This window comes from Marinobacter sp. L-46 (genome assembly GCF_056859535.1).
The window spans coordinates 1-56330 of record NZ_JBSXOP010000061.1; the positions used below are offsets into that span (position 1 = coordinate 1).

General features: G+C 59.8%; 53 protein-coding genes (1 of these 53 running past the window's edge). 20 read left to right on the plus strand and 33 right to left on the minus strand.

Annotated elements, in window-relative coordinates; translation table 11 throughout:
- Positions 1 to 299 precede the first annotated feature (299 nt).
- The 4 genes from dusA to AC13DJ_RS09625 all read left to right on the plus strand — a co-directional run bounded on the left by dusA (position 300) and on the right by AC13DJ_RS09625 (position 4323).
- Positions 300 to 1316, plus strand: a complete 1017-nt coding sequence (gene dusA / locus AC13DJ_RS09610) for a tRNA dihydrouridine(20/20a) synthase DusA (RefSeq protein ID WP_482933898.1) — start codon at positions 300 to 302, stop codon at positions 1314 to 1316.
- Positions 1317 to 1435: 119 nt separating this feature from the next.
- Complete coding sequence (gene tal / locus AC13DJ_RS09615; RefSeq protein ID WP_289101113.1) at positions 1436 to 2404, plus strand: transaldolase; 969 nt, start codon at positions 1436 to 1438, stop codon at positions 2402 to 2404.
- 21 nt (positions 2405 to 2425) lie between these two features.
- The gene (locus tag AC13DJ_RS09620; protein ID WP_289101115.1) at positions 2426 to 3553 is read left to right on the plus strand and encodes a 3-deoxy-7-phosphoheptulonate synthase; all 1128 of its coding nucleotides are present in this window, start codon (positions 2426 to 2428) and stop codon (positions 3551 to 3553) included.
- Entirely contained in the window at positions 3550 to 4323 is a 774-nt protein-coding gene (locus AC13DJ_RS09625) for a glycerophosphodiester phosphodiesterase (protein ID WP_288370407.1), read from the plus strand. Before AC13DJ_RS09620 ends, AC13DJ_RS09625 begins: the two co-directional genes overlap by 4 nt.
- 25 nt (positions 4324 to 4348) lie before the next feature.
- Here the strand turns inward: AC13DJ_RS09625 and sthA are convergent, their stop codons facing one another.
- The 10 genes from sthA to AC13DJ_RS09675 all read right to left on the minus strand — a co-directional run bounded on the left by sthA (position 4349) and on the right by AC13DJ_RS09675 (position 14735).
- Positions 4349 to 5740, minus strand: a complete 1392-nt coding sequence (sthA, locus tag AC13DJ_RS09630) for a Si-specific NAD(P)(+) transhydrogenase (RefSeq protein WP_022988784.1) — start codon at positions 5738 to 5740, stop codon at positions 4349 to 4351.
- 73 nt (positions 5741 to 5813) lie between these two features.
- Complete coding sequence (nqrM, locus tag AC13DJ_RS09635; protein ID WP_094625596.1) at positions 5814 to 6056, minus strand: (Na+)-NQR maturation NqrM; 243 nt, start codon at positions 6054 to 6056, stop codon at positions 5814 to 5816.
- Between the two features lie 12 nt (positions 6057 to 6068).
- The gene (locus tag AC13DJ_RS09640) at positions 6069 to 7118 is read right to left on the minus strand and encodes an FAD:protein FMN transferase (RefSeq protein WP_289101118.1); all 1050 of its coding nucleotides are present in this window, start codon (positions 7116 to 7118) and stop codon (positions 6069 to 6071) included.
- A gap of 9 nt (positions 7119 to 7127) precedes the next feature.
- Complete coding sequence (nqrF, locus tag AC13DJ_RS09645) at positions 7128 to 8354, minus strand: NADH:ubiquinone reductase (Na(+)-transporting) subunit F (RefSeq protein WP_289101119.1); 1227 nt, start codon at positions 8352 to 8354, stop codon at positions 7128 to 7130.
- Positions 8355 to 8391: 37 nt separating this feature from the next.
- Positions 8392 to 9000, minus strand: coding sequence for an NADH:ubiquinone reductase (Na(+)-transporting) subunit E (gene nqrE, locus AC13DJ_RS09650; protein ID WP_022988780.1), 609 nt, complete (start codon positions 8998 to 9000; stop codon positions 8392 to 8394).
- Entirely contained in the window at positions 9000 to 9665 is a 666-nt protein-coding gene (locus tag AC13DJ_RS09655; RefSeq protein WP_289101120.1) for an NADH:ubiquinone reductase (Na(+)-transporting) subunit D, read from the minus strand. Before AC13DJ_RS09655 ends, nqrE begins: the two co-directional genes overlap by 1 nt.
- 2 nt (positions 9666 to 9667) lie before the next feature.
- Positions 9668 to 10471, minus strand: a complete 804-nt coding sequence (locus AC13DJ_RS09660) for a Na(+)-translocating NADH-quinone reductase subunit C (protein WP_053112423.1) — start codon at positions 10469 to 10471, stop codon at positions 9668 to 9670.
- Positions 10464 to 11672, minus strand: a complete 1209-nt coding sequence (locus AC13DJ_RS09665) for an NADH:ubiquinone reductase (Na(+)-transporting) subunit B (RefSeq protein WP_199455815.1) — start codon at positions 11670 to 11672, stop codon at positions 10464 to 10466. Before AC13DJ_RS09665 ends, AC13DJ_RS09660 begins: the two co-directional genes overlap by 8 nt.
- 4 nt (positions 11673 to 11676) lie before the next feature.
- Complete coding sequence (locus AC13DJ_RS09670; RefSeq protein ID WP_273131953.1) at positions 11677 to 13023, minus strand: Na(+)-translocating NADH-quinone reductase subunit A; 1347 nt, start codon at positions 13021 to 13023, stop codon at positions 11677 to 11679.
- A 242-nt stretch (positions 13024 to 13265) separates the two neighbouring features.
- Entirely contained in the window at positions 13266 to 14735 is a 1470-nt protein-coding gene (locus AC13DJ_RS09675) for a glyceraldehyde-3-phosphate dehydrogenase (protein WP_273131951.1), read from the minus strand.
- A gap of 181 nt (positions 14736 to 14916) precedes the next feature.
- Here AC13DJ_RS09675 and mfd point away from each other — a divergent pair, with 181 nt between their 5' ends.
- Both mfd and AC13DJ_RS09685 read left to right on the plus strand, forming a co-directional pair.
- Complete coding sequence (mfd, locus tag AC13DJ_RS09680) at positions 14917 to 18459, plus strand: transcription-repair coupling factor (RefSeq protein WP_482933899.1); 3543 nt, start codon at positions 14917 to 14919, stop codon at positions 18457 to 18459.
- Positions 18460 to 18488: 29 nt separating this feature from the next.
- On the plus strand, positions 18489 to 19118 hold the full coding sequence (locus AC13DJ_RS09685) for a CsiV family protein (RefSeq protein WP_482933900.1): 630 nt from the start codon (positions 18489 to 18491) through the stop codon (positions 19116 to 19118).
- Here the strand turns inward: AC13DJ_RS09685 and AC13DJ_RS09690 are convergent.
- The 4 genes from AC13DJ_RS09690 to AC13DJ_RS09705 all read right to left on the minus strand — a co-directional run bounded on the left by AC13DJ_RS09690 (position 19099) and on the right by AC13DJ_RS09705 (position 22341).
- Complete coding sequence (locus AC13DJ_RS09690) at positions 19099 to 19875, minus strand: S-methyl-5'-thioinosine phosphorylase (protein ID WP_482933901.1); 777 nt, start codon at positions 19873 to 19875, stop codon at positions 19099 to 19101. The genes AC13DJ_RS09685 and AC13DJ_RS09690 overlap by 20 nt on opposite strands.
- Entirely contained in the window at positions 19872 to 21083 is a 1212-nt protein-coding gene (locus tag AC13DJ_RS09695; RefSeq protein ID WP_482933902.1) for a mechanosensitive ion channel family protein, read from the minus strand. The genes AC13DJ_RS09690 and AC13DJ_RS09695 overlap by 4 nt, the downstream gene beginning before the upstream one ends.
- Before the next feature lie 23 nt (positions 21084 to 21106).
- Complete coding sequence (locus AC13DJ_RS09700) at positions 21107 to 21595, minus strand: L,D-transpeptidase family protein (RefSeq protein ID WP_482933908.1); 489 nt, start codon at positions 21593 to 21595, stop codon at positions 21107 to 21109.
- A gap of 68 nt (positions 21596 to 21663) precedes the next feature.
- On the minus strand, positions 21664 to 22341 hold the full coding sequence (locus AC13DJ_RS09705) for a TetR/AcrR family transcriptional regulator (RefSeq protein WP_286816342.1): 678 nt from the start codon (positions 22339 to 22341) through the stop codon (positions 21664 to 21666).
- 104 nt (positions 22342 to 22445) lie between these two features.
- Between AC13DJ_RS09705 and AC13DJ_RS09710 the strand changes: the two genes are divergently transcribed.
- Positions 22446 to 23066, plus strand: coding sequence for a riboflavin synthase subunit alpha (locus tag AC13DJ_RS09710; RefSeq protein WP_482933903.1), 621 nt, complete (start codon positions 22446 to 22448; stop codon positions 23064 to 23066).
- A 19-nt stretch (positions 23067 to 23085) separates the two neighbouring features.
- Here AC13DJ_RS09710 and AC13DJ_RS09715 read toward each other — a convergent pair whose 3' ends face one another.
- The 3 genes from AC13DJ_RS09715 to AC13DJ_RS09725 all read right to left on the minus strand — a co-directional run bounded on the left by AC13DJ_RS09715 (position 23086) and on the right by AC13DJ_RS09725 (position 30207).
- Entirely contained in the window at positions 23086 to 24222 is a 1137-nt protein-coding gene (locus tag AC13DJ_RS09715) for a class I SAM-dependent methyltransferase (protein WP_482933904.1), read from the minus strand.
- Positions 24209 to 25267, minus strand: a complete 1059-nt coding sequence (locus AC13DJ_RS09720) for a methyltransferase (RefSeq protein ID WP_482933905.1) — start codon at positions 25265 to 25267, stop codon at positions 24209 to 24211. Before AC13DJ_RS09720 ends, AC13DJ_RS09715 begins: the two co-directional genes overlap by 14 nt.
- 65 nt (positions 25268 to 25332) lie before the next feature.
- Positions 25333 to 30207, minus strand: a complete 4875-nt coding sequence (locus AC13DJ_RS09725) for an NAD-glutamate dehydrogenase (protein ID WP_482933906.1) — start codon at positions 30205 to 30207, stop codon at positions 25333 to 25335.
- A 163-nt stretch (positions 30208 to 30370) separates the two neighbouring features.
- Between AC13DJ_RS09725 and AC13DJ_RS09730 the strand changes: the two genes are divergently transcribed.
- Genes AC13DJ_RS09730 through AC13DJ_RS09755 form a run of 6 tightly spaced genes read left to right on the plus strand, consistent with a single transcriptional unit; the run spans position 30371 to position 37321 of the window.
- Positions 30371 to 31333 carry an AAA family ATPase gene (locus AC13DJ_RS09730; RefSeq protein ID WP_036219357.1) on the plus strand — a complete coding sequence of 321 codons (963 nt, stop codon included), beginning with the start codon at positions 30371 to 30373 and terminating at the stop codon, positions 31331 to 31333.
- A gap of 5 nt (positions 31334 to 31338) precedes the next feature.
- Positions 31339 to 32274 (plus strand): DUF58 domain-containing protein, encoded by a 936-nt coding sequence (locus tag AC13DJ_RS09735; protein WP_474539757.1) that lies wholly within the window; start codon positions 31339 to 31341, stop codon positions 32272 to 32274.
- Entirely contained in the window at positions 32271 to 32738 is a 468-nt protein-coding gene (locus AC13DJ_RS09740) for a DUF4381 domain-containing protein (protein WP_474539756.1), read from the plus strand. The genes AC13DJ_RS09735 and AC13DJ_RS09740 overlap by 4 nt, the downstream gene beginning before the upstream one ends.
- Positions 32735 to 33760, plus strand: coding sequence for a vWA domain-containing protein (locus tag AC13DJ_RS09745; RefSeq protein WP_474539755.1), 1026 nt, complete (start codon positions 32735 to 32737; stop codon positions 33758 to 33760). Before AC13DJ_RS09740 ends, AC13DJ_RS09745 begins: the two co-directional genes overlap by 4 nt.
- A complete protein-coding gene (locus AC13DJ_RS09750) occupies positions 33753 to 35597 on the plus strand; it encodes a vWA domain-containing protein (RefSeq protein ID WP_474539754.1) in 1845 nt (614 codons plus the stop codon). The genes AC13DJ_RS09745 and AC13DJ_RS09750 overlap by 8 nt, the downstream gene beginning before the upstream one ends.
- A complete protein-coding gene (locus tag AC13DJ_RS09755; protein WP_474543596.1) occupies positions 35591 to 37321 on the plus strand; it encodes a BatD family protein in 1731 nt (576 codons plus the stop codon). Before AC13DJ_RS09750 ends, AC13DJ_RS09755 begins: the two co-directional genes overlap by 7 nt.
- Here the strand turns inward: AC13DJ_RS09755 and ccmI are convergent.
- From ccmI to AC13DJ_RS09805, 10 genes are all read right to left on the minus strand, one after another.
- Complete coding sequence (gene ccmI / locus AC13DJ_RS09760) at positions 37311 to 38585, minus strand: c-type cytochrome biogenesis protein CcmI (protein ID WP_286816352.1); 1275 nt, start codon at positions 38583 to 38585, stop codon at positions 37311 to 37313. The two genes, AC13DJ_RS09755 and ccmI, sit on opposite strands and share 11 nt — an antisense overlap.
- Positions 38586 to 38621: 36 nt before the next feature.
- Positions 38622 to 39101, minus strand: a complete 480-nt coding sequence (locus AC13DJ_RS09765; protein ID WP_199455832.1) for a cytochrome c-type biogenesis protein — start codon at positions 39099 to 39101, stop codon at positions 38622 to 38624.
- Positions 39101 to 39637 carry a DsbE family thiol:disulfide interchange protein gene (locus AC13DJ_RS09770; RefSeq protein WP_199455833.1) on the minus strand — a complete coding sequence of 179 codons (537 nt, stop codon included), beginning with the start codon at positions 39635 to 39637 and terminating at the stop codon, positions 39101 to 39103. Before AC13DJ_RS09770 ends, AC13DJ_RS09765 begins: the two co-directional genes overlap by 1 nt.
- A complete protein-coding gene (locus AC13DJ_RS09775; protein WP_289101155.1) occupies positions 39634 to 41634 on the minus strand; it encodes a heme lyase CcmF/NrfE family subunit in 2001 nt (666 codons plus the stop codon). Before AC13DJ_RS09775 ends, AC13DJ_RS09770 begins: the two co-directional genes overlap by 4 nt.
- 33 nt (positions 41635 to 41667) lie before the next feature.
- Positions 41668 to 42144, minus strand: coding sequence for a cytochrome c maturation protein CcmE (ccmE, locus tag AC13DJ_RS09780; RefSeq protein ID WP_022988754.1), 477 nt, complete (start codon positions 42142 to 42144; stop codon positions 41668 to 41670).
- Positions 42145 to 42158: 14 nt separating this feature from the next.
- Complete coding sequence (gene ccmD / locus AC13DJ_RS09785) at positions 42159 to 42395, minus strand: heme exporter protein CcmD (protein ID WP_199455836.1); 237 nt, start codon at positions 42393 to 42395, stop codon at positions 42159 to 42161.
- 3 nt (positions 42396 to 42398) lie between these two features.
- The gene (gene ccmC / locus AC13DJ_RS09790) at positions 42399 to 43142 is read right to left on the minus strand and encodes a heme ABC transporter permease CcmC (RefSeq protein WP_022988752.1); all 744 of its coding nucleotides are present in this window, start codon (positions 43140 to 43142) and stop codon (positions 42399 to 42401) included.
- A gap of 21 nt (positions 43143 to 43163) precedes the next feature.
- Complete coding sequence (gene ccmB, locus AC13DJ_RS09795) at positions 43164 to 43889, minus strand: heme exporter protein CcmB (protein WP_474539752.1); 726 nt, start codon at positions 43887 to 43889, stop codon at positions 43164 to 43166.
- Complete coding sequence (gene ccmA / locus AC13DJ_RS09800) at positions 43879 to 44517, minus strand: cytochrome c biogenesis heme-transporting ATPase CcmA (RefSeq protein WP_288372536.1); 639 nt, start codon at positions 44515 to 44517, stop codon at positions 43879 to 43881. Before ccmA ends, ccmB begins: the two co-directional genes overlap by 11 nt.
- A gap of 226 nt (positions 44518 to 44743) precedes the next feature.
- Positions 44744 to 45562: a MinD/ParA family protein gene (locus AC13DJ_RS09805; RefSeq protein WP_286816357.1), complete on the minus strand. Its 819-nt coding sequence runs from the start codon at positions 45560 to 45562 to the stop codon at positions 44744 to 44746.
- 146 nt (positions 45563 to 45708) lie between these two features.
- Here AC13DJ_RS09805 and upp point away from each other — a divergent pair, with 146 nt between their 5' ends.
- Positions 45709 to 46347, plus strand: coding sequence for a uracil phosphoribosyltransferase (gene upp, locus AC13DJ_RS09810; RefSeq protein WP_022988748.1), 639 nt, complete (start codon positions 45709 to 45711; stop codon positions 46345 to 46347).
- A 2-nt stretch (positions 46348 to 46349) separates the two neighbouring features.
- Positions 46350 to 47606, plus strand: a complete 1257-nt coding sequence (locus AC13DJ_RS09815; protein ID WP_474539751.1) for a uracil-xanthine permease family protein — start codon at positions 46350 to 46352, stop codon at positions 47604 to 47606.
- On the opposite strand, the gene AC13DJ_RS09820 is transcribed toward AC13DJ_RS09815, so the two are convergent.
- The 3 genes from AC13DJ_RS09820 to AC13DJ_RS09830 form a co-directional block, all read right to left on the minus strand.
- The gene (locus tag AC13DJ_RS09820) at positions 47603 to 47944 is read right to left on the minus strand and encodes an Hpt domain-containing protein (protein WP_288372038.1); all 342 of its coding nucleotides are present in this window, start codon (positions 47942 to 47944) and stop codon (positions 47603 to 47605) included. The genes AC13DJ_RS09815 and AC13DJ_RS09820 overlap by 4 nt on opposite strands.
- 92 nt (positions 47945 to 48036) lie before the next feature.
- The gene (locus AC13DJ_RS09825) at positions 48037 to 49485 is read right to left on the minus strand and encodes a sigma-54 dependent transcriptional regulator (RefSeq protein WP_474539750.1); all 1449 of its coding nucleotides are present in this window, start codon (positions 49483 to 49485) and stop codon (positions 48037 to 48039) included.
- Between the two features lie 22 nt (positions 49486 to 49507).
- Positions 49508 to 50866, minus strand: coding sequence for a DUF1329 domain-containing protein (locus AC13DJ_RS09830; protein ID WP_288372035.1), 1359 nt, complete (start codon positions 50864 to 50866; stop codon positions 49508 to 49510).
- A gap of 258 nt (positions 50867 to 51124) precedes the next feature.
- Here AC13DJ_RS09830 and AC13DJ_RS09835 point away from each other — a divergent pair, with 258 nt between their 5' ends.
- Together AC13DJ_RS09835 and AC13DJ_RS09840 are read left to right on the plus strand one after the other, a co-directional pair.
- Entirely contained in the window at positions 51125 to 51631 is a 507-nt protein-coding gene (locus AC13DJ_RS09835; RefSeq protein WP_058340168.1) for a DUF6586 family protein, read from the plus strand.
- Between the two features lie 55 nt (positions 51632 to 51686).
- Positions 51687 to 51959, plus strand: coding sequence for a hypothetical protein (locus AC13DJ_RS09840; protein ID WP_474539749.1), 273 nt, complete (start codon positions 51687 to 51689; stop codon positions 51957 to 51959).
- 18 nt (positions 51960 to 51977) lie between these two features.
- Here the strand turns inward: AC13DJ_RS09840 and AC13DJ_RS09845 are convergent, their stop codons facing one another.
- Together AC13DJ_RS09845 and lexA are read right to left on the minus strand one after the other, a co-directional pair.
- Positions 51978 to 52469, minus strand: coding sequence for a cell division inhibitor SulA (locus AC13DJ_RS09845; RefSeq protein WP_094625566.1), 492 nt, complete (start codon positions 52467 to 52469; stop codon positions 51978 to 51980).
- A 15-nt stretch (positions 52470 to 52484) separates the two neighbouring features.
- Entirely contained in the window at positions 52485 to 53093 is a 609-nt protein-coding gene (gene lexA / locus AC13DJ_RS09850) for a transcriptional repressor LexA (RefSeq protein ID WP_036219354.1), read from the minus strand.
- Between the two features lie 169 nt (positions 53094 to 53262).
- Here lexA and AC13DJ_RS09855 point away from each other — a divergent pair, with 169 nt between their 5' ends.
- From AC13DJ_RS09855 to AC13DJ_RS09865, 3 genes are read left to right on the plus strand one after another with little or no spacing between them, the layout of a single operon-like run.
- Entirely contained in the window at positions 53263 to 54264 is a 1002-nt protein-coding gene (locus tag AC13DJ_RS09855; protein ID WP_199456930.1) for an amidoligase family protein, read from the plus strand.
- A complete protein-coding gene (locus AC13DJ_RS09860; protein WP_022988739.1) occupies positions 54257 to 55015 on the plus strand; it encodes a gamma-glutamyl-gamma-aminobutyrate hydrolase family protein in 759 nt (252 codons plus the stop codon). Before AC13DJ_RS09855 ends, AC13DJ_RS09860 begins: the two co-directional genes overlap by 8 nt.
- 8 nt (positions 55016 to 55023) lie before the next feature.
- A complete protein-coding gene (locus AC13DJ_RS09865) occupies positions 55024 to 55719 on the plus strand; it encodes an SIMPL domain-containing protein (RefSeq protein ID WP_289101166.1) in 696 nt (231 codons plus the stop codon).
- A gap of 6 nt (positions 55720 to 55725) precedes the next feature.
- Here the strand turns inward: AC13DJ_RS09865 and AC13DJ_RS09870 are convergent, their stop codons facing one another.
- Positions 55726 to 56330: the end of a translocation/assembly module TamB domain-containing protein gene (locus AC13DJ_RS09870; RefSeq protein ID WP_289101167.1), read on the minus strand. 3145 nt of this gene lie beyond the right edge of the window; 605 of the gene's 3750 nt are visible here — the last part of the coding sequence; its start codon lies off the right edge, out of view; it ends in the stop codon at positions 55726 to 55728.

Genomic DNA, 56330 nt, shown 5'->3' on the forward strand with positions numbered 1-56330 from the left:
ATTGAATTCTCTGGAGATGCGGTTGAAGCTGGCCCCGCCTTCGAGGTAAAGCTTCACCATCTTTAATTTGAATGCTTCACTATGTGTTCTTGTCATGTGACTCCCCAAAAGTCGGTGTCCAACTTTCGGGGGTCACTTCACTAGAGGGGTCAGTCCACGTAGGGACAGACCCCTAGTCTTACATTGAACTTGGTGCCTGGAGGGGTCAGTCCACGTAGGGACAGACCCCTAGTCCCCTAATCGACTCCGATTGGGGGGAACGTGGTAGAATTGGCGCCTTCATTTGCTTTGTTCTCCGGATGTTCATGACCTCTCAACAGCCCGCCCCCGTTTTGTCTCGCCGGTTTTCGGTTGCGCCGATGATGGATTGGACTACGCCGCATTTTCGGTACCTGGCGCGTATTCTTAGCCGCAGGGCTTTGTTGTATACCGAGATGGTGACGACCGGGGCGTTGATTCACGGCGATACGGCGCGGTTTCTGCGGCATGATCCGTCGGAATTTCCGCTGGCGTTGCAGTTGGGCGGTAGCGATGCCGGGGAGCTGGCGCAGTGTGCGAAGCTGGCGCAGGCGTTCGGGTTTGATGAGGTGAACCTGAACGTGGGCTGCCCGAGCGACCGGGTGCAGAACAACATGATTGGCGCCTGCCTGATGGGCCACCCGGATAAAGTTGCGGAAGGCGTGGCGGCGATGATCGAGGCCGCGGATTTGCCGGTTACGGTGAAGCACCGCATTGGCATCAATGGCCGGGAGTCCTGGGACGAGCTGTGCGAGTTTATCGAGACGGTGGCTGCCGCTGGCTGCAAGACCTTTATTGTGCATGCCCGAATTGCCATTCTTGAGGGCCTGAGCCCGAAGGAAAACCGCGATATTCCGCCACTGAAGTACGACTGGGTGTACCGCCTGAAGCAGGCCTATCCGCACCTGGAAATCATCATCAACGGCGGCATCAAAACCTTCGAGGAATGCCACGAGCACCTGGCCCATACCGACGGCGTGATGCTGGGGCGAGAGGCCTACCACAATCCCTGGTTGCTGGCCGAGGTAGACACTGAACTATTTGGCGAGCCACCGGCCGTTACCAGCCGCCACGAGGCGCTGCGGGCGATGTTTCCGTTTATTCAGCAGGAGCTGGACCGGGGCGTGTACCTTACCCACATTACCCGCCACATTATGGGCCTGTTCCTGGGCCAGCCGGGCGGGCGGCAGTTCCGCCGGCACCTGAGTGAGAACGCCAACAAGCCAGGTTCCGGGCTGGAAGTTATCGAACAGGCCCTGGCCAAGGTACGCGAGCCGCAACCGATAGCGGAAAGCTGATAACAGGCATACCATTTGTTGTCTTGTTCCTGTTGTAACCTGCCGTTATTGTAAGGGTCAACAAAGCATTCGGGAGCTGGATGCTGCACCAAAACCGAACAACCGGGACGACAGGACGAATGACCAGCAAGCTAGACCAACTGAAAAACATGACCACCGTGGTAGCCGACACCGGCGATATCGACGCCATTGCCCAATGGCGGCCGGAAGATGCCACCACCAACCCTTCCCTGCTGCTGAAGGCCGCAGCGTCTGACGCCTATCGCCCCATGCTGGATAAAGCCGTGGCCATTGCCGCGAAACACGGCGGTTCCTCGGCAGACCAGCTCTCGGTGGCTACCGATATGCTGGCTGTTCTGGCCGGCAAGGAAATCCTGAACCTGATTCCCGGCGTGGTATCCACCGAGGTAGACGCCCGCCTGTCGTTCGACACTGCCGCCACCCTGCAGAAGGCCCGTGGCCTGATTGAGCTGTATGACCAGCAAGGCGTAGACACCAGCCGGGTGCTGATCAAGGTTGCCTCCACCTGGGAAGGTATCCGTGCGGCCGAGCAGCTGGAAAAGGAAGGCATTCGCTGCAACCTGACTTTGCTGTTCTCGTTTGTGCAGGCGGTTGCCTGTGCCCAGGCCGGCGCGCACCTGATTTCACCATTTGTGGGCCGCATCCTGGACTGGCACCTGGCCAGTTCCGGCCGCGACAGCTATCCGGCGGCGGAAGACCCCGGCGTGCAGTCGGTTACCCGCATCTATAATTACTACAAGGCCCATGGTTTCAACACCGTGGTGATGGGCGCCAGCTTCCGCAATACCGGCGAGATTGAAATGCTGGCCGGCTGCGACCGGCTGACCATCAGCCCTGCCCTGCTGCAGGAACTGAAAGAAGACCAGGGCGAACTCAGCCGCAAGCTGAGCCCGGATTCCGCCACAGTCTCCGAGAAGATGGGCTGGGTAGACGAAAAGCTGTTCCGCTGGGAATCCAATGAAGACGCCATGGCCACCGAGAAACTGGCCGACGGCATCCGCCGCTTTGCGGCCGACCAGATTGAGCTTGAGAACCGGGTGCGCCAGCTGGCTTCCCGGGCCGCGTAATTTTAAGGACGAGGACGTTCCATGCTAGCCATTCTTCACCCCAATACGGCGCTGGACAGCGATGCCTATCGCCAGACCATGCATTACCTGGAAAACCTGCCTGGCGTGAGCATTCGCGTTCACGAGATTCAGGGCGCCAGCCAGCGGCTGACCGAGGTTTACCTGCTGGGCGATACCAAGACCCTGGACAAGGAAGAGATCGAAGCGCTGCCGGCGGTTGAGCGGGCCATTCGCATTTCCGATGACTACCGGATTCTGGGCCGCCATAAAGATGACAATCGCCAGAGCGGTTTCACCTACAACGGCGTGGAGTTCAGCCAGAACAACCTGAATATCTTTGCCGGCCTGTGCGCGGTGGATGTACCCGAGCACGTTGAGCAGATGATGCAGGCGCTGGAAGACGCCGGCGAAGTTTGCACCCGCATGGGCGCCTACAAGCCCCGCACCAACCCCTATTCCTTCCAGGGCCACGGTAAGGGCTGCCTGCCCTGGGTGTTCGAGAAGGCGGGCAAGCATGGCATCAAGGTGGTGGCCATGGAGATTACCCACGAAAGCCACATCGAAGAAATCGATACTTGCCTGGAGAAGCTGGGCCGTCCTACCGGCGTGATGCTGCAGGTGGGCACCCGCAACACCCAGAACTTCGAGCTGCTGAAAGCCATTGGCCGCCAGACCACCTACCCGGTGCTGCTGAAGCGTGGCTTTGGTATCACCCTGAACGAATCCCTGAACGCGGCGGAATACCTGGCCAGCGAAGGCAACGCCAATGTGATTTTCTGCCTGCGCGGCATGAAAACCGAGGCCGGCCAGCCGCACCGCAACATGGTGGACTTCGCCCACGTGCCGGCGGTAAAACGCCTGACCCGCATGCCGGTGTGTGTAGACCCGTCCCACTCGGTGGGCAGCCGTGACCGCGCTCCGGACGGCATCCTGGATGTGATGCACGCCACCGCCCAGGGCGTGATTGCCGGTGCCAACATGGTGCTGGTGGACTTCCACCCGAAACCGGAGAAAGCACTGGTAGACGGCCCCCAGGCCCTGCTGATGAACGAACTGCCGGCTTACCTGGAAGATATCCGCCTGTGCCACGACACCTGGAAGAAGCGCCAGGCTATCTATCAACGTCTCAAGGACAGTACCGCAGAATGATCGTTTATGGTCACCGAGGGGCCAAGGGTGAGGCCCCCGAAAATACCCTGCCAGGTTTTGTACATGCATACCGGCAGGGCATCCGGTATTTCGAGCTCGACCTTGTACTCTCGAAAGACGGCATCCCCGTGCTGGTGCACGACCTGACGGTAGACCGCACCACCGGCAGAAAAGGCAACGTCGGCAACTACACGGCTGCCGAACTGGAGGATATGGACGCCCGGCGCAACACCAGCGCCTGGCCTCGTAAAACCGGCATTCCGGCACTGGAAACCCTGCTGGATCAGTTTGACGACCTGGAACACATGCAGCTGGAGGTAAAGAAAGACAGCCGTTCGCGCCTGAACATTCTGTGCAACCGGCTAACCGAGGTTATCCAACGCCGTAACCTGTACCAGACCTGCGCGGTCACCTCCACAGACCCGTGGTTCTTGCGGGAAATCCGCCGGAGAAACCGCAATATCCGCATCGGCCTGGTGGCGGAGCGCAAGTTTCCCAAGCCCCTGAACCTGGCCACCCGGCTGGGTTGCGAGTATTTCTGCGTTAACTGGAAAATCCTGAACAAGGGGATGGTGGACACCGCCCACAAGCGTGGCATGCATGTGTCTACCTGGACGGTAAACCGTATTCACGACATGCTGAAGCTGGAAGAAATGGGCGTGGACAGCATTATTTCTGACTATCCCACCAGTACTAAAATGTTCTTCGATAACCGGGCCAAGGCGGTACTGAGCCTGCCGGCAAGGGAAAGCAGCCCGGAACCTGCCTGAGGCAGGCCCGGGCACCACGGCCTGGTCAGAAGATTCTGTTCAGGCCGTTCAGTGCAGCTACCCGGTAGGCTTCCGCCATGGTCGGGTAGTTGAAGGTGGTGTTGATGAAGTAGTTCAGGGAATTCGCTTCCCCTTCCTGGTTCATGATGGCCTGGCCGATGTGTACGATCTCGGCTGCCTGGTCACCAAAGCAGTGAATGCCCAGGATTTCACGGGTTTCACGGTGGAACAGGATCTTCAGCATGCCGACCGCTTCACCGGTAATCTGCGCCCGGGCGAGGTCTTTGAAGAAGGCCTGGCCTACGTCGTAGGGCACCTTGGCTTCGGTCAGCTCCCGCTCGGTTTTACCCACTGAACTGATTTCCGGAATGGTGTAGATGCCGGTGGGCACATCGTTCACAAAGCGGAAATACTCGTCCTGGGTAATATCGGAAGAGGCCGCACGGCCCTGGTCGTAGGCAGCACTGGCCAGGCTTGGCCAACCGATTACATCACCTGCGGCGTAGATATGCTCTACCTCGGTGCGGTAGTGGTCATCCACTGCCAGCTGGCCGCGGCCATTCGGCACCAGGCCGACATTTTCCAGGCCCAGGTTCTCGGTGTTACCACTACGGCCGTTACACCACAGGAAGGCATCGGCACGGATTTTCTTGCCGGACTGCAGTGACAGCACCACACCGTGATCGTCGCCTTTGACGGACTCATACTGTTCGTTATGGCGAACCAGCACGCCGTTGTTGCGCAGGTGATAACTCAGCGCATCGGAGATTTCGTCATCCAGGAACGACAGCAGCCGGTCACCGGGGTTGATCAGGTCAACCTTCACACCCAGCCCGGCAAAAATAGACGCGTATTCTGAACCGATAACGCCGGCACCGTAGATAATCAGGGTGCGCGGGGTATGGGACAGGTTCAGGATGGAGTCTGAGTTGTAGATCCGGTGATGGCGGAAGTCTACATCGGGCGGCAGGTACGGGCGGGAGCCAGTGGCAATGATCGCCTGTTTGAAGTGGATGGTTTCCACCGATTTGTTGCCACGGATTTCCAGCCGGTGCGTGTCAACAAACGAAGCACGGCCGTTGATCAGGTCTACCCGGTTGCGGGAGTAGAACTGGGTGCGCAGCTTTACCTGCTTGCCAATGACCTTCTGGGCGTTCTGCAGCACACGGGGGAACGAGAACCAGCGCGGCTCGCCGATGTCCCGGAACATCTGGTTGGTGTTGAAGGTGATGATCTGCTTGACCGAGTGCCGCAGCGCCTTCGACGGGATGGTGCCCCAGTGGGTGCAGTTACCGCCAACGGTGGGCTTGTCTTCAATGATGGCGACGCGCTTGTTGTGCTTGGCCGCGTTCATCGCCGCCCCTTCCCCGGAAGGGCCGGCGCCGATCACGACTACGTCGTAATGATGCTCTGCCATGTGCGCAGTGACTCCTTATCTACGTCTTGAGTGCGTAGCTGTCGTTATAGTGATTGTAGGTGACCCGTTGCGGTTACTTGTCGGCTTTGCTGGCGTCGTAGGCCAGGTCTTCCATTTTTGCCGGCTCGTCGGAGCCACTCCGGCTCTCTTCACACTTCTGGGTGTTACCACCGCAAATATCGCAGGAAGCACTGATACCCAAGGCACCAATACCACCACAGGTTCCGCTGATCGGCTTGCGACCGAAAATAACGCCGATCGACATGCCGGCAACCAGCAGTACCACAATAAACAGAACTAAAAGAAAGGTACCCATTACTGCCCTCCTTTACTGGACAACGTAAGACGAGAATGCCGGTGTCTGATGGGTTTCAAAACCGTTGTCTCCCCTTACGATAAAGTATGCGGGAATGTTTTCCCGGGTCGCCAGGCTCGCTGCCCGTTCATAACCCATCACGTTGAATGCAGTCGCCAGTGCGTCGGCTGTCATACAATCATCCGCCAGTACGGTTACCGATGCCAGTTTGTGGCTTATCGGTTTACCGGTATCAGGGTTAATTGTATGGGAATAGCGCTGCCCTTGTGATTCGTAATAGTTACGATAGTCGCCGGAGGTTGCCATGGCCTGCCCGCTGAGCGCGACAACCTTGTTTACCTGCCGGGCATCCTCTGTGGGCTCTTCTACGGCTAACCGCCAGGCGTCGCCACCAGGCTTGCGGCCAAGGGTACGGACCTCGCCACCGATCTCCACCAGGTAAGCCTGTACCCCTTCGCTGTCGAGGTAACGGGCCACCACATCCACACCATAGCCCTTGGCAATGCCGGACAGGTCAATGTACTGGGGCTGCTGGCTGCGGATTGCCTGGCGCTGCTCATCCAGCTCCAGCTTTTCCCAGCCGGTGGCCGCCATCCGTACTGCCAGTTCTTGCTCTGAAGGCGCCTTTTCCAGCCGTGCTTCCGGCCCGAAGCCCCACAGGTTCACAACGGGGCCGATGGTGACATCGAAGGCGCCGTCGGTCATGGCCGATATTTCCTGGGCGCGCTGTATCACCTCAAACAGTGCCGGCGACAGCTCTGTCCACTGGCTTTGGTCTTTCTTGCTGTTGAGTCGCGACAGCTCGGAGTCCTTCTTCCAGGTAGACATGGCACCGTCCACTTCGTTCAGGGTTTGTTCAATGCCCTGCGCCAGAGTTTGCAGGCGGGCTTCGTCTTCGGGCAATACCACGTTGATATGATAGGTGGTGCCAAAAATGCCGCCGGAGATCTCCCAGATTTTTTCCTCGTCCTGAAACGAGCAACCCGCCAGGGCAGCCATAACCAGCGCCCAGAAAACGCTGATTATAACCACCCTGGCGGGCTTCATCTTGCCGGATGTCATTTGAGTGAATTAACCCCCGAAATCATCCAGCATGATGTTTTCGTCTTCTACACCAAGGTCTTTCAACATCTTGATGACAGACGCGTTCATGATTGGGGGCCCGCACATGTAGAACTCACAGTCTTCCGGAGCCGGGTGGTCCTTCAGATAGTTTTCGTACAACACGTTATGGATAAAGCCGGTCGGGCCTTCCCAGTTATCGCTCGGCAGCGCGTCAGACAACGCCACGTGCCACTCGAAGTTTTCGTTCTCGCGGGCCAGCATGTCGAAATCTTCTACGTAGAACATTTCGCGCACACTACGGGCACCGTACCAGAAGCTGATCTTGCGCTTGGAGTTCAGGCGCTTCAGCTGGTCGAAGATGTGGGAGCGCATCGGCGCCATACCCGCACCACCACCGATGAACACCATCTCCGCATCGGTATCCTTGGCGAAGAACTCACCAAACGGTCCCATTACGGTTACCTTGTCACCCGGCTTCAGGTTGAAGACGAAGGTAGACATGATGCCCGGCGGATGATCAGTGCCAGGAGGCGGCGTAGCGATACGGATGTTGAACTTGAGAAGACCTTTCTCTTCCGGGTAGTTCGCCATGGAATAGGCCCGGATGGTCTCTTCCTTGTTCACGCCCTTGTAGCGCCAGATGTCGTGCTTGTCCCAGTCTTCGTGGAACTCTTCCTCGATATCGAAATCCTTGAAGTTGATTTCGTACGGGGGGCACTCCAGCTGCACGTAACCGCCAGCGCGGAAGTCGACTTCCTCGCCTTCCGGCAGCTTCAGTACCAGTTCCTTGATGAAGGTAGCCACGTTGTGGTTGGAGATAACCTCGCATTCCCACTTCTTCACGCCGAAGAACTCTTCCGGTACTTCGATCTTCATGTCCTGCTTTACAGGAACTTGGCAGGACAAGCGCCAGCCTTCTTTCTCTTCACGGTTGGTGAAGTGGGTCTTTTCGGTAGGCAGCATGGCGCCACCGCCGTCCAGAACCTTACATTTACACTGGGCACAGGTACCACCGCCACCACAGGCGGAAGACAGGTAGATACCACTGTTGGCCAGGGTACCCAGCAGCTTGCCACCGGCACTGGTTTTTACCGTGTGCTCGGGGTCGTCGTTGATCTCAATAGTCACATCACCGGTGCTTACCAGCCTGGAGCGGGCCGCGAGGATAATCGCCACAAGCGCCAGAACGATAACGGTGAACATGACCACGCCGAGAATAATTTCTGTATTCATGGTCTCGCCTTTTCGTTAAACCGAATCACCGGGTGAATTACAGGGAGATGCCGGAGAACGACATGAAACCCAGAGACATCAGACCCACAGTAATGAAGGTGATGCCAAGGCCACGCAGTCCGTTCGGGACATCGCTGTACTTGAGCTTTTCACGGATACCTGCCAGGGCGATGATGGCCAGGGCCCAGCCAACACCGGCGCCAAAGCCGTACACCACACTCTCGCCAAAGGTGTAGTCACGCTCAACCATGAACAGTGACGCACCCATGATGGCGCAGTTAACCGTGATCAGCGGCAGAAACACACCCAGGGCGGAATAAAGAGCCGGGATGTATTTATCCAGCACCATTTCCATGATCTGTACGATCGCGGCAATAACTCCGATGTATGTCAGCAGGCCCAGGAAGCTCAGGTCTACGTTCGGCAGACCGGCCCATTCCAGGGCGCCTTCCCGCAGGATGCCGTTATACAGCAGGTTGTTCACCGGTACGGTGACGGTCAGCACGACCACCACGGCAATGCCAAGACCGGTGGCCGCTTCGATCTTCTTGGAGATCGCCAGGAACGTACACATCCCCAGGAAGAAGGCCAGCGCCATGTTTTCAACGAAGATCGCCTTCATCAAGAGGCTCAGATAATGTTCCATCAGAAGGCCTCCTTAACGGTATGGCGGGACATTTTGTAGTCCGCCTCTTCAACCTGCTCCGGCTTCCAGGTCCGCAGACCCCAGATCGCCAGGCCGATAATAAAGAACGCACTCGGCGGCAGCAGCAACAAGCCGTTAGGAATGTACCAGCCACCTTCGTTCACCACCGGCATCAGGGAGACACCGAACAGTGAGCCGGCGCCCAGCAATTCACGGAAGAAGGCAACGAAGATCAGGAGTACCGAGTAGCCCAGACCGTTACCAACGCCGTCCAGGAAGCTCAGCCAGGGGCCGTTCTTCATGGCAAAGCCTTCCGCGCGGCCCATAACGATGCAGTTGGTGATAATCAGACCAACGAACACTGAGAGCTGCTTGGAAATCTCGTAGGCATAGGCCTTGAGCACCTGGTCAACCACGATTACCAGGGAGGCGATAATGGTCATCTGCACGATGATCCGGATACTGCCCGGAATCTGGGTGCGTACCAGGGACACGGCCAGGTTGGAAAATGCGGTAACGGCAATAACCGCCGCGCACATAACAAGTGTAACGTTCATGCTGGTGGTAACCGCCAGCGCTGAACAGATGCCCAGGATCTGCAGGGCAATCGGGTTATTGCTGAAGATCGGTTCGAAGAGAACCTGTTTGGCTGATGCATCTGCCATGATCAGACCTCCCCTTCACGAAGTTTTTGCAGGAACGGCGCGTATCCGCGGTCGCCCATCCAGTAGTTAACCAGTTGCTCAACGCCGCGACTGGTCAACGTTGCCCCGGACAGAGCATCCACTTTATGCTGCCTTTTTTTTGCATCAACGTTTACGCCACCTTTAACCAGTTTGATCTGCGGTTCAGTGCGATCACCATCATAAACTTTCTTCCCCACCCACTGCGACTTCCAGCGTGGATTGTCTACCTCCCCACCGAGGCCCGGAGTTTCGGCGTGGGAGTAAAAGCCAAGCCCTTCAATGGTGTTCAAATCACCTTCCAGCGAAATGAAGCCATACAATGTAGACCAGAGGCCATAACCATGAATTGGCAGTACCACACGCACTAGCTCTCCGTTCTCGCTCAGCGTATACACCCTGGCAACATTCGGCCGGCGCTTGATGCCAGCCTTGTCTTCCGAGGAAGGAATATCCGTAGACAACTGAGGGTCCGAGGCAGCCTTGTACATATCATATTTCATGGGCTCAGCAACACCAACGGCGGAAGGCTTTACAAATTTACCAGTATCCAAATCCACCAGGCGAACATCGAAACTCTCGAATTTCTGCAAAATCTGCTCTGCAGTATCGCCTTGATCCAGCATACCTGCGGCAGAGAGAATGTTCGTTGTCATATCAAGATGCTGATTCTTGACCTGGGCAGGTCTGAGCATGACCGCCGCGGTGGATACCACGACAGAGAACACGATACTCAGCACCAGCGCAACGATCAGCGTGCGGGAGACGGTTTCTTTAGCTTTAGCCACGAGCAAGCCTCCGTTTGATGTTGGCCTGAACCACGTAATGGTCCATCAATGGCGCGAACAGGTTTGCGAACAGGATGGCAAGCATGATGCCTTCCGGGAACGCCGGATTGATCACGCGGATCAGCACAGTCATCACGCCTACCAGAATACCGAAACACCAGCGACCCGTGTCAGTCATCGCGGCGGACACCGGATCCGTCGCCATGAACATCATGCCAAAGGCAAACCCGCCCATGACCAGATGCCAATGCGCCGGAACCGCGAACATCGGATTGGTCTCGGAACCTATGATGTTTAGCAGCAGCGACATGCCGATCATACCGATCAACACACCTCCGACGATGCGATAGGAGGCAATCTTCATCCCCAACAGGATCAGGCCACCAATCAGAATGGCCAGTGTCGAGGTCTCACCCATCGAGCCCTGAATGGTGCCCATGAAGGCGCTCATCCAGCCAATTTGAGCTTCCAGAGCTTCCAGACCACCACTGGCGGCCCAGCTCAGCGCCGTGGCGCCACTGAAGCCGTCAACGGCAGTCCATACGGTGTCGCCGGAGATCTGCGCCGGGTACGCGAAGTACAGGAACGCACGGCCGGTCAGTGCCGGGTTCAGGAAGTTTTTGCCGGTACCACCGAACACTTCCTTACCGATTACCACACCGAAGGTGATACCCAGGGCCACCTGCCACAGCGGGATGGTGGGCGGGCAGATGAGTGCGAACAGTACGGAGGTCACAAAGAAGCCTTCGTTCACTTCGTGCTTGCGCACGGTGGCAAACAGGACTTCCCAGAAACCACCCACAATGAAGGTAACCGCGTAGATGGGCACGAAATACGCCAGGCCATAGACGAAGTTATCCCAAAGGCCGGCTCCGGCTCCGGTTGCCGCCAGGGCGGTAATGAAGGCTTCACGCAGGCCGCCGTCGGCAATCTGCGCGCCGGCGTTTTCCGCCAGGAAGCTGTTGGCCTGGAAACCGATGTTCCACATACCGAAGAACATGGCCGGGAAGGTACACAGCCACACAGTGATCATGATGCGCTTGAGGTCTACGCCATCACGCACATGGGAGGTGGTCTTGGTTACGCTCGCAGGCGAGTAGAAAATTGTATCAACGGCTTCGTACAGGGCGTACCAGCGCTCGTACTTGCCGCCTTTTTCAAAGTGATGCTCGATTCCATCGAGAAACTGTCGGATTGCCATCGTATTAGCCCTCGATCTCGATTCGGGTCAGGTTCTCGCGGAGAATCGGACCGTATTCATATTTGCCGGGGCACACGAAGGTGCACAGCGCCAGATCTTCTTCATCCAGCTCCAGGACACCCAGTTTCTGTGCCATTTCGGTATCGCCCACAATCAGTGCGCGCAGCAGCTGGGTTGGCAGGATATCCAGCGGCATAACCTGTTCATACGCACCTACCGGCACCATGGCTCGCTCACTGCCATTGGTGGTGGTGGTAAAGTTGAACAGCTTGCCCGGGTTAAGCTTGGACAGATAGATATTCAGCACCGAGAACTTGTTGGGGCCCGGAGACAGCCAACCCATGAACTCACGCTTGCTCTGCTCTTCCAGCACGCTTACCTGGTTGGCAAAGCGGCCTAGGTAGGCGCAGGGGCCTTCGCCGCGACGGCCACCAAACACAGAACCGGAAATAGCACGAACCTGGCAGTCGGTCGCCGTTTCGCCATCCAGCAACTCCTGCAGGCTGGCACCCAGACGGGTACGAACCAGGCGGGGCTTGGAGGCTTTCGGGCCAGCAATCGCCACAATGCGCTCTACCGGCACTTCACCGGTTTCGAACAGCTTGGCGATGTCGATGACGTCCTGGTAGTTGATGGACCAGACAGTCTTGCTGGCAGATACCGGATCCAGGTGATGGATATGGGTACCTACGTTGCCGGCCGGGTGCACACCGTCAAACTGGTGCACTTCGATATTGTCGGCCTTGGGCACAGAAACATTGGCGCCGGGCTTGCCGGTTACGAAGACCTTGCCGTTGGTCAGGCGGGAAATAATGGTCAGGCCTTTTTCAAAAGCCTTGCTGTTCTCGCCGATGATAACGGTGGGGTCTGCCGCCAGGGGGTTGGTGTCCATCACAGACACGAAAATGGAATTCGGTGCGGAATCGATTTCCGGAACCTTGCTGTAGGGCCGCGTGCGGAAAGCTGTCCACAGGCCGGACTCTACCAGGTTGTCGACCACCTGCTGGCGTTCCAGGCCGGCAAGGTCCGAATCGTTGTAACGGGCATAGGTTTCCGCATCGTTGCCATCGATTTCGATAACAACAGACTGGAATACACGACGCTCACCGCGATTGATTTCTTTCACCACGCCTGCGGCTGGTGAAGTATAACGAACGCCCTCGGTCTTCTTGTCCGTGAACAGCAGCGTACCGCGCTTGACACGGTCTCCCTCTTTCACAGCCATGGTCGGCTTCATGCCGTGATAGTCAAAACCGATCAATGCCACGTGGCGAATCGGCTTGCCATCTGTAATGGTCTGTTCGGGAGCGCCGCTGATGGGAAGATCCAGGCCTTTTTTGATCTTGATCATTAGCCTCGTCCAATCATCAGAAACTGTTTCTGTGGATTATTAACGCCCGGCCCCCTGCGGCCCAGGAAGGTTGAGAAACGGGGTGCCAGACATACCCAAAATCGCGCCAATTATAGAGATTAAGGAAACCTATTTCCACCGGTAACCAAAATGGTTTTAGCGGTCCCTTAAAGCAGGAAAGCCCCGGTAACTTACGCTACCGGGGCCGGCCCGATCACTTCTCGAGGAAGCGGCCTACGACTTTAGTCGCGGGTGCGCTTCGGAAAGATCGGGTAGGTTACGCCGGCCATCTGGTTAACGCAGCGGATAACCTGGGCGCTGTAACCGAACTCGTTGTCGTACCATACGTACAGGATCAGGCGCTTGCCGTTGGCAATGGTGGCCTGGGCATCCACAACACCGGCGTGGCGGGAGCCTACGAAGTCGGTAGACACCACTTCCGGAGAGTTCACGAAGTCGATCTGCTTCTGCAACTCAGAGTGCAGGGCCATGTCGCGCAGGTAGTCGTTAACCTTATCCACTTCAACGTCTGACTTCAGGTTCAGGTTCAGGATCGCCATAGACACGTTCGGAGTCGGAACGCGGATAGCGTTACCGCTCAGCTTGCCTTTCAGCTCCGGCAGGGCCTTGGCAACAGCCTTGGCAGCACCGGTTTCGGTGATAACCATGTTCAGGGCCGCACTGCGACCACGACGGCTACCCTTGTGGTAGTTATCGATCAGGTTCTGGTCGTTGGTGTAGGAGTGAACGGTTTCAACGTGGCCGTCTTCAATGCCGTATTCGTCGTTGATGGCCTTCAGTACCGGGGTAATGGCGTTGGTGGTACAGGAGGCGGCAGACAGGATCTTGTCTTCGTCGGTGATCCAGTCGTTGTTGATGCCGTAAACGATGTTCTTGATGTCGCCCTTGCCCGGCGCGGTCAGGATGACGCGGCTGACACCCTTGGATTTCAAGTGCAGGCCCAGGCCTTCTTCGTCGCGCCACTTACCGGTGTTGTCGATCACGATGGCGTTGTGGATGTCGTAGTCGGTGTAGTCCACCTTGTCCGGGCCATCGGAGTAGATCACCTTGATGAAGTTACCGTTGGCGATCAGCGCGGAGTTTTCTTCGTCTACGGTGATGGTGCCGTCGAACGGACCATGCACGGAATCACGGCGCAGCAGGCTGGCACGCTTTTCCAGGTCGTTTTCGGCGCCGCCCTGACGAACCACGATGGCGCGCAGGCGCAGATTGTTACCGCCACCGGCCTTCTCGATCAGGATGCGGGCCAGCAGACGGCCGATACGGCCAAAGCCGTAAAGGACAACGTCTTTGGTTTCGTTTTTGGAGTCTTCTTCGGACTGGCTGGCGTACTGGCCAACCACCGGGCCGATTTCGCGCTTCAGGAATTCGGCGAGGTCGCCACCTTCTTCCTTGAATTTAACGGCCAGCTTGCCGATATCCACGTGGGCACGGCCCAGTTCCAGCTTGTCCATTTCCTGCAGGATAGGCAGGGTGTCGTGAACAGACAGCTCGCTGTGCTCAACCTGGCGAACAAAGCGGTGGGCACGGATGATGTCGATCACAGACTGGTTGATGATCGCGCGGCCGTAAACAGACGTAACAACGTTGTTCTTGCGGTACAGGCGGCCGATCAGCGGGATCATGGCTTCCGCAGTGGACTCTCTCTCTGTCCAGTTGGACAGGTGCTGGTTGATCTGCTCGTGACTCACGGTTGGGACCTCGTTTAGCACAGGGAATAATTTGAGGCGCGTATTATCCAACTTAACGGCGCCTACGGCAAATAGGTTTCTGCCCGACCTTCGTCGCCCGGCCATGACACTGTCACCCCCGAACGCTAGAATAGCGGCCGCTTTCGCTTCCGATGCGCCAAACCAGGAGATTTGCCTGCCCATGCCCCAAGGTTCCGCCCACTCCTTTACTGCCACTGCCCTTATTGCGCCCGTGGCGCCGGAAAAACCGTCAGACCACCGAAAGTGGGGGCAGCTGGCCGGTTGCAGCGACGCCCTGGCCATCTGCGAAAGCGCGAGGGACCACAAAGGGCTGACACTGGTAATCACCCGAAGCACCGATGACGCCATCCGGCTGGAACAGGCCATCCGGTTCTTCCTGAACCTGCCACCGGAAGAAGACGGCGCCGCCATCACCGAAGACGGGCTGGAACTGCTGTCACTGCCAGACTGGGAAACCCTGCCCTACGATTTATTCTCGCCACACCAGGACATCACCTCCCGACGAATCCGCACCCTGCACCGCCTGCCTTCTACCCGGCATGGCATCCTGGTGGTACCGGCCCGCACCCTGATGCACCGGGTGGCGCCGCCCAGCTACCTGCAGGGCAACACCTTGCTGCTGGAGGTGGGCCAGAGCCTGAACATCGACAGCTGGCGCATGCAACTGGAAGCCGCCGGCTATCACCACGCCGAAAACGTGTACGAGCATGGTGAATACGCGGTACGTGGAGCGATCCTGGACATCTATCCCATGGGCTCCAACCTGCCCTACCGGATTGACCTGTTTGATGATGAAATCGAAACCCTGCGCACCTTCGATCCGGAAACCCAGCGCTCCATCGACCGTATAGAGCAGATCGAACTGCTGCCGGCCCATGAATTCCCCTGGCATAAGGATGCCCGCTCCGGCTTCCGCAACCGCTGGTTCGAGCATTTTCCGAGTGCCGATAAAGAGGCCCCGGTGTACCAGGATGTCAGCAACGGCATTACGCCGCCGGGCATCGAGTACTACCTGCCGCTGTTTTTTGACGAAACCGCCACCCTGTTCGATTACCTGCCGGCTTCTACCCTGGTGTTCACGGCCGACGGCCTGAACGATGCCGTTGCGGCGTTTGATGCCGAAACCCGGGCCCGGCACGAAGACCGCCGCCATGACCGCTTGCGGCCTATCCTGCCGCCCTCGGAGCTGTTCCTGCAGCAAGACGAGGTGTTTGGCCAGCTTAAACCCTACCCCCGGGTAACCTGCGCCCCGGATCCGGTTGAGGGTGCCGGCAGCGCCAACTGCCACGCCGAAGCCCTGCCGGACGTGGCCATGGACGGCCGGGCGGCGGACCCTGCCGGACGACTGAAACGGTTCATCAAGGAGTTTCCCGGCCGGGTACTGATCTGTGCCGAATCCTCCGGCCGGCGGGAAGCGCTGATCGAAAACCTGGGTGACCACAAACTGAAACTGGCCACCGTCAGCGGCTGGCAGGAGTTTCTGGAGAAATCCGACTCCACCCTGGCCATTACCATTGCCCCCATGGAACAGGGCATGGTGCTGCCGGAGCAAAACCTGGCGCTGATTACCGAAACTGCCCTGTTTGGCGAGCGGGTATTGCAGCGCCGGCGGCGCGAGAAGCCCACCGAGGTAGACGACCACGGTTACCGGGACCTGTCCGAACTGCGCATCGGCTCGCCGGTTGTACATATCGACCACGGGGTTGGCCGCTACAAAGGCCTGGAAACCATTACCGCCGGCGGCCAGGCCGATGAATTCCTTATGCTGGAATACGCCGGGAGCTCGAAACTGTACGTGCCGGTATCCAGCCTGCACCTGATTTCCCGCTACGCCGGCACCGACGAAGAACACGCCCCCCTGCACAAGCTGGGCACCGACCGCTGGAGCAATGCCAAGCAGAAGGCCCTGGAGAAAATCCGCGATACCGCCGCCGAGCTGCTTGATGTTTACGCCCGCCGCGAAGCCCGCAAGGGCTTCCAGTTCGAAGACCCGAAAGAAGCCTACCGGGCCTTTGCCGCCGGCTTTCCGTTCGAGGAAACACCAGACCAGCAGGTAGCGATTCAATCCGTGTTCGAAGACATGACCGGCGAGCGCCCCATGGATCGCCTGGTGTGTGGCGATGTCGGCTTCGGGAAAACCGAGGTCGCCATGCGTGCCGCTTTCCTGGCCACCTGGTCCGGCAAGCAGGTGGCGGTGCTGGTACCCACTACCCTGCTGGCGCAGCAACATTATGAGTCTTTCCGGGACCGGTTTTCTGACACCCCGGTGACCGTGGAGCTGCTCAGCCGTTTCCGCAGCGGCGCCCAGACCACCAAGGCCATTGCCGCCATTGAAGAAGGCAAGGCCGATATTGTCATCGGCACCCACAAGCTGCTGCAGGGCGATATCAAGTTCAAGAACCTGGGGCTGGTGATTATCGACGAGGAACACCGGTTCGGCGTTCAGCAGAAAGAAAAGCTGAAGTCCCTGAGGGCCGAGGTGGACATGCTTACCCTCACCGCCACGCCCATCCCCCGGACCCTGAACATGGCCATGGGCCATCTGCGGGACCTGTCGATTATCGCCACCCCGCCGGCCCGCCGGCTGTCGGTGAAAACCTTTGTGCGCCAGCGCGACGAATCCATGGTGAAAGAAGCTATTCTGCGGGAAATTCTGCGGGGTGGTCAGGTGTACTTCCTGCACAACGATGTCTCGACCATCGAGAAAACCGCTGAAGACCTGCGCCGGCTGATTCCCGAAGCCCGGGTAGGTGTGGCCCACGGCCAGATGCGCGAGCGCCAGCTGGAACAGATCATGTCGGACTTCTACCACAAGCGCTTCAACGTGCTGGTGTGTACCACCATTGTGGAAACCGGCATCGACATTCCCAGTGCCAACACCATTATTATCGAGCGGGCGGATAAATTCGGCCTGGCCCAGCTACACCAGCTGCGGGGCCGGGTTGGCCGCTCCCACCACCAGGCCTACGCCTACCTGCTGACGCCACCGCCCAAGAGCATTTCCACCGACGCCAAGAAGCGGCTGGATGCCATTTCCGAAGCCCAGGACCTGGGCGCCGGCTTCATGCTGGCCACCCACGACCTGGAGATCCGGGGCGCGGGCGAGCTGCTGGGCGAGGAACAGAGCGGGCAGATTGAAAGCATCGGCTTCACCCTGTACATGCAGCTGCTGGACGAAGCGGTAAAAGCCATCCGCGAGGGCCGCACACCCAATGCGGAGCTGCCCCTGAGTCATGGCACCGAGATGAACCTGCGCATTCCGGCGCTGATTCCGGATGACTACCTGCCGGATGTGCACAACCGGCTGATGCTGTACAAGCGCATCGCCAGTGTGCAGAACGAAGAAGAATTAAAAGAACTTCAGGTTGAGATGATTGACCGGTTCGGATTATTACCGGAGCCGGCAAAGAACCTGGTAAACCAGACCCGCCTGCGCCTGAAAGCAGACGCCCTGGGCATTGTAAAAGTGGACGCCGGCAAGGAATGGGTGCGCCTGGAGTTCGGCGCAAGCACGCCGGTGGACCCGCTGGTGCTGGTTAAAAAAGTGCAATCCGCACCGGACACCTACCGGCTGGAAGGGGCCAACAGCTTCCGCTTCCGGCTGAATGATGATTCAACCAGTGGTAAACTCGACGCCATCTCAGCCATGCTCATGGAACTCGGGCCGGAGCAGAGCAAGCCGGCGCCGGCAAAGAAAGCCTGAGCCAACCCGAATCAGCTGGAGTGACACACTTGCAAGCACGTGATCTCTGTTTCAAGCAGGCTTTGACTGCTGCACTGGCCCTGGCATTCGTACTGGTGCCAGCCGGCAAGGCCCTGGCCCAGACACCGGATGATTTTTACCGCGCAGAAGTGGTGATTGTCGAACGGCTGGCAGACCCCTCTGCCATTGAAGAGCAGATGGCCGGCATGCCTGTGGAACCACCCCTGAGCGGTATCCGCTCGCTATGGGTGGAAGACGCCAACGGCAACCGGGCTTCTGATGTCCGGCTGGCTGCCCGCAACGAACTGTACCTGAACCAGGCTGCCGCCCGCCTGGAAAACAGCGGCAACTACCGGGTTCTGGCCACCGCCGGCTGGTATCAGACGTTTCCGCCCAACTATAACGGCAGCCCCATGCGGGTCGCCGTGGGCAAATGGCTTGGCGGGGCCGGCGAGCGCGCCGTGGAAGGCCATATCGAAATCGACCGCCAGCGTTACCTGCACGTGAAAGTGCACCTGAACCACTGGCAGGAAGGTGAAGAACAGCAGGAACTGATTACCTGGATTCGCGAAACCCGCCGTATGCGCAGTCAGGAAATCCACTTTATCGATTCCCCCACCATTGGCGTGCTGGTGTTCTTCAGGAAGATCGAGGGCTGAGCTGGCCCAGGCCGGCCATTGAGCATTCGAGGACTTTCTTCACGCCGGCCATACCCTGGTCAATGGCCTGTTCGATTTCTTCCATGGTGATGATGTGGTCGGATTTTCCGGCCGCCCAGTTCACCACCAGCGCCAGGCACACGTAGCGCATACCCAACTCCGCCGCCAGCACGGCTTCCGGCATACCGGTCATTCCTACCAGGTCACATCCATCCCGCTCAAGGCGCGTGATCTCGGCCGCGGTTTCCAGCCTTGGCCCCTGAGTGGCGGCGTAGACTCCGAAATCCGAGAAATCCAGTTCCAGGCCCCGGGCGGCATCAATCAGCAACTGTCGGCCTTCCTGATCATACGGGTAGGTAAAATCGATGTGGGTAACGTGCTCCAGCTCCCCCTCAAAGAAGGTGCTGGCCCGGCCCCAGGTGTAATCGATGAGCTGGTCCGGCACCACCACATGGGCCGGCCCCATGGCCTTATGGATACCACCCACGGCATTTACCCCCACTACGGTTCGCACACCGGCGTCGTAGAGTGCCTGAAGGTTGGCACGGTAGTTCACCTGGTGGGGCGGAATGCGGTGCGGGTTACCGTGGCGGGCCAGGAACACCACCGCCTGGTCACCCAGCCGGCCATGCACCAGCTTGTCTGAGGGCTCGCCCCAACGGGTGCTGACGGTTTCTTCGCCAACAATTTCGAGGTCACTCAGACTGGTCAGGCCGGTACCACCGATAATCCCGACCGGGTTGGTGCTTGCGGTCATGCCTTGTCTCCTGCTGGTTGTCCGCCCTGCTCGCTTTCGCCACGGGATTCCGGGGCTTCTTTGCTGCCCTCACTGCGCGCTTCACCTTGTTCCCTGGCCTCGCCACTGAGCCTGACACCGCCCGGCAAATGCAAGGTACGGGTCGGGAAGGCAATCTCGGCACCATGGGATTCGATAATGTCGCTGACCTTCAGTAGTACATCTTCCTTGATTTCATGGAAGCGCACCCATTCGGTGGTCTTGGTGAAGGTGTACAGCATGATATCCAGCGATGAGGCATTGAACGCCAGGAAGTTCACAATCAGGGTCTGGTTGCTGTCGATTTCTTCGTGGTTTTTCAGCATCTCGCGGATTTCTTCCACGATCTTCTGCATGGAGTGTACATCGGCATAGCGAATGCCGATGGTTTCGGAGATGCGGCGGTTGGTCATGCGGGACGGGTTTTCCACCGCGATGGTGGTGAATACCGCATTGGGCACATACAGGGGCCGCTTGTCGAAGGTGCGAATGGTGGTCAGACGCCAGCCAATGTGCTCCACGGTGCCTTCAATATTACGGTCCGGCGAGCGGATCCAGTCACCCACCTTGAACGGACGGTCCAGGTGAATGATGAAGCCGCCAAAGAAGTTGGCCAGCAGGTCCTTGGCGGCAAAGCCGACCGCGATACCACCCACACCACCAAAGGCCAGAACCCCGGAAATACTGAAGCCCAGGGTCTGCAGGGCGGTCAGCACCGCGGTGATGATAATAACCGCGCGCAACAGCTTGCTGATAGCGTTCACCGTGGTGTAATCCATCGGCTTACGCATTTTGATGGGCGATGTCAGGACCTTTTCGACTTCCTTCACCAGGCCGAACAGGAACCAGACCAGCACCCAGACAAAGCCGATCTGCAGCACCGTGCCGTTGGCCTTGAAGACTTCCGCGTCACTGAAGTGATGGGCCACCTCGGCTGCCCAGTAAACACCCTGCAGCCAGACAAACGCCACCACGGGCCGGCGGGCGGCATGCAGGAAGGCATCGTCCCATTTGTTTTTAGTCGACTTGAACTTGTTCTCGACGGCCAGAATCAACCGGCTGACTATAAAGGCAACGGTGGCCGTGCCCAGAACCAGGAGGAATATCAGGACGCCTGCACGCCACCCGTCTGACAACAAGCCGAATTTTTCGATCCAGCCATTCACCAAAGCCAGCATTTGACCAATCATTGTGTTCCTCTGAGTCTGTCAGTTCATCCAATAACAACGCGGGTGCCTACCCTTACCCGCGCAAACAGTTCTGCGATGTCGGTGTTTCTCATCCGTACACAGCCATGGGACAGGGCCTCGCCCATGGGTTCGGTATCCGGGGTGCCGTGAATGTAGATAAAGCGCCGGAAGGAATCCACCCCGGGGCCACGGTTGCGCCCCCACTCCCGGCCACAAAGCCAGAGTATACGGGTCAGTATCCAGTCCCGATCAGGGTGTTCAGCCGCCAGTTGTGGTGAGTATATCTCACCGGTGGGCCGACGGCCCCGAAAGACCGTATTCAGCGGCTGACCTTCGCCGATGCGCGCGCGGATATAGTGCTCGCCCCGGGGGGTGCAGCCGCTGCTATCCTGCTCACCCGGTCCGTTCAGGGCGGTAGATATGGGGTAACGGTCCAGCGCGCTGCCATCAGCAGCACACACCGTTAGCACCTGGCTGGCGATGTCAATGGTCAGATAAGCCCCGGGGGGCAAGGGGGTATTCAAAAGGGAAGCTCCCTCCGGCCGGAAACCAGAGGGAAGCCTAACCGAGGCGGGGGAACTCAGGCAACCGGCGCGGGCCGGGCCGGGGCAGAAACCAGCATTTTGTCCGGTGCGGTCATACCGGCCGCCAGGAACGGCACCAGGCGCGCGGCAATTTCCTGAACCGTGGTGTGCACACCCAGCTTGTTCTCCAGGATGTCGATCAGGGCATCGCTGCTGGACATGGTAAAGGCGGTGGCTCCCAGCATGAACTGGATGCGCCAGTAGCGGTCTACCGAGGACAACTCAGGGGTGGCTTCTTTCAGAAGACGCATGAAACGACCGAACGGCTCGCTGTATTCCTGCTCCAGGAATTTGCGCAGGTGGCCCTGGCTCTGGGTGTAGGCCAGCCCGAGCAGGCGCATGAAAATGGAAATACCTTTTTCGTTGCGCTGGGGCATACGCACGGCACTTTCCGTGAGCGCCCAGAGGGTCTGGTTCAGGGTAGCCGGTTTGCCGTCACACTTTGCTTCCAGTTCGTCGAACGCAGTCTCGAGAGTTGCAGAGAAAGGCGTCAGAAAACGCGCGAAAACCGCGTGAATCAGCGCGTTCTTTGAACCAAAGTGGTAATTGACAGCGGCCAGATTTACTTTAGCCTTACTGGTAATCATGCGAAGAGACGTTTCCGAGAAACCACGCTCGGCAAAAAGCTCTTCAGCAGCATCAAGTATGCGGTCTACGGTATCTGACTGCGCCATTTTGTTATCCATGCCTCTAACAAACGTCTGTTTGAAACATACGTTTGACACCCTGCCGTGTCAAGCATACCTTGGCATGACTGCAACCGTTCAGGAGATTCGTGATGTTTACAGGTATCGTTCAGGGGGTGGCCACCATTGCGGAAGTCATCACGGCACCGGGGCTGAACACACTGGTGGTGCGCTTTCCGGAAGCCAAGGTGCAGGGTGTAACCATCGGCGCCTCGGTCGCAATCAATGGCACCTGCCTGACGGTAACCCGGCAAGACGGCGACCTGCTGTACTTTGATGCCATGCAGGAAACCCTGAGGCTGACCACACTGGGCAACCTGTCTGAAGGGGATTCAGTCAACTTTGAGCGGGCAGCCCGTATTGGTGACGAGATTGGCGGCCACCTGCTCAGCGGCCACGTGCACACCACTGCGGTTCTGGCTGAGATCCTCCGCACAGAGAACAACGTAACCCTGTGGTTCGAGGTGCCGGAGAGCTGGATGAAGTATGTGTTCCCGAAAGGCTATATCGCCATCAACGGCGCCAGCCTGACCATTGGCGAGGTCACCGGTAACCGCTTTAATGTCCACCTGATTCCGGAAACCCTGCGGGCCACGACCTTCGGTACGGCCGAACAGGGTCAGTCAGTGAACATCGAGATCGACAGCCAGACCCAGGCCATCGTCGATACCCTGGCCCGGCTCGGTTACGATCGCCCTGCCCCTGCCCTTTAACCGCGGTTAGCAGCGGCGCTCAGGGCGCCGCTTCGAATACCACAAAGCGCGGGCTTGCGGCCCGCTGCTCTACCTTGCCAAAGAAGCGCTTCAGGGACTTGTGGTAGCCCAGGTGGCGGTTGCCCACCATCAGCATTCGCCCGCCCGGCACCAGGTGTTTTGCGGCGTCCCGGAACAGTCGCAGGGCAATGTGATCCCCCACCACACCGCCTTCATGGAACGGCGGGTTCAGCAAAATCAGGTCGTACTGCGCGGCTCCTTCACGAATTCCATCACTGTGCTGGCACTGTCCGGCCCGGTAACCACAGGTACCCAGGTTATGCTGCACGCTGGCAATGGCCTGGCTGGACACATCGCTGAAATCCACCGTGATATCAGAGCCACAAGCCAGTGCCGTCAAGCCCAGCACGCCATTGCCGCAGGCCAGGTCCAGCACACGCGCGCCAGGCTTCAGCCCGGCCACGGCAGGGCCCACAAGCGGCAACAGCTCCCGGGTGCCGATGTCCAGCTTGTCCCGGGCAAAGACAGCCGGTAATGCCTCTACCGGCGCCGGCAGACCCTCCTGCGGGTAACCTTTCCAGCTTTCAGCCCAGCCCTGCAGTTGCGCCTGCCCTTTGCGGCAGACCACTACCCGGGCCTTTTTACGGGCTGGCAGTACCGTTTCGGTGACCACGGCTTCGGCAAACACATCCACGCTGCGGTCCGGCAAATGCTTGATCATGCCCCCAGCCAGCAAACAGCCGTTGTCTGCCAGCACAGAGTTTACCCAGCGCAACAGCCAGCCCAGATAGGCGCCATGGCGGGGAATGCGCAAGACCACCAGGTCAAACGGCCCCTCCGGCGGGTTCAGCCAGCTGTGCAGCAGCGCTGGCCGGGCGATACCGGGATTATGTCGGGCATTGTAATCGAGTGCATCCGGAAGGGCTGCACTGTCGGCCACGCTGGTGACCGGCCCGTGGGCCTGGGCCAGCCCAAGCGTGAGCGCACCGAACTGGTCGTCTACCACCAGCACGCGGGGGCTGTCCGCCAGCCGGTTACCGGCTTCTGCCAGCAGCAACTCGTCCGCCGCATCCCAGGCCCGCAAGCCAGGCTCCGCGCCGGGGCGGCTGAGCTTCAGGTTACCGGCAGTCAGCGGCAGTACTTCAGCGGATGGCACGATTGAAAGCCCTGTAAACGGTAAAACGGCGATCCTGGGCCAGCTTCTCGACCGGCCCGATAAAGCGCTGGATAACGGACTCATAGGGCAGGAAGCTGTTGGCCACCAGCCGCACCTCGCCCCTGGGGGCCAGATGGGCGGCCACTTCCCGAAGGAACTGTTCAGTCATGGAGGTGTCGGTTTTCACGCCACTGTGAAACGGCGGATTGGTGACCACCGCCGGCCACCGGCCCTGAATACCCGCCAGGCCATCGGAGGCGTAGATCTGGCCTTCCGCGCCGGCCCGGGCGTAGGTTTCCCGGGCGCAGGCAACCGCCTGGGCCTGGACATCCACACCGTCTACCACACCCAGTGGCAGGCCCTGATCGCGACGGTAGCCTTGCAGCCAGCTGCCGATCACGCCGGCGCCACAGGCAAAGTCCAGCACCTTGTCTGCTTTCAGCGGGGTTTGTTCCAGGGTTTCCAGCAACATCCGCGTGCCGGCATCCAGCTCCCCTTCGCTGAACACACCAGGCAGGCCGGCTACGTCAAGGCTTACGCCGGCACAGGAAACCTGCGTCCAGCGCAACCAGTCGGTAAGCTCAAAACGGGAAAGGGGTTGGTGGTTGGTGCCGGTCCACACCTGGCAGTGGCGGGCACTGTCGACTTTCAGGGCGTCGGCCACCACGGAGGTGAACTGTTTGACGGCTCCGGCGATACCTTCTTTCTTTTCGCCCACCAGCACCAGACTGGCGCCTTCGCGGCCCAGATAACGGGCCATGGCCAGGCGTAATTCCAGTTCCGCCCGGGCCTTGGGCAGGAAGATGACCAGGGTGTCGAACCCCCCGGCGTCCTGCTCGTGGCACTGATAGCCGAAACAGGCTTGCCAGTTCGCATGCTGGCACAGCTGTTCATACACACCGGCGTGTTCGCTCATGGCCAGCCCGGGTTGTGGGCAATGGGCCAGCAGCGCCGGCTCGGATACGCCCAGCAGGGCCACCTTGCCGGTCAGCAGTTCGGCATTCCGGAGCAGAACGTCGTGTGTGTTGGTTTGTAGCTGCGCCATAAATCCTGCCTCTGCGGTTGATTCCCGCGCGGAATTGAACGGGAATCAACAGCATAACGCAAGCCTCAGATACTGCCGTCGCTGTACGCATTCTGGTGCATGGTGCTCTGGGCCAGGTCCAGCAGCTCACGCAGGGCAACGGAGAACATGGCGTATTCCGGCTCCCGCACGCTCTTCAGTTCCGCCAGCATGGCACTCCAGCGCTCGATCATATGCTGGTGCTTCTGTTCCCAGGCTTCCACGCTCTCGGGCACCTTGCCGGCCTTGCCCGCCAGGCGCAGTACGCCGGTGGTCAGGGCGCGCTGCTGCCAGTCCAGGTCTTCCCGGAAGCTTTCCCTTGCCAGCGCCTGCCAATGGGAGTTGGGCGTGAGCGCGGCAATGGAGTTGGCAAACCAGGTCAGGTCGAGGCGATCGCCCAGGTCGTAGTACAGGTTAGCCACGGTTTTCAGCGGCAGGCCGGTGGCCTCCTGGGATTCGATAATGCCCAGCGACGAGTACAGGTAACCGGTGCCGGCCAGTACCGAGGCCAGGTCTTTCGGCAAGCCGGATTCTTCCAGGTATGCGAGGCGTTGCTCCCAGTTGCTGCGAGCCTGGTCACCCAGGTAGTCCGGCAGGCTGGAGGTAATTGCCCATACGCTGTCGGCAAACCGCTCCATATGGCTCTGGATGTTGAGCTCGGCCCGGCGGTTACGCAGCAGCCAGCGAACGGCACGGCGCATCAGGCGCATCAGGTCTTGCATCAGCTCCATCTGCAGCTTGGCGGGCACGTGGTAGTCCAGTGCCTCGATGCGGTCCCACCAGTTGTCGATCCGGAACACATCCCGGGCGATGATCCAGGCCAGGGCGATGGATGCAGCATCGGCACCGGTAGACTGGTTCAGACGCTCCACAAAGGTAATGCCCATGTGGTTGACCATGTCGTTGGCAATCTGGGTGGCGATGATTTCCCGCCGCAACTGGTGCTCGCCCAGTTCCTTCGAGAACTTCTTGTTCAGTTCCTTCGGGAATACCTTGTACATTTCGCCGGCCAGCAGCGGATCATCCGGCAGAGTGCTGGCGATCAGGGTCTGCTTCAGGTCACCCTTCACGTAGGAAATCAGTACCGACAGCTCCGGCCGGGTCAGGCCTTTCTTGGCCAGTTTGCGCTCGGCCAGGGCGTCGTCGTCGGGCAGGAATTCCAGCCCGCGGTTCAGCTTGCCTTCGCTTTCCAGGGTGTTCATCAACCGGCGGTATTCTTCCAGCCTTGGCGCAGTATCGGCACTGGCAATGCTGATGGCCTGGGTTTGCCGGTAGTTGTTCTTCAGCACCAGGGCCGAGACATCGTCCGTCATCTCTTCCAGCATCACGTTGCGCTGCTTGGCGGTGAGATCACCCATGGCCACGGCACGGTTGAGCAGGATTTTCATGTTTACTTCGTGGTCTGAACAATCCACCCCACCGGAGTTGTCGATGAAGTCGGTGTTCAGCCGGCCGCCTTTCAGGGCGTATTCAATACGGCCCAGCTGGGTGAAGCCCAGGTTACCGCCCTCGCCCACCACTTTGCAGCGCAGGTCTTTACCGTTCACCCGCAGGCCGTCGTTAGCCTTGTCGCCTACGTCGGCATGGGTTTCTTCAGCGCCCTTCACATAGGTTCCGATACCACCCACCCAGAGCAGGTCCACTTCGGACTTCAGGATGTGGCTGATCAGCATGTTCGGCGGCATGCGGTCGGCATTGATGCCCAGCAGTTTTTTCATTTCCGGGCTGACCGGGATCGACTTGGCGTTCCTGCTGAACACACCACCGCCCTTGGAGATCAGCTTGGTGTCGTAATCGGTCCAGGCCGAACGGGGCATTTCGAACAGGCGCTTGCGCTCCTTGTAGCTCTTCGCCGCATCCGGTTCCGGGTCGATAAAGATATGGATGTGGTTGAAGGCCGCGACCAGGCGGGTTTTCTCGGAACACAGCAGGCCGTTACCAAACACGTCGCCGCCCATGTCGCCGATACCGATCGCGGTGAACTCGTCTTCCGCCGGGTTGATGCCCATTTCGCGGAAATGGCGTTCAACCGATACCCAGGCGCCCCGGGCGGTGATACCCATCTTCTTGTGGTCGTAGCCGTTGCTGCCACCGGAGGCGAAGGCATCGCCCATCCAGAAGCCGTATTCGGCGGCCAGGCCGTTGGCAATGTCGGAGAAGGTGGCAGTGCCCTTGTCGGCGGCCACAACCAGGTAGTGGTCGTCTTCGTCGTGGCGGATTACCCGCTCCGGCGGCTGTATGCCGGCATCCACCAGGTTGTCGGTGATGTCCAGCAGGCCACGGATAAAGGTTTTATAGGCGGCAATGCCTTCAGCCTGGAAGGCTTCCCGGTCAGACGGATCCGGCAGTTGCTTGGCCACGAAGCCGCCCTTGGCGCCCACCGGCACAATCACCGCGTTCTTCACCTGCTGGGCTTTTACCAGGCCCAGGATCTCGGTGCGGTAGTCCTCGAAGCGGTCAGACCAGCGCAGGCCACCACGGGCCACCTTGCCACCACGCAGGTGCACGCCTTCCACCCGGGGCGAGTACACGAAGATCTCGAACATGGGCATGGGCAGCGGCATGTCGGGAATGCGCGTGGGGTCAAACTTCACACTGATGTATGGCTTGGGCTGGCCTTCGGCGTCCGGCTGGTAGTAGTTGGTACGCAGGGTGGCCTGCATTAGCTCCAGGTACAGCCGCAGCACCCGGTCTTCACTGAGGTTTTCCACCTCTTCCAGGCCGGCGTTAAATTCGATTTCCAGCTTTTTCTGGGCCGCTTCACTCTTGCCCGGGCTCTTGTAGCGATCCGGGTTGAAGCGGATTTCAAAGTACTCCAGAAGAATCCGGGTCAGGTTCTCGTGGTTGACCAGGGTATTGGAAATAAAGGTCTGACTGTTAGAGAACCGGATCTGCCGCATGTAACGGGCGTAGGTACGCAACAGGGCAATCTGGCGCCAGCTCATGTAAGACGACAACAGCAACCGGTTGAAGGCGTCGTTTTCTGCCTCGGTGTGCCAGACGCGGCGGAACAGCTCTTCGAAAATGGGCCGAATACGGTGGATATCCACGCCACCGGAATGGGCCTGCAGGGTAAAGTCGTGAATCCACACGGTTTTGCCGGTGCGGTCAATCACTTCAAACGGATGCTCACCAATAACCCGGAAGCCCAGGTTGTCGAAGATGGGCATCACATCCGACAGCGGCAGCGGCTCGTCCGGGTAGAACAGCTTGAAGTGCAGCGTGCTGTCGTCTTCTTCCAGCGCCCGGTAGAAACTCATGGCCAGGTCATCGGCGCTGGCCGCCTTGGTAATGTGGTCCAGGTCGATGGCGGCGCGACGGGGCGAGAACATCTCGGTGTAGCTGGCCGGGAAACCAGCCGCCCATACCCGGTAGAACTCGTTGCCGCGCTCCTCGCCATAGGCTTCGTGCAGGGCCTCGGCCAGGCCTTCACTCCAGGACTGGGCCAGCTCGATCACACGGTCGCGGATCTCCGCCAGCGGCAGCTGCCGGTTCTCCACCTGGGGCACGCGGATAGTGAACTGCACCCGGGCCAGTGGCGATTCGGAGAAGTGGGTAACAAACTCGATGTCTTCCGCTTCCAGGCGCTCCAGCAACACCTGCTCGACCTTCAGGCGCAGCTCGGTGTTGTAGATGTCCCGGGGGAAGAAGGCCAGGCAGGTAACAAACTGGCCGTAGACGTCTTCGCGCATGAACATTTCGATGCGGCGGCGCTCCTGGATGTACAGGATGCTCTTGGCCACACGCAGCAGCTCTTCGGTTTCAATCTGGAACAGCTCGTCGCGCGGATACAGGGTCAGGATCTGCTCCAGTTCCTTGCCGGCGTAGTCGGTACGCATGAAGCCGGAACGCTTCATTACGGTCTGGAACTTGCGGCGCAGCAGCGGGATTTCGTCCGGGCGCTCGTTGTATACCCGGGCGGTGTACAGGCCGAGGAAACGGCGCTCACCGACCACTTCGCCCTTGCTGTTGAACTTCTTCACCGCAATGTAGTCCGGGTAGGCCGGGCGGTGTACCCGCGAACGCTGGGCCGACTTGGCGAAGATGAAGATGTCGTCGGTGCGGGTCATCTCATGGCGGGTGCGCTGGGGCAGCTCGTTCAGGCGAACTTTGTCCGGGCGTTCGTTGTTGACCCGGAAGATACCCAGCTCGGAGTTTTCCACCCGGCGCACGGCCATGCCCTGCTTGTCTTTGACGAAGTCGTATTCGTCGTAGCCCAGGAAGGTAAAGTGGTCTTCGGTGAGCCAGCCCAGAAACGCCCGGGCTTCTTCCTTGTCTTCTTCGCTGATACCGGCGGTGGTGGCATCCAGTTCGCCCAGGATTTCACTAACCTTGTCTTTGACAATCGGGAAATCGTCCACGGCAATGCGCACTTCGTGCAGCACCGATTGCAGGGTTTCTTCCAGGCCCCGCAGGTCTGCCGGATCGCTGTGGCGATCGATTTCCAGAACGATCAATGCTTCGTAGGAGGCCGCAGACGACTTCTTGGCCGAATGCAGTTTCTTCAGCTTGCCGTTACCGTCTCGCTCCACCTGCAGAATCGAATGCTGGATGGAGTGGGTACCGATTTCCCGGCGGTTGATGGCCATGCGCAGGGAGTCGATCAGAAACGGAATGTTCGGATGCAGGATAAAAATAACCGAGTGGGTAGACTGCCAGCCGTCACTTTCCAGGTCCGGATTGAATACGGTAACCGGGGTTTCCTCGGCGCTGCGCTTCTGCAGAAACTGCCAGGCCGCCAGTACCGCGCCATAGGTGTCCGAGAAGCGCCGGCTGACAAGCTCTTCCAGGGGACTGTGGGCGTAATGCTGCTTTGCGAACTCTACAACCTTCCTGGCTTCGGTTTTCGCAAGCTTGTCTGCGAATGCTTCAGCCAGTTGCTCGAAAAACTGATCCTTGCTGGCAATTGTCAGCGCATTCATATCCAACCTCTGGTTTTGTGTGAAAGAAACGTAATCACGGTATCGTCACATAAGCATAGTCAAGCTCTTGATTTTTGCCGGCCAGACCTCAAAACTGCGGCAACTACCTACGGGCGCAAACACCCGCGCCGCCGGACCTTCAAAACCGAGAGCAGTGAATTCCATGTCGTTACAGCAAACGTTCGGTAATCTCAGAACACAGTTGGCAAAACGCATCATCGGTCAGGACAAGCTGGTAGACAGACTGCTGATCGCCCTGCTGGCTGATGGCCACCTTCTGGTGGAAGGGGCACCCGGCCTGGCCAAGACCACCGCGGTAAAAGCCCTGGCCGATCACCTGGAAGGGGATTTCCACCGCATCCAGTTCACCCCGGACCTTCTGCCGTCCGATGTTACCGGCAGCGAGATCTACCGGGCCGAAACCGGCCTGTTCGAATTCCAGCGCGGCCCGATATTCCACAACCTTGTGCTGGCCGATGAAATCAACCGGGCCCCGGCCAAGGTGCAGTCTGCCCTGCTTGAGGCCATGGGCGAACGCCAGATCAGTGTCGGCATGCAAACCTTCCCGCTGCCAAAGCTGTTCATGGTGATGGCCACCCAGAACCCCATCGAGCAGGAAGGCACTTACCCCCTGCCCGAAGCCCAGCTCGACCGTTTCCTGATGCATGTGGTGATCGATTACCCGGATGCCGATGCTGAGCGTCAGATTCTGCACCTTGCCCGTAGCGACTACCGTCAGGGAATACCACAGGTAGACATTCGTCTTACAGAGCAACAGGTTATGGAGGCCCGGCAGGCGGTATCCGACATCTACATGGCGGAGCCGGTGGAGCAGTATTTGCTGGCCCTGATCCTGGCCACCCGGGATGCAGCCAGCCTGGACCCGGAACTGGCCCGCTGGACAGCTTTCGGCGCCAGCCCCCGGGGCACCATTGCCCTGGACCGCTGCGCCCGGGCCCTGGCCTGGCTCGATGGCCGGGACTACGTAACCCCGGACGACATCCGCACCATGGCCTTTGACGTGCTGCGCCACCGCATCCTGCTGACCTTCGAGGCCGAGGCCGAAGGCATGACCGCAGACACGGTTCTGCAAAGGCTGATCGACCGCGTACCGGTAACCGCCTGAACACCATGGCGCAGAGCAACGCAGCAACCCATATCACCCTGCCGGAACTGGTTCGGCTGCAAGCCGACGCCAGGGCCCTGAAGCTGCCTTCTGCCCGCCCGGTGCGTTCGCGCCAGGCCGACTTGCGCCAGTCTCGCCAGCGTGGTCGCGGCATGACCTTTGCCGAAGTACGGCAATACCAACCCGGAGACGATATCCGCAGCATTGACTGGCGGGTAACGGCGCGGCGCCAGTCACCCCACACCAAACTCTACGAAGAAGAGCGCGAGCGGCCGGTGCTGCTGATTGCCGACCTGGGCCCGACCCTGTTCTTCGCCAGCACCGGTGCCTACAAACAGGTGCGCTGCGCCCAGGTTACCGCGCTGCTGGCCTGGCTGGCCCTGTGGGCCGGCGACCAGGTGGGTGGCCTGGTATTTAATGACCAGGAGCTGGAGGTGCTGCGCCCGGCCCGGCGCAAGAAATCCGTACTGCGCCTGCTGGATACCCTGGCCAGCCACCAACACAAGCCGGACGTGCCACCCCGGCCTTCAGCCCCCGACCACGGGCTGGACACAGCGTTGGCCGAAGCCCGGCGGGTGGCCCATACCGGCAGCCGGATTTTTATCATCAGCGATTTCATGAACATCAGCGATAACACCACCAGTCTGCTCGGCGCCCTGGGCCGCCATAACACCGTGAGCGCCCTGCGCATTATGGATCCGCTGGAAAAACAGCTGCCGGACAGCGGCCAGTTTGCGGTGGCCGGGCCGGAAGGGCCGATCTGGTTTGATGCTTCCAATCCCGCGTTTAAAAAGGCCTGGCAGGAAAAGGTTGAGACCCATGAACGGCTGCTGGAAGACTGTTTTCGCACCTCCGGTGTGCAGGCGGCCACCATCATGACCAGCGAAGAGCCGGCAGCCGCCCTGCGCCAGCTTTTAGGCCCGGGAGGGCGGATCGGATGAACCCGCAAGATCCGTTAGCCCAATTGCGCGATATTCACCTGCCGGAAACCGGTGGCTGGTGGCCGCCGGCGCCGGGCTGGTGGATTCTGGCGGTGGTCGTTCTGGTTCTGGCCGCAGTCGCGTTCTGGTTGCTGCGCCGGCGCCGCCAGCAGAACCTGTGGAAACGCCAGGCTCGCGAGGAACTGGTGCAACTGGCCGCTAACCCGCGCCAGTGCAACGAATGGTTCAGTGAACTTAACCGGCTGCTCAAGCGGGTAGCCCGGCAGGCCTATCCGGACCGGCATCCGGAAACCCTCACCGGCCAGGGCTGGGCCGAATTCCTGCTGGAAACCTCTCCTTCCGAACGCATCGCCTCAAGGCCGGTAGCGGAAGCGCTGGTGCAAGCATCCTGGCGCCCGAACTCCAACCTGGACCCGGGCCAGGCACTCGACTTTGCCCGGTTCTGGCTGGAGGCCCAGCTATGATTTCCCTGGCCTATCCCTGGCTGCTGTTACTGGCCCTGTTGCCGCTGCTGTTCCTGGCCGGCAAACGTTATGGCAAGGGTGAACCGGTAGATGCACCGGTCATCCCGGTTGGCCACTGGTTGTCGGGCATGCCCGGCGTCAGCACCCGGGGGCGCCGGACACCGCGCTGGCGCCAGTTGCTGCTTCTTCTGGCCTGGCTGTGCCTGGTGCTCGCCATCGCCCGGCCCCAGCATGTGGGCGAGCAGGTGCAGATGCCGGTCAGCGGCCGTGACCTGATGCTGCTGGTGGATATATCGCCCAGTATGGATGAGCGCGACATGGTTGTTCAGGGCCGCAGCATCAACCGACTGCAAGCGGTCAAGCGGGTGCTGGACCAGTTTATCGACCGCCGTGAGGGTGACCGCCTGGGGCTGATCCTGTTCGGCACCCAGCCCTACGTGCAGGCACCCCTGACCTTTGACCGGGAAACCGTAAGAACCCTGCTGCTGGAAGCCGGCCTGGGCATGGCCGGCCGGGCAACGGCAATTGGCGATGCCGTGGGCCTTGCAGTGAAACGCCTGCGGGATCGACCCCAGGAGCAGCGGGTAGCCATCCTGCTGACTGACGGCGCCAACACCGCCGGTGAAGTGAGCCCGGACAAAGCCACCGAGATTGCCGCGGCCGCAGGTGTGCGGCTGTACACCATCGGTATCGGCGCCGATTCCATGATCCAGCGGGGGCTGCTGGGCTCACGGCGGGTGAACCCGTCCCGGGACCTGGACGAAGCCCTGCTCACCCGCATGGCGGAACAGACCGGCGGCCGGTATTTCCGGGCCCGCAGCCTGCCGGAGCTGGAAATGATCTACGACAGCATCGACCAGCTGGAGCCCATTGAGCAGGAAGGCCAGTTCTATCGCCCGGTTACCGAACTCTACGTGTGGCCGGCGGGCACAGCGGTTGCCCTGTGGCTGCTGTTGTCAGCACTGCGGTTACTGGCCAGCCGGGCCCACCGCAAGGAATCCGGGGAGGTGTACCATGGCTGACTTTCACTTCCTGAGGCCCCTCTGGCTATTACTGTTGCTGGCACTGCCGGCGTTATACCTGACCAGGCACAAGCTGCGCCAGGCCGATGCCGGCTGGAGCCGTTATATTCCCCAACCCCTGCTGAAGCCTCTGTTAAACAAACCGGGGCAAGGTGCCCCGGACGGTGCCAGCCGTTCGCCGCTGCTGCCACTGAACATCGCCCTGCTGGTCCTGGCGATCGGCCTGGCGGGCCCGAGCTGGCGCCAGGCCCCTACCCCGCTCAAACAACCGGAAGACAGCCTGGTAATTGTGCTGGACCTGTCGCTGTCCATGCTGGCCACCGATGCCGAACCGGACCGGCTGACCCTGGCCAAGCGCAAGGTTCGGGACCTGCTGGCACAACGGCGCGGCGGCCTGACCGCCCTGCTGGTGTACTCCGGTGATGCCCACACCGTTACGCCATTGACCGAAGACTTCCGCACCATCGAAGCCATGCTCGGGGTTCTGGACCCGGCCATCATGCCGGCACAGGGTAACCGGGCAGACCTGGCCATCAGCCAGGCGGTGGATCTGCTGAACCAGGGAGCACCGGGGCGCGGGCGGATATTGCTGATCTCCGATGATGTGCCCCGAAGCTATCACGGCGCCATCAGCAATCACCTGGCCGGCACCGGCTATGCCCTGAGCACACTGGTTGTGGGCACGCCGGAAGGTGGGCCGATTCCCCTGGCCAAGCGGGGCTTCCTGCGCAGTAACGGCGAGATTGTTATCGCCAGGGCCGACCCCGATGCCATGGAGAGACTGGCCCGGGCCAACGGCGGTGACAGCCACGAACTGACCCTTGGCGACGCGGATATCCGTGCCCTTGCGCTGGAACCGGGAGCGGAAGAGGATTGGTCGGAAACCGATGACGGACTGACCATCAATCGCTGGCAAGACGACGGCTACTGGCTGCTCTGGCTGGCCCTGCCCCTGCTATTACTGGGCTGGCGCCGGGGTGCCTTTGCGGTACTGGCCCTGAGCCTTGTACCTCTGGCCCTGACACCCCGCCCGGCCATGGCGCTGGACTGGGGTGGCCTGTGGCAGCGGGACGATCAGCGCGGGCGGGAACTGATCGAGCAGGACTCGGAGCGCGCGGCAGAGGTTCTGCAGCAGCCGGACTGGAAAGGCTCGGCCCTGTACCGCAGTGGCCGATACCGAGAGGCCGCCAAGGCCTTTGCCGAAACACCCACGGCTACGGGCCACTACAACCGGGGAAATGCCCTGGCCCGGACCGGCGAGCTTGAACAAGCCCTGGACGCCTACCAGCAGGCCCTGGCGCAGAACCCCGACTTCGAAGACGCCCGCTTTAACCGTGACCTGGTTCAGCAGCTGCTCGACCAGCAACAGCAGCAAGAGCAAGACCAGCAACAAGGCGATTCCGGTGACCAGCAGTCGGAGAACAACCAGCAGCAGGGCGAAGATTCACAGTCCGGCCAGGACAATCAGGACAGCCCGGGCGATCAAGGCAGTCAGGGTAAGCAGGAAAGCCAGCAGCAAGGCCAGCAAGACAGCCAGCAGGAATCCGAACAATCCGGTGATACACAGGATTCCGGACAGAGCGGCCAAGACGCCGAGCCACAGGCTGGCGAAGACATGCAGCAATCCGGGCAAGGCCAGCCGTCAGACCAGGAGCCGGCCGACAACGGCCAGGCTGTAGAAGCTCCGGCCGAAATTTCCGAACAACCGCTAAACCAGGGCCAGGAGCAGTGGCTCCGGCGTATTCCTGACAACCCCGGCGGGCTGTTGCAGCGCAAGTTCCTGCAGCAGTACCGGCAGCGCCAGACGCAACCCGACGAGGGCGATACATCATGGTAAAACGCATTCTTCTACCCGTTTTTCTGTTACTGGCACAGCTTGCCGCCCTGCACCCGGCCCAGGCCAGTGAGCTGTCGGTCGAGCCGGACCGCACGCAGCTGTACGAAGGCGAGGTATTAACCCTGACTGTGCGCGGCTCCATGGAAATCGACCTGAACCTGAGCAACCTGTTCAACTTTGACCTGTCTGACCTGCCTTCCCCCGACATTGAAAAGGTAGAGCCGGATTTCGAAATCCTGGCCCGGAACCAGCGTTACAGTGTGCAGACCGTCAACGGCGATATGACCGGGGAGATCACCTGGACCTACCAACTGGCACCCACCCGAACCGGCAAACTGACCATTCCGGAGCTGACCTTCAAGGATGCCACCTCCGAACCGGTAGAGATTGACGTGGTGACCGGCACAGCGCCGAGCCAGGAAGCCGGCGCCCGCGACAGTTTTATCGAACTGTCGGCCGACAAAGCCGAAGTCTATGTGCAGGAACAGCTGGTACTGACCATACAGCTGTTTTTCTCGGGCAACCTGATACGGGGCGAATTGTCGGAGCCGGAGCACCCCGATGCCATCATCGAATCCCTGGGCAAGCAGCGCGAATTCACCCGTTACCGGGATGGCGTCCGTTACCGGGTGGTTGAGCGACGCTATGCCATCTTTCCCCAGCAGCCGGGCCAGCTGAGCCTGGCCCCGATCCACTTCGAAGGCCAGGCACGGGACGCCAACGGCCAGCTGAAGTTCCTGCGGGATCAACTGCAGCTTTATGATGTCCCGGTAAAACCGGTGCCGGATGCCTACCCGGCAGACCAACCCTGGCTGCCGGCCCGCAGCCTGGCACTGGCTGAAGACGGCCTGCCGCCAGCAGGAGAACTGAACGCCGGGGCCAACCTGACCCGGAAGATTACCCTGCATGCCGATGGCTTGCCGGCAGAAGCCCTGCCGCCACTGCCGCAGGAAACCCCGGCGGCCATACGCAGCTACCCGGAAAGCCCCCTGAGAAATACCGAAACCACCGTCGACGGCCTTCGCTCCACCCTGCAGCAGGAAGCGGCGCTGGTGCCGGTCCAGGCTGGCGATGTGGTGTTGCCCGCCATCCGCATCCCCTGGTGGAACACAGAGACCGACCAACTGGAGCAGGCGATCTTGCCCGAGCGTCGCTACACCATCACCGGCAACAGCGCGATCGCCGCTGCGCCGGTGCCGGATAACAGCGCCCCGGAGACTCCGCCCGCCACTCATCCGGTCACCGCAGATGACCTGCCCCCGGCAGACAGCACGGGCTCTTTCTGGCTTTGGCTTTCGCTGGTACTGGGATTGCTCTGGCTGGCTACCCTGGTACTGTGGTGGTTGTCCCGAAAGCCATCCGGCGGCGCGCTATCATCCGAGCCATTGGAAGACGACACCGAAAAACACGCCTACGAGCAGTTGATCCGCGCGGTTAAAAACGGTTCAGCAGACACCACCGGCCAACTGCTGCACTGGGCGGGGTTACGTTTCCCGGAACAGCGCTTTGCGACGGTCAGCGATGTGGTCAGGTTCGGTGATGACCCGGAACTGGCCGGCCACCTGGAGCAACTGCAGGCACAGCTGTTCTCGCAACACCAGCAGGCGGTTTCGAATGAGGCACGACAGGGATTGGGGAAAGCATTGGAGAGGTTGAGAAAGCGGAAGGCACAAAGCGAAGACAGCCGCTACGGGCTGCCTCCGCTGAACCCGATCAGTCGATAAGTTCCTGGCTGATGACCAGTTCAACCGGTTCGCCATCGGCCTCCGGTGGCAGAACTTCCGCTTCCACCTGGCCCTGCCAGTCACCGGCTTGCGGGTTGATGCTGCCGCTGCGGCTCAGGCGGGCGACAATCACGACCTCTTCTGCGGAGGAAATGGTGGCCTCCGGCGACATGGCGTAGCTGTCATCCAGGCGGATATCTACCGGCAGAACACCGGCGGTCATGCGGGCGACTGCCACCGGTGCCCCACCTGATGTGCCCTTTGCACGGGCAAAGACAAACAGGGTGGTGTCACCTGGAACGCTGTCCTTGAACGCATCATCCAGGGAAATTCTCAGGGTCACACCGGCAGACGGTGCCGCAGGCTCCGGAGCCTGCGCAGCCGGAGGTGTTTCGCCCAGGCGGTTGTAGGCTTCGGCAATGCCACCGCGAATAGAGGCAATCTGCGGATGGTCCGGCGTTACCTCAACAATGGTTTCCCAGTACTCGATAGCTTCACGGTAGTTCTGCTGGCTGAAGGCATTAATGCCCAGCAGCCCCAGCGAGTTCACTTCGTTCGGATTCAGGGCGCGGGCTGACTCGATGGCAGCCATCACACCCGGCGTCATCTGCCCTTCACTCTGGAAGTACAATGCCTGGGCTGACAGGCCCCAGGCCACTGAGCTGGCATTGCGATCCTGCTCGGTAATTGCAGCCAGGCGCTGGAAGGCTTCGGCCGCATCCTCGTAGCGTTCGGTACGCATGTAGGTCTGGCCCAGCATGGCCCAGCCGTCGGCGTTCTCCGGATCCTGCTCGAGGCGGTCCCGCAGCTGGTCTGCCAGTGCGGACATGCGCGCGGTCTGGTCATCGTTACCGGAAGCACCCATTTCCTGCATGGTGATGAACTGCTCTACCCGGTCCATGGCGCCCCATTCCTGGTAGCCCAGGTAGGCACCGGCGGGCAGCAGGAGCACGGCCAGCAAGGCAACCGCCATGGCGCTGCGCCGGCCTGCCAGCCGCTGGCGTGGCTGTTCGTTTTCGGGAACGTCGTCAAGCATGGCGCCCGCCAGCTCTTCTTTCAGTTGCTGGTAGCCTTCCGCATCCAGGATGCCGGCTTCATGTTCATGATCCAGCTCTTTCAGGCGGGACTTGTAGGCCAGCAGGTTCTGGTTTCTGAGGTCTGCATCCATCCGCGCCTTGGGGCGGTGAAAGAACACCGGGTACAACACAAATGCCAGGGCGATGAGAATGAATACCGTCGCGGCAATCCAGAATGTTTCAGTCATGGAGTCTTCGTCGCAGTTGGGGATGTGTTTCGCGGATCAGCGCTCGGATGGCTGATCCTTATCGGCCAGCATCTGTTCGACCCTGGCTTTTTCTTCGGGGCTGAGTGCCGTTTCCTGCTGGCCCTGTTTACGCGAGCGCATTACCACGCCAGCCACAATCAGCAAGCCGCCAATCACGGCAATGGCCGGGAACGCCCAGAGGAAAATCGTGCGCTTGTCGACCGGCGGTTTGTACTGCACAAATTCGCCAAAACGGTCCACCAGGGCGCCGACGATTTCATCGTTGGAAGCGCCGCCCTGCATCATCCGGTACACCTCGTCCCGCATATCCTTGGATATGGGAGCATTGGAGTCGGCGATATTCTGGTTTTGGCACTTGGGGCAGCGCAGCTCGGCAATCAGGTTCTGGTAACGCTGCTCTTCAGCCCGGGTATCGAAGTCGTAGACCTCCATCACCTCGGCCCGGAGCGGTGAAACCACAAACAGTATGGCCAACAGTAGCGGATAAAAACGCATCAGCTATTTCCCTTTGCCTGATTGAACACGGGCAGCAGGACTTCCTGCCAAACCCGCTCGTTCACCACACCCACGTGGCGGTAAAGCACCACGCCATCGGCGTCGATCACGTAGGTTTCCGGTGCGCCGTACACACCCAGGTCAAAGCCGAGGGATCCACGGGGATCGAAGATAATGGTTTCGTAGGGATTGCCGAGGCGGCCCAGAAAACTGAACGCGGTTTCCCGCTGATCCTTGTAGTTCAAGCCGACAATGCGCACGCCCTCGTTGCTGGCCAGGTGCATCAGGTATTCATGCTCGTCCCAGCAGGAGGGACACCACTCGGCCCAGACATTCAGCAGCGATACCTGCCCCTGAAAAACCGAAGTGTCCAGCATATGTTCCGGATCGTGCAGGTCCTGCAGCTGGAATTCCGGTACCGGTTTGCCGATACGGGCCGATTCCAGCTTGGTGGGATCCTTGCCGATACCGGCAAACAGGAAGATCCCGATACCAACCGTGATCAGCAACGGAATGAACAGCAGCAGGCGCCTCATGACGATGCCTCCGCCGGCTTGCCGGGAGCCGTGTTGCCTGCCTGGGCTTTCTGTCTTTCCTCAGCTTTCACACGAATGCGGTAACGCTTGTCGGCAATGGCCAGGAAGCCGCCGATGGCCATCACCAGGGAACCCAGCCATAACCAGCGTACCAGCGGCTTGTACTGCAGGCGGATAGCCCAGGCGTCGTCTGAAATCCGCTCGCCAATGGCCACAAATACATCCCGGAACAGGCCGGCATCGATATCCGCCTCGGTCATCACGCTCATACCCACCGGGTAGTTACGCTTCTCCGGGTGCAGGTCGGTAACCAGCTTGCCATCCAGGAACACATTGAAGCTGCCGTACTGGGCGGTGAAGTTGGCGCCCTGCCGCTCACCGATTTCGGTGAACACGATTTCGTAATCGCCCACCATGGCGGAATCACCCGGAGTCATGCGGACATCCCGCTCGACACCGTAATTGGACACCACAGTGGCACCGGCCATCACCATGGCCACACCAAGATGTCCCAGCACCATGCCCCAGTAACTGCGGGACTGGCGTTTGAGGCCATGCAATCGGCCCTGGCGGGAAGCAGATTTATCCCACAGGTCCCACAGGGTAGCCACGGCAATCCAGATGGCAGTGAACACACCGGCAAAGGCCCAGGGCGCAAAGCTGCCGTAGTTGACCATCACCGCAGCTGTCGCCACCAGGCTGATCGCCAGCGGCCACAACAGTTTACGGGCCAGCATTCCGCCGTCGGTTTTCTTCCAGCGGGAGAAGATACCGGCACCCAGCAACAGGCCGGTGGCCACGGCCAGCGGGCTGAAGGTGGTATTAAAGAACGGCGCGCCGATGGACAGCTTGCCGGCATCCAGGTAGTCCAGGACCAGCGGATACAGGGTACCGATGGCCACCAGTAGCGTGGCGGATACCAGCAGCACATTGTTCAGCAGCAGAAAGATCTCACGGGACAGGGAACCGTAACGGGAACGCACGTGCACCACCGGTGCCCTGAACGCGTAGAGCAGCAGGCTGCCTACTACAGTGATACCCAGCAGCATGAGCAGGAAGCTGCCCCGCTCGGGGTCAGAAGCGAAGGCATGTACCGAGGTGAGAACACCGGAGCGCACCAGGAAGGTGCCCAGCAGGCTCAGTGCGAAGGTGACGATGGCCAGCAGTACCGTCCAGCTCTTGAACACGCCACGCTTTTCCGTCACTGCCAGCGAGTGCATCAGGGCCGTACCGGACAGCCACGGCAGAAAGGAGGCGTTTTCAACCGGGTCCCAGAACCACCAGCCGCCCCAGCCAAGCTCGTAATAGGCCCACCAGCTGCCCAGGGCAATACCGATGGTCAGGAACGACCAGGCAACGGTTGTCCAGGGCCGGGACCAGCGGGCCCAGGCCGCATCCAGGCGACCGTTGATCAGGGCGGCGATCGCAAAGGCAAAGGCAACCGAGAAGCCCACATACCCCATGTACAGCATGGGCGGGTGCATGATCAGGCCGATGTCCTGCAGCAGCGGGTTCAGGTCCTGGCCATCCGCCGGTACGTTCGGTAACAAGCGGTCAAAGGGGTTTGAGGTAACGATGATAAACAGGAAGAAGCCGACACAGACCATGCCCATAACCGCTAGTACCTGGGACACCATGGTCGACGGCAGCTTGCGGCTGAAGATGGCCACGGCCAGGGTCCAGCCGGTGAGCATCAGGATCCACAACAGCAGTGAGCCTTCATGGCCACCCCACACGGCACTGAACTTGTAGTACCAGGGCAGCATGCTGTTGCTGTTGTTGGCCACGTAGGCCACGGAGAAATCGTCTACCAGGAAGGCGTGGGTCAGGATGGCAAAGGCCAGGCCGGTAAACACAAACATGCCCGACGCCAGGGGCCGGGCAAACGCCTGCAGACTGTCACGCCCGGTGAGCGCACCGGCCAACGGGACGACGGCAAGAAGCACCGAGAGCAACAGCGCGAGTATCAGTGCAAGCTGTCCGAGTTCAGGATACATCAGAAATCTCCAAGGTCAGTCATGATTCGGGGCTCAGTAAGCCGCGCTTTCTGCAGCTTTCTCTGCGTTCGCCTTGTTCAGGCCCTTGGATGATTTCTCCAGGGCATCGGCTACTTCCGGCGGCATATAGTTTTCATCGTGCTTGGCCAGAACCTGGTCTGCCACAAACAGGCCTTCTTCGTTCAGTCGGCCCATGGCCACCACGCCCTGCCCTTCTGCGAACAGGTCCGGCAGGATGCCTACGTACTGCACCGGCACAGACGCGGCATAATCCGTCACCCGGAAGTTCACCTTCAGGCTTTCGGTATCACGTATCACGCTGCCTTCTTCCACCATGCCGCCGGCACGGATGCGTACATCAACCGGGGCATTGCCGGCAGAGATTTCTGTCGGGTCGTAGAACAGGTTGATGTTCTGGCGCAGTGCATAGGTCGTCAGGCCCACCGCCAGCGCAATGCCGGCAACCAGGAAGGCAAGAATGGTCAGTCTTTTTTTGCGGATCGGATGCATGGGTTACCTGCTGTTCAGTCCTGGGAAACTTCAACTCGGGTGAAAGTGGCCGCCGCTTTCGGGCGGACGCTGTCTTTGCTTCCCTGCTGCTGTTCTAGCCTGCGTCTGCAGGAATCGTATACGGCACGGTTGCGGCGAGCAGACCAGATCATCAGCCCGCCCAGCAACACAACAAATACGGCGTAGCACGCCCACACATAGGGGCCGTGCCCTTCCATGGCAATAAATGCGGAGAACGAATCGAATGCCATTGGTTATTTCCTTCCCGCCAGAACAAGTTCTCTGACCCAGCGGGTACGCTGCTCCCGCAACAGGATCTCGGTTTTCATTCGCAGACAGGCCAGCCAGCCAAACAACAGGTACAGGCCAAGCACTGAAAGCAGCAACGGCACCCACATTTCCATCGGCATGGAGGGCTTCTCAGTCAACTTGAAGGTGGCCGGCTGATGCAGTGTATTCCACCAGTCCACCGAATATTTGATGATAGGGATATTTACTACCCCCACCAGTACCAGCACAGCCACGGCGCGGGCGGCAGATTTCTCGTCGTTGATGGCACGGTCCAGCGCGATGGCGCCCCCGTACAGGAACAGGAGAATGAGCATGGAGGTGAGACGGGCATCCCACACCCACCAGGTGCCCCAGGTGGGCTTACCCCACACGGCTCCGGTGAACAGCGACAGAAAGGTGAGCACCAGCCCCACCGGCGCGATGGCTTTGACAAACACGTCCGCCAGTTTCATGCGCCAGACCAGGGTAACCACGGCAGCAACTGCCATCATTATGTAGATTGACTGGGCCAGGAACGCCGCCGGCACATGGATGAAGATAATCCGGTAGCTGTTGCCCTGCAGGTAATCTTTCGGCGCAAACGCCAGCCCCCACACCAGTCCGGCCAGCAGCACGATCAGCCCGCCGGCCAGCAACCAGGGCATCAAGCGGTTAGCGATGCCGTAAAACCACTTGGGGGAACCCAATTTGTGAAACCATTGCCACATCAGTTGGTCACCGTCTTTCTTTTAACTGTTAGACATGCTGATTCGCAGCGCGGCGGCGGCTGCAAATGGCGCCAGAGTCAGCGCCAGTACCAGGAATGCCCCCATCAATGCGAGATAACCGGCCACGGGCGCGCCCTCGGCTGCTGCCGCCACGGTCCCGGTACCGAAAATAAGCACGGGAATGTACAGCGGAATGATCAGCAGTGACAAGAGCACACCGGCAGACCGTAACCCCAGTGTCAACGCCGCGCCGATGGCACCAATCAGGCTCAGTACCGGGGTACCGATCAGCAGCGTTAGACACAGAATTGCCACAGAGTTCCCGTCCAGGTGCACCATTATTCCCAACGCTGGCGTAAGCAGTACCAGCGGCAGGCCGGTGAGTATCCAGTGGGCCAGTGTCTTGGCCAGGATCAGCAGGAACAGGGGCTGTGGCTGTAATATCAATTGCTCCAGGGTGCCATCATCAAAGTCGTGCCGGAACAGGTGGTCCAGCGACAGAAGCACCGACAACAGGGCCGCTACCCAGAGAATACCGGCACCGGACTGCTTGAGAAATGCCACTTCAGGGCTAACCCCTAACGGAAAGAGGGTTACCACCATAATAAAGAACAGTAGCGGGTTGAGCAGATCCTGGCGCTGCCGGAAGGCCACCCGGACATCCCGCATGAAGACCGCCGCCATGGCCTGCACCGGGCCGATGGCACTCTCTACCGGTTTCAATGCCGGCCGGGATTCAGCATTCATCACTCTGCCCTCCCCCCAGTGTAATGCGCTTCATTCCGGGCAACTGCAGGTCGTGGTGAGTCGTCACCAATACAGCACCACCTTCTGCAGCCCGCTGCTGCAATAATTCTTCAATGGCTTTGACGCCATCCGCATCAATAGCCGTGAACACTTCATCCAGCAGCCACAAGGGTTCGTCTGCAATCAACAGGCGCGCCAGCGCCACCCGGCGCTGCTGACCGGCCGACAGATTGCGACAGGGTACATTCTCGAAGCCCGCCAGCCCTGTTCCCGCCAGTGCCTGCGACAATATGTCGTCGCTGACGGTGCGGCGGCCAGCCATCAGGGCCCGAAGGTTTTCCATGGGAGTCAGCAGGGGTTTGATGCCGGGGCGGTGCCCAAGGTACAGCATGTTGCGCAGGAAGGATTCGCGGTACCAGGCCCGGGGTTCGCCACACCAGAGCAGTTCGCCTGACCAGGCATCGTTCAAACCGGCAAGGATTCTGAGCAGGGTGGTTTTGCCAGTGCCGTTGGGGCCTTCAATACGGGTAACGGTACCCGGCATTACCGAGAAACTGAGATTCTGGAACAACAGGCGCTCGTCGCGCTCACATTCGAGATTTACAGCCTGTAATAACGGCTCGGACATCGGGGCCCCGTCTGCAGAGCGAAGGACGCCGCGCGGGCATCCGGTGAATGAGTGCGCATTATAACGAATGCGACACCGGATTACCCATGCGTGACGTCAAATACCGACGCACTCGGCAAGCCTAACTTATTGAATCCCGGTTTGCGACAATGCTTGCAGATGCGCTTGGTCCGTCGCTGGGCAATCACTGCCAGCAAGGCATCATGGGCACGGGAATACAGTTGTTTCATTCAACGGCTCCAACCAGACGCTCCACAAAAAATTCAAGATGCCCCCCGGGAGCAGAGGGTAAAGGCCAGTTTTCGACTTTTTCTGCCAGTGCCCGCATAGCGAGGGACGCCCTTGCCCTGGGGTAGGCTTCCATAAACGCCTTTTGCCGTTGCACGGCCTTGCGCACGGCGTCGTCACTGGGAATGGCTCCACTGTAGTGTAGCCCCGCATCCAGGAAACGACCGGTGACTCTGGTCAGTTTTTCAAACAGTTGGGCGCCTTCCCTGTCGTTGCGCACCTGGTTGGCCAGCACCCGGAAACGGCTGGTGCCGTAATCGCGGTGCATCATGCGGATCAGGGCGTAGGCATCGGCAATAGAAGTCGGCTCGTCGCACAATACCAGCAGAATCTCCTGGGCAGCCCGCAAAAACGCCAATACCGAGTCGGATACGCCGGCTGAGGTATCGATGATCAATACGTCGGTCTGATCGCCCAGATCACTGAAGGCGTGGATGAGCCCGGCGTGCTGGGCCGCAGTCAGGCGGGTCATCGCCAGGCTGCCGGACGCGGACGGTGCCACCCGGATACCACCGGGGCCGTCTACCAGAATGTCTTCCAGGGAGCACTGGCCATCCAGCACGTGCTGAAGGTTATGGTGGACCGTAAGCCCCAGCAGCACATCCAGGTTACCCAAACCCAGGCCGGCGTCGAGCACCACCACGCGGCGGCCCCGTTCGGCCAGTGCGATACCAAGGTTAACGGCTATGTTGCTTTTCCCTACTCCACCCTTGCCGCTGGACACGGCAATTACCTGAACCGGACGGGGTTTATTCATGATTGTTATGGTTCTCTGAAAAACTTGCTGCGCGGCCTCTTGATGGCCCTCTGAGTGCCTGACTCGGAGCTAAAGATACGGTATCCTTGCGCCATTTATTTCAAGCAAATCCACGCCAGATTATCCGAACACACAGGTGGCCACAAATGCCAATCCACGAAGTAAAGCATCCCCTGATCCAGCACAAACTTGGCCTGATGCGCCGGGCAGATATCAGCACCAAGAATTTTCGTGAACTGGCCCAGGAAGTTGGCGCCCTGCTGACCTACGAGGCAACCAAGGATTTCAGCCTGCAGGAGCAGACCATTGATGGCTGGGCAGGCCCGGTCACCGTTGAGCAGATTCACGGCAAGAAGATTACCATAGTGCCGATTCTGCGGGCAGGCCTGGGCATGCTGGACGGCGTGCTGAGCCTGATTCCGGTGGCAAGGGTAAGCGTGGTTGGCCAGATCCGTAACGAAACTACCCTGGAAGCGGAAACCTACCTGGAAAAACTGGTGGGCGAGCTGGACCAGCGCATGGCCCTGATCATCGATCCGATGCTGGCTACCGGTGGCTCGATGATTTCCACCATCGACCTGCTCAAGAAGGCCGGCAGCACTGAAATCCGTGCCCTGGTGCTGGTAGCCGCCCCGGAAGGCGTGGAAAAAGTCCTGGAGAAACACCCGGACGTTTCCATCTACACCGCTTCAGTTGACGAACGCCTGAACGAGAAAGGCTACATCCTGCCGGGCCTGGGCGATGCCGGCGACAAGATCTTCGGCACCAAGCAGAAGGACGTCTGAGTATGCAGGACCATAGCAACGATCCGGTCTGGAAGCAGGCGCTGGCCGGCTCCCAGATGCTGCTGGTGGCCTTCGGCGCCCTGGTGCTGATGCCGCTGATTACCGGGCTGGATCCGAACGTGGCCCTGTTCACGGCGGGTATCGGCACCCTGATCTTCCACGTGGTGACCGGAGGCCAGATTCCGATCTTCCTGGCATCGTCCTTTGCGTTTATCGCCCCGATCATTGCCGCCAAGGGCAGGTTCGGGCTGGAAGAAACCCTCGGCGGCCTGATGGCTGCAGGTATCCTGTACATCATTCTGTCCGGCGCTGTTCGCCTGCGCGGCACCGGGTTTGTCACCCGCCTGCTGCCGCCGGTGGTGATCGCCCCGGTGATCATGACCATCGGCCTGGGCCTGGCCCCGCTGGCCGTGCATATGGCCTCTGGCCGCACCGGTGACGGTGCCGCAGAGCTGGTGCCCTACAACACAGCCATCTGGATTGCCATGATTTCCCTGACCGTGACCATTGTGATGTCGGTCTGGGCCAAGGGCATCTTCCGGCTGGTGCCAATCATGTTCGGCGTGATCGTGGGCTATGTGCTGTCCTGGTTTGCCGGCATTGTCGACACCACCGCCATCGAGCAGGCGGCCTGGTTCTCGGTGCCGAATTTCGTCGCACCCGCGTTCAGCCGGGGCGCCATCCTGTTCATGATTCCGGTGGCCATTGCCCCGGCCATTGAGCACATTGGCGATGTACTGGCGATCGGCAACGTCACCCGCAAGAACTACCTGGAAAAGCCCGGCCTGCACCGCACCCTGCTGGGCGACGGCCTGGCCACCAGTGCTGCGTCTATGCTGGGCGGGCCGCCCAACACCACCTACTCGGAAGTCACCGGCGCAGTCATGCTGACCCGCAACTTCAATCCGAAGGTAATGTGGTGGGCGGCCGTTGTCGCCATTGTACTGGCCTTTGTGGGCAAATTCGGCGCCGCGCTGCAGACTATTCCTGTGCCGGTCATGGGCGGCATTCTGTGTCTGCTGTTCGGGTCGATCGCCGTGGTGGGCCTGAACACCCTGATCCGCCACCAGGTGGACTTGTCTCAGTCCCGTAACCTGGTGATCGTGGGTGTTACCCTGGTGTTCGGTATTGGCAACATGGTGCTGGGGCAGCTGGAAGGGATCGCCCTGTGTGCCGTGGTGGCGATTATCCTGAACCTGGTCCTGCCAGGCGAGAAAGAAGCCTGGGGCCGCAAGATCTACGAAAGCAAAAACGATTAACCGAAGTTCTCGAGGCGCTGCTGCACCTCCCGGAACTCCGTGTAAATCTGCTCCAGTACGGCCGGAGCCTGTTCCAGTGCTCCGGCCTTACCCAGCTTCTCCGCTTCAAAGCACACCTGCCCCAGCCGGGGCGCACCAATATTGATGCTGCTGCCCTTGAAGCTGTGGGCGGTCTTGGTAAAAACGTCCGGATTATTCTCTGACAGCGCCTGCTCCAGGCTTTCGATGCGGCTCCTGGAGTCGGCCAGATAGGTCTGGATCAGGACATCAAACTCTTCTTCCATGACATCCTTCAGTTCGGCCAGCGCCTCTTCATCAAGATGCGGTTTGTCGTTCATCGGTCAACTCCCTGTCGTGCGCATATCCCGATACTTTCTCAGAAAGGCCGCCGGAATCAAAGCCCCGCAGGCAAACTCGGGGCGCTTCGGCGTCAGGAGGACGGGGGTTCTTCCCGCAGGCCGTACTTGCGCACCTTCTCTACCAGTGTGGTTCGGCGGATACGCAATTTCTCTGCAGCCCGTGCCACCACGCCCCCGGTTTCATTAAGGGCCTGCTCGATCAGTTGCTTCTCGAGATTGGCCAGGTAGTCCTTGAGGTCTATGCCGTTAACCGGCAGCAGTACCGGCCCGTCCAACCCAACCAGGCCGGGAACGGCAGAAGGCAAGCCCTGATCTTCCGGCGCCAGGTGTTCGTCGTGGTCATCCAGGTAGCGGAATTTCCGGGGCAACTCCTGAACACCAATCACGCCGTAGGGGTACATGATGGCCAGCCGCTCCACCAGGTTGGCCAGCTCCCGCACGTTGCCCGGCCAGTCATGGCGGCACAGGCTCATGATGGCAGCCGAGTTCAGCCGCAGGGAGCCGCGTTTTTCCTTTTCCATACGGGAGATCAGTTCGTTGATCAGCAGGGGAATATCTTCGACCCGATCACGCAGGGCGGGCATATCGATGGGAAAAACATTCAACCGGTAGTACAGGTCTTCACGGAAGCGGCCGGCTTCGATCAGCTGTTCGAGATTCTTGTCTGCCGCCGCAATAATCCGCACGTTGGTGGGCCGGGAGCGATTACTGCCGATGCGTTCGAAGTTGCCATCCTGCACCAGCCTAAGCACCTTCACCTGGGTGTTCAGGGGCAGCTCGCTGACATCATCCAGGAACAAGGTTCCGCCGTTGGCCAGTTCACAGCGCCCGGACCGCTCGGTGATGGCACCGGGAAAGGCTCCCCGTTCATAGCCAAACAGCTCGCCTTCAAGCAGGTCCGCCGGTATGGCACTGCAGTTTACCGGCACGAAGGGCTGATCGCGACGATCGGAATGGTAGTGCAGGTTCCGGGCGACCACCTCCTTGCCCGTTCCGGATTCTCCGGTGATCAGCACGCTGACGTCCCGGTCGGCGACCTGCTCCATCAGATCGCGCACCTGTTGTATGCGACGGCTTGTGCCCACCAGGCTGCGAAACAGCTGGACACCCCGCTGGTGCCCGCGGCCATTGCCCTGGTCAAACTGGGAACGGTACACCTGGGCCCGGTGCAGGGAATCGACAAACTTGGCGTAATTCAGGGGCCATTCAAGGCGGGCGATAATGCGGCTGGCGAGATCTCTGGGCAGGTCGGCAGCCTCAGGCCCGCCGGCCAGCAACACCGGCAAAGCCGGGGCGATGCGGGCAAGCTCCTGAAGGCTATCCCGTAAGGCCTGGCCGTCACCTGCCAGCACGGCCACGGAGAAACCCTCCGGCTGACCCTCCCCATCCTGCAATTGCGCTGCCACTGACAGGTCGTCAGCAGCCACCGGGCCTTCACCCAGAAACTCCAGGATAGTAACAAGATCCCGGCGCAGGCCGGGATCTTCACTCACTACCAGTACTTTATTGTTGTTGGGCATTAACCGGTGTCTCTGTCAGGTATCAGCGTCGTGCTGCCCGCCGTGCCGCCGAGGCGGTAAACTCATTACCCCGGAAGCCCGGATCGAAATCGTAGGCCGGGTAACCGTTATCCAGGCCATCAATGTAATAACGCTGCGCCTTGAGGTCGTAGGTCATTTCCATGGTGGTCCAGAACACCGGCACACTGTAGTAGCTAATATTGTGGGCTTCCGACACGCGCCACAGCTCACCCTCTTCGTCATACTCTTCAGAGGCCAGGATCTGCCAGCTGTCTTCATCAATGTAGAACACCCTGCGATCGTAGATATGGCTAATACCAATGCGCCGCTTGGCTTCCACTACCCAGACCCGGTGCAACTCGTAGCGGGTCAGCTCCTGGTTGATGTGGTTCGGGCGAATCACATCCGAGGGGCGAATGTTGTCGTCATGCAGCTTGTACGCATTGTACGGCACCAGCAGTTCCCGCTTGCCTTTCAGCTCCCAGTCGTACTGGTTAGGGGCACCGTTGTACATGTCTTTCTGGTCAACGGAACGCAGCGACGAGGAGTTGGGTAGATCTGTCTCGTAGGCCAGGTTCGGTGACCGGCGCAAACGCCGTGAACCGGAATCATACCGCCATGCCAGCCTCGGTGAACGGACCTGGTCCAAAGTTTCGTGCACCAGTGTGATGGTGCCGGCCAGGGTGCTGGGCGCGATGGTCTCGGTTTTCAGGTAGAAGATCTTGTTGTCGATATCTGCCAGCTCGGCGCCAATCTGGCTGTAGGCAAGGTAGTAATCGTACTGGTTAACCACTTCGTTGTAGGCGCCGTCGCGCTGGGGCGTGGCGGAGGCACTGCGGAACGAAACCTCTTCACCCCGATAACGGAGGATGTGATTCCAGATCGCCTCAAGCCCGTTCTGGGGAATGGGGAACGGACTGGTCATGATCGTGTTGCGCACGCCGTTGCCGTTGTCCAGCAGCTCTGCGCTCAAGGCATTTTCGAAAGACCTTTCGTAGACATGCCCGGGGAAGGCTGCCGTCCGGCGCGTCTGGTAAACCGGCATAAAGAATTCCGGCCCGTACTGTTCCAGCATCCGGATATGGCCATCCGACAGCACATCACGGTACTGATCCATGTTATCGCGGGTAACGGTATAAAGTGGCTTGTCTTCCGGGAACGGATCAATCTCCTTGGTTCCCTCTCGCCAGTTTGCCGGTGGTGTTGCCAGGCCGCCGTTCCAGGCCGGAATAGTGCCTTCGGCATTACCGGCGCGTTCGGCACCGACCGGTGTGAGCTCATTGTTCAACCGCTCTGCTTCGGCAGGTGAAACCTTTGCCACAACGGGTCCGGACAACCCCATTACTGCCGCGGTAACCGCCGCAACCAACTGGTTTCGCATCCCTCAACCTCCATTCTGAATGGTCGGGCGATCGACCTTCGCCCGAACTACGGCCCTTTTTGCCAGTTTCAAACGACCGTTTCAAGTGAAGGTTTGTAGTTTCTTGTGAACAGGCACCTGTATCAACAGCAACCATCAAAGGGGAGGAAATGGGTGGACAAAAATGATACTATTAGCGGCTTGGCCTGATGGATATAGAAGGGTGTGGTCTTCAGGCGGGCAACTGATCATCCGGCACTGCATGTGGGCAGGTATTGCATGGCTTCAACGTGGTATTCACTGGTTTCACAAAAACTGTACCTGGCCCAGGTACTGATCCGGGAATTTGACCAGCCAACAACCAGCAATGCTGCCAGCACCGGACTGCCGGCAGCCGTGATCGGAGAAGCCCGGTCTCAGGCAGTGGCAGAAGTCCTGCTGCGAGCCCGCGACGTACTGCTGACGATGGTCGCAAGGCTGCACCAGAAAAAGACGGAAACGCCGCACAGCCTGGCCGAGTTAAAGGCACTATTCGACTACGACGTGGCGGAAGTCGAAACTCTCGACAGCCTCGCGCAGCAGCGGGACAGCTGGTGGAACCACCTGGTTCAGCTGGACAAGGCCCTGGGCCAACCACCGGCGCAGAAAAAGACGGTCTCTGCCGACAACATTATTGCGGTAGCCGCAGAAGAAGGCCCGGACCGCTCCCTGCAGGCACTGGAACAGACCAGGGCAGCCATGGCCATTTTTGCAAGGGAACTCGAAGAGCGGCACGGCGAGTGGTAGCAGCCCTGACCACGGCTGCACCGAAACAACCCGAATGACGACAAAGGTTTAACGAATGTCACCATCGTTTTTTGAAATTGTACAACTCTCTGACGGCGACTACGCGTTGCGCCGGATAGACGATGATGCCGCCCCACTGGTGCGCATTTCTTTTTCCGAAGAAGCCCGGGACATGATGGAGAACCGGGATATGAACGTGGCAAAGGCCATGATTGCTGCAGGCATTGAAGCCGCCGGCAATATCGACTACGACATGGGCCATGACATGGAATGGGATGACGAAGACGGCGACGCGATCGACCCCCAGCCCAGCTATACCCTGCACTGACCGATACTGCGCCAGCCCTCAGCGCTGGCGCAAAATCACCCCGTGACTGTTGCCTTTCGCAGAAGCCTTTTGCAGTGAATCAAAGGCGGCGCGCCCCAGCTTGTTGGTCCAGAGCACTACCGCATGACAGGTACCTGCGCCCAGGGCGCGCTCTGCCAGTTGCTGGGCCGGGTATTCCGCGGTTGAACGCAGCACCAGGATCTCGTTCGCCACAATGCCATGCATCTTCTGCCACTTGGCCACCAGCGCCTGGGGCGGATCAATCCACGCCAGCCAGCGCTTTTCCTGGTTCAGCTGGGTGAGCATGGGCAATAACAGCTGAAAGTTCTCTACCTGTCCTTCCGGCAGGATAATCTCCGTCACATTGCCGCCCAGGCCCGAATGACCCGCTGCCGAACCACCTGCAGGCCGACGCATGCTTGCCGGGCGCTGACCCGCAGAGATCGCTTGCGCCGGTGCCACTGTGGCCGGATGAAACGCCATGTTCTGATTGAAGCTCAACTGTTCCATAACTCACCTGCCTGTTCAGTGAAGATCGGAGCGCCGGATTACACCCACACCAAGACCTTCGATAAACAATTCCTGCTCACTCAGATCCACTTCGATAGGAGCAAACTCTTCGTTCTCCGCAATCAGCCAGACCCTTGAGCCTTCACGGCGGTAGCGTTTGACGGTAACTTCCTCGCCCACCCTGGCCACGACTACCTGGCCATTGTGAACATCCTGGGTGCGATGCACCGCCAGCAGGTCGCCATCCAGGATGCCGATATCCTTCATACTCATACCCCGAACCCGCAGCAGGTAATCTGCCGAGGGCGAGAAGAAGTCCGGCTTCAGGGTGCAATGATCTTCCACATGCTCCTGCGCCAGGATCGGGCTACCCGCTGCTACCTGACCAATGACCGGCAACCCCAGATCCGGCTCAGCCTCCGGCAGGCGAATACCGCGGCTGGCGCCCGGCACCATCTCGATCGCACCTTTGCGAGCCAGCGCCCTGAGATGCTCTTCCGCCGCATTGGCCGAGCGGAAACCCAGCTCGGCAGCGATTTCTGCGCGAGTGGGCGGATAACCGGTTTCATCCAGATATCGCCGGATAATATCCAGCACCTGGGACTGTCGGGCGGTCAGCTTCATGCTTTTTCTCCGGGGTTGTTCGTCCTGGTTTTTTATACAGTGATTTGACTATATACAGTGTTTTATCCAGTGTAAAGTCCCTGTGCAGTTTCTTTCCTTTGGGTAACGGGACACGGCGCAAGCCTGTGTTAAGGTGACCTGAAACGAAGCAAGGGGATGCAAACACTCCATGAACGCAGCCAATCGTTGCAAGATGCCGGAAAGACTGAAAAACCACGAAGGTGGAGAACGTCGCGTAGGGGTCGAAATCGAGCTTTCGGGGCTCGGTTACGAACAACTGGTGCAGCATGCCGCCCGCTTGCTCGGCGGGTCGCCGGAGCTGACCTCACGCTACGTGACCGCACTGGACACCGAACATGGCCGCTTTACCATCGAACTGGACTCCGATCCCATCAAGGAGCTGGACCTGGACGACGAGCGCCTGCCGCAATCCATCCGGGAGCTGGGCAGCCATGCCATGGATGTGATCGACTTTGCTGCCGAGAAGGTCATTCCGCTGGAGATTGTCGGCCCGCCGCTGGCGTTCTCGAAACTGGAACTGATCGAAACCCTGATGGATGAGCTACGGGAACTGGGCGCCGAAGGTAGCCGTGAAGCCATCTACTTTGCCTTTGGCCTGCAGCTGAACCCGGAATTGCCGGACCTGGAACCCGCCACCCTGGTAGCCTACCTGCAAGCCTTTGCTGCCCTTTACGACTGGCTTAAAGCCCGGCACCAGCTGGATATCAGCCGTAAGTTCACCACCTATATCGAACCCTGGAGCAGCCGGTATACCGAGAAGCTGATGGCGGATGACTATCGCCCGGATTTGGAAACCCTGATGCGGGATTACCTGCACTACAACCCCACCCGCAACAAGGCCCTGGACCTGCTGCCGCTGTTCGCCCATCTCGACAAGGAACTGCTGGCAGGCTACGTGAAGGACCCCAGGATCAAGAGCCGCCCTACCCTGCATTACCGCCTGCCGGACTGCGACATCGACAACCCGCGCTGGCATTTCTCCACGGTGTGGAATGACTGGGTGGTTCTGGAGCAGCTGGCCGCACATCCGGAAGACCTGGCCGATTTACGCAGCCGGTTCCGGGAAGCCCAGAAGTTCAGCTTCCACAACCTCACTCATTCCTGGCGTGAGACCACGGACAACTGGCTGAAACAACACGGTTATGTCTGATTATCAGGGCAACGACATGCCGATGGCAGAAGAGCTGCCGGAGAAACCGGGGCTGACTATCGGCATCAGTGGCCCGGTGCGAAGAAGCCTGGCGCACCGGCTGATCAACCTGGCCCTGCGCCTGCACGGTGCCAACACCCATTACATTCGCCCCGGCAGTCATACCGATGTGTCCCTGCTGGACGGGCTGGTGCTGTCCGGTGGCACCCACGTACACCCGGAGCTTTACGGGCAACAGCCCCAGGTAACGGCCCGGTACGATCGCAAGCGGGATTCCACCGATCACCGGCTGCTGGTTCAGGCCGAAGCCATCAATATTCCGGTGCTGGGCATTTGCCGGGGCGCACAGTTTATCAATGTGTTCCACGGCGGCACCCTGTGCCAGAACGTAACTCCGCTGCGGGAACATACCCGCCACCGGCCTCTGTTGCTGCCCCTGCAAACCGTACAACTGGTGAAAGACAGCCGGCTAGGCCGGTTGATGCCTGCCACGGTGATTGGCGCCAACCGAATTCACAGCCAGGCCATCAAACGGCTGGGCCGGAACCTGCGGGTAACGGCGCTGGATAACGACCGGTTCGTACAGGCCATTGAAAACACCGGAGCCCAGTGGCTGATGGGCGTGCAATGGCATCCGGAATACCTGCTTTACCACACCGGGCACCGGCACATTTTCAGCCACTTTGTGCACGCCGCCCGGGGCAGAAAACTGGAAAGACTGGAAAGCCGATATTCGGCCTTTGATCAATAAGGAGTTTGATGATGGTATCGCTGAAACACCCCCTGGCACTGACCGCCGCCCTGTTAGCGACTGCAGCTGTGCCCCTGGCCGCCAATGCCGGCGAAGTCAGCCTGACTGGTGAAGGCGTGGTGCGTTACAACCCGGACAGCGCCCGCCTGCAGTTTTCCGTTTCTGCCGAGCACAGGCAACCCCAGAAGGCTTCCGCCCAGGTAGCCGACACCATGGACAAGTGGCGTAGCGCCATCAAAACCTGGCGAGACCAGTTGCAGGACTACTCAGACGCGGATGTAAACCTGTATACACGCACCCTGCCGGTTCAGGAGAAAGGCAAGGAGCCTGAACGGGTCTCCGTCGCCAGCCAAACCGTGAGCTTCTCGATCAATGATCTGGAACTACTGAACCCGCTGCTGGAGCAGGCCAATAGACTGGGCCTCCAGTACAACCTTGGCAGCCACCAGTTTTTCCATTCCGACGAGCAGGGGCTTGAGCAGCAGGCGCTAGCCCGGGCCATCGAGGACGCCCGAAACCGCTGCCAGTTCGTGGCGGAGCAGCTGGACAAAACCTGCGGCGAGGTGGTGTCTATCAACATCAACGGTGGGCACCGGCCCGTGCCGATGATGATGGCAGAAGCCAAGTCCGCCCGGGATACCGTCTCGAGCGTGGGCCCCCGTGAGATTCAGTCCAGCGTGAGCGCCACCTTCGAACTGGACTGAACCGGGTCAGAAATTACGGGTATAGAAGATATCGAGGGAGGCCACCAGCCCGCTGGCCGCCTCCAGATAGAAATACTTGCCCAGGTCATAGCGCAGCGCCACGGTCGTGATTGGCTCGAAAATACCCACCCCGTAGCGCAGGCTGAGCTCGTCGGTAATGTAACCGCTGGCCACTACGGCAGACTGGTCGCCAGAGCCTTCCGCTTCCAGGGTCAGGTTACGAATACCCAACTCGTCTCCGATACTCTGGGTTATCCCGCTGGCCTGGTTCAGCCCCAGCGAAATCGCCGCCCGGCTCATCTGGCCTTCATCGCCCTGACTCTGGGGTGCCCGGCCAAGAATAATGTACGACAGTGCATCACTCTGGGGCATGGACGGCTCCGAGAACACTTCCGTGGTCGGCGCGTTCACCGGCCCGCTCAGGCGAATACCCGCCACAACGGTATCGACGGTGCGCACGGCTTCCACATCCAGGTATGGCTCGGCCAGAGTCCCCACAAAGATTATCCGCGCCCTGCGCAGGTCCAGGTCTTGCCCGAAGGCTTCGTAGCGACCGTCCACCAACTGCAGGGTGCCGCGGGTATCCATGTTGTTGCCAATGCGAAGGGTGC

Excerpts from the sequence above, each read along its gene's own strand:
- dusA (WP_482933898.1), top strand. The coding sequence starts at position 300 with ATGTTCATGACCTCTCAACAGCCCGCCCCCGTTTTGTCTCGCCGGTTT.
- tal (WP_289101113.1), top strand. The coding sequence starts at position 1,436 with ATGACCAGCAAGCTAGACCAACTGAAAAACATGACCACCGTGGTAGCC.
- AC13DJ_RS09620 (WP_289101115.1), top strand. The coding sequence starts at position 2,426 with ATGCTAGCCATTCTTCACCCCAATACGGCGCTGGACAGCGATGCCTAT.
- AC13DJ_RS09625 (WP_288370407.1), top strand. The coding sequence starts at position 3,550 with ATGATCGTTTATGGTCACCGAGGGGCCAAGGGTGAGGCCCCCGAAAAT.
- sthA (WP_022988784.1), bottom strand. The coding sequence starts at position 5,740 with ATGGCAGAGCATCATTACGACGTAGTCGTGATCGGCGCCGGCCCTTCC.
- nqrM (WP_094625596.1), bottom strand. The coding sequence starts at position 6,056 with ATGGGTACCTTTCTTTTAGTTCTGTTTATTGTGGTACTGCTGGTTGCC.
- AC13DJ_RS09640 (WP_289101118.1), bottom strand. The coding sequence starts at position 7,118 with ATGACATCCGGCAAGATGAAGCCCGCCAGGGTGGTTATAATCAGCGTT.
- nqrF (WP_289101119.1), bottom strand. The coding sequence starts at position 8,354 with ATGAATACAGAAATTATTCTCGGCGTGGTCATGTTCACCGTTATCGTT.
- nqrE (WP_022988780.1), bottom strand. The coding sequence starts at position 9,000 with ATGGAACATTATCTGAGCCTCTTGATGAAGGCGATCTTCGTTGAAAAC.
- AC13DJ_RS09655 (WP_289101120.1), bottom strand. The coding sequence starts at position 9,665 with ATGGCAGATGCATCAGCCAAACAGGTTCTCTTCGAACCGATCTTCAGC.
- AC13DJ_RS09665 (WP_199455815.1), bottom strand. The coding sequence starts at position 11,672 with ATGGCAATCCGACAGTTTCTCGATGGAATCGAGCATCACTTTGAAAAA.
- AC13DJ_RS09670 (WP_273131953.1), bottom strand. The coding sequence starts at position 13,023 with ATGATCAAGATCAAAAAAGGCCTGGATCTTCCCATCAGCGGCGCTCCC.
- mfd (WP_482933899.1), top strand. The coding sequence starts at position 14,917 with ATGCCCCAAGGTTCCGCCCACTCCTTTACTGCCACTGCCCTTATTGCG.
- AC13DJ_RS09690 (WP_482933901.1), bottom strand. The coding sequence starts at position 19,875 with ATGACCGCAAGCACCAACCCGGTCGGGATTATCGGTGGTACCGGCCTG.
- AC13DJ_RS09695 (WP_482933902.1), bottom strand. The coding sequence starts at position 21,083 with ATGATTGGTCAAATGCTGGCTTTGGTGAATGGCTGGATCGAAAAATTC.
- AC13DJ_RS09705 (WP_286816342.1), bottom strand. The coding sequence starts at position 22,341 with ATGGCGCAGTCAGATACCGTAGACCGCATACTTGATGCTGCTGAAGAG.
- AC13DJ_RS09710 (WP_482933903.1), top strand. The coding sequence starts at position 22,446 with ATGTTTACAGGTATCGTTCAGGGGGTGGCCACCATTGCGGAAGTCATC.
- AC13DJ_RS09720 (WP_482933905.1), bottom strand. The coding sequence starts at position 25,267 with ATGGCGCAGCTACAAACCAACACACACGACGTTCTGCTCCGGAATGCC.
- AC13DJ_RS09725 (WP_482933906.1), bottom strand. The coding sequence starts at position 30,207 with ATGAATGCGCTGACAATTGCCAGCAAGGATCAGTTTTTCGAGCAACTG.
- AC13DJ_RS09730 (WP_036219357.1), top strand. The coding sequence starts at position 30,371 with ATGTCGTTACAGCAAACGTTCGGTAATCTCAGAACACAGTTGGCAAAA.
- AC13DJ_RS09735 (WP_474539757.1), top strand. The coding sequence starts at position 31,339 with ATGGCGCAGAGCAACGCAGCAACCCATATCACCCTGCCGGAACTGGTT.
- AC13DJ_RS09740 (WP_474539756.1), top strand. The coding sequence starts at position 32,271 with ATGAACCCGCAAGATCCGTTAGCCCAATTGCGCGATATTCACCTGCCG.
- AC13DJ_RS09745 (WP_474539755.1), top strand. The coding sequence starts at position 32,735 with ATGATTTCCCTGGCCTATCCCTGGCTGCTGTTACTGGCCCTGTTGCCG.
- AC13DJ_RS09750 (WP_474539754.1), top strand. The coding sequence starts at position 33,753 with ATGGCTGACTTTCACTTCCTGAGGCCCCTCTGGCTATTACTGTTGCTG.
- AC13DJ_RS09755 (WP_474543596.1), top strand. The coding sequence starts at position 35,591 with ATGGTAAAACGCATTCTTCTACCCGTTTTTCTGTTACTGGCACAGCTT.
- ccmI (WP_286816352.1), bottom strand. The coding sequence starts at position 38,585 with ATGACTGAAACATTCTGGATTGCCGCGACGGTATTCATTCTCATCGCC.
- AC13DJ_RS09765 (WP_199455832.1), bottom strand. The coding sequence starts at position 39,101 with ATGCGTTTTTATCCGCTACTGTTGGCCATACTGTTTGTGGTTTCACCG.
- AC13DJ_RS09770 (WP_199455833.1), bottom strand. The coding sequence starts at position 39,637 with ATGAGGCGCCTGCTGCTGTTCATTCCGTTGCTGATCACGGTTGGTATC.
- AC13DJ_RS09775 (WP_289101155.1), bottom strand. The coding sequence starts at position 41,634 with ATGTATCCTGAACTCGGACAGCTTGCACTGATACTCGCGCTGTTGCTC.
- ccmE (WP_022988754.1), bottom strand. The coding sequence starts at position 42,144 with ATGCATCCGATCCGCAAAAAAAGACTGACCATTCTTGCCTTCCTGGTT.
- ccmD (WP_199455836.1), bottom strand. The coding sequence starts at position 42,395 with ATGGCATTCGATTCGTTCTCCGCATTTATTGCCATGGAAGGGCACGGC.
- ccmC (WP_022988752.1), bottom strand. The coding sequence starts at position 43,142 with ATGTGGCAATGGTTTCACAAATTGGGTTCCCCCAAGTGGTTTTACGGC.
- ccmB (WP_474539752.1), bottom strand. The coding sequence starts at position 43,889 with ATGAATGCTGAATCCCGGCCGGCATTGAAACCGGTAGAGAGTGCCATC.
- ccmA (WP_288372536.1), bottom strand. The coding sequence starts at position 44,517 with ATGTCCGAGCCGTTATTACAGGCTGTAAATCTCGAATGTGAGCGCGAC.
- AC13DJ_RS09805 (WP_286816357.1), bottom strand. The coding sequence starts at position 45,562 with ATGAATAAACCCCGTCCGGTTCAGGTAATTGCCGTGTCCAGCGGCAAG.
- upp (WP_022988748.1), top strand. The coding sequence starts at position 45,709 with ATGCCAATCCACGAAGTAAAGCATCCCCTGATCCAGCACAAACTTGGC.
- AC13DJ_RS09815 (WP_474539751.1), top strand. The coding sequence starts at position 46,350 with ATGCAGGACCATAGCAACGATCCGGTCTGGAAGCAGGCGCTGGCCGGC.
- AC13DJ_RS09820 (WP_288372038.1), bottom strand. The coding sequence starts at position 47,944 with ATGAACGACAAACCGCATCTTGATGAAGAGGCGCTGGCCGAACTGAAG.
- AC13DJ_RS09825 (WP_474539750.1), bottom strand. The coding sequence starts at position 49,485 with ATGCCCAACAACAATAAAGTACTGGTAGTGAGTGAAGATCCCGGCCTG.
- AC13DJ_RS09830 (WP_288372035.1), bottom strand. The coding sequence starts at position 50,866 with ATGCGAAACCAGTTGGTTGCGGCGGTTACCGCGGCAGTAATGGGGTTG.
- AC13DJ_RS09835 (WP_058340168.1), top strand. The coding sequence starts at position 51,125 with ATGGCTTCAACGTGGTATTCACTGGTTTCACAAAAACTGTACCTGGCC.
- AC13DJ_RS09840 (WP_474539749.1), top strand. The coding sequence starts at position 51,687 with ATGTCACCATCGTTTTTTGAAATTGTACAACTCTCTGACGGCGACTAC.
- AC13DJ_RS09845 (WP_094625566.1), bottom strand. The coding sequence starts at position 52,469 with ATGGAACAGTTGAGCTTCAATCAGAACATGGCGTTTCATCCGGCCACA.
- lexA (WP_036219354.1), bottom strand. The coding sequence starts at position 53,093 with ATGAAGCTGACCGCCCGACAGTCCCAGGTGCTGGATATTATCCGGCGA.
- AC13DJ_RS09855 (WP_199456930.1), top strand. The coding sequence starts at position 53,263 with ATGAACGCAGCCAATCGTTGCAAGATGCCGGAAAGACTGAAAAACCAC.
- AC13DJ_RS09860 (WP_022988739.1), top strand. The coding sequence starts at position 54,257 with ATGTCTGATTATCAGGGCAACGACATGCCGATGGCAGAAGAGCTGCCG.
- AC13DJ_RS09865 (WP_289101166.1), top strand. The coding sequence starts at position 55,024 with ATGATGGTATCGCTGAAACACCCCCTGGCACTGACCGCCGCCCTGTTA.